This is a genomic window from Tritonibacter horizontis, from assembly GCF_001518015.1.
Lineage (GTDB): Bacteria > Pseudomonadota > Alphaproteobacteria > Rhodobacterales > Rhodobacteraceae > Epibacterium > Epibacterium horizontis.
In genome coordinates this window covers 1-57,671 of sequence record NZ_LPUY01000052.1, presented here as the reverse complement: position 1 = coordinate 57,671, position 57,671 = coordinate 1, and the positions used below count along the sequence as shown (strand labels likewise).

The window sequence follows — 57,671 nt, the reverse complement described above, 5'->3', positions numbered from 1 at the left end:
CCCTCGCCCGCCGTGGATGTTGGCGAGATGAAAGACAATATCCTGTCCGCTTGTCACCTCTTTGCAGACGGTGTATTCGCGCAAATCCTCTTCGAAAAACGTAATCTGATCCTGGATAAGGGACAGGTTTTCTTTTCGGCCACTAGACAGATCGTCCACCACGCTGACCCGCGCACCGGCATCCACTAGGCTTTCACACAGATGACTGCCGATAAATGATGCACCGCCGGTCACCAGAACTGACTTCCCCGAGTAATAGTCCTTCATCACTTCTTCCTCTTTCCGTCTCTCAGAAATCAATTCTCGTTTGTCTTCGGGTTCGATTTTGCAGCGTAGATTGCCCTAATGTTCTCAAGCGTTATGTCAACGTCGGCGCACGACAATCGCAATTCCACTTCTTTTTGATTGCCGTCAAAGTGGTGTGATACATCAAGGCGCGACAGAGCTTTGCCCCGCTGCGATATAGTTACGGTATCGAGGCACTGTCCAGTCGTGCTCCAAACCGAAGCTTCGACCTTTCCGTTTTCCTGCTTCTCCGTACACTTGAAAAATATCTCTATACTGGAAAGCCGCTGGTCCCTTTTTTGGGTTAGGAGCATGCAGCCCTTCAACAAATATCCGGCGCGCCCAATGTTGCGAATTGCGCCAGTCGAGGTCACGCCGCCCACATCTGTAGGGCATAGCGCCGGAGGAATTGACAGTGTGACTGGTTCTATCGGGTCGAAATTCAGCGTTGGTAGGATTGGTCCTGAACTCGCAAAAAGCTCGGGCAGTGTCGATGCATCAAGTTTGACCAGAATGTCGGCGAATTTCTGATCGAAATACCAGTCTCTTTCGGACAGGGCTAGTCCAAGGAAGATTGCGCCGTCGTATTCGAAAAAGCTTGTTGGATCGGTAATCATGTAACCCTGATCCTTCAGGCCGATTGTATTGGAGGAGATCTTAACATCCAGATTCCAGTCTGCATCCAATCGCCACATAAAAATGTCATGTCGAAAATTTCGCACCGTGAGGTGACCAAAGCCATACACGCACCCATCTTCAGCAACGACCCCATTTGAACCACCTCTGAACATTGAAAATTTCTGGTGAGGCGGGAAAATGTCGAGCTGGGTTTGTTGGGTTGCAACTACCTTGGTTGATCCATCTTCGCCTATTTCGATAACTTTCAATGGGTCAAAACCAAAAACTACAAATAGCTTGCCGTCTTTCAGGAACGGTTGCCAGTTTTTTCCCAGCGGCATTCCAGCGACGTCTTCAATGTCGAAGCTGATCTGATCTGGTAACTTGAGAATTCGGTAGAAGGATTTTTGCTGGTCGCCGTCCCGCCGCATGAGTTGGAAGACATAGGCGGTTTCTCCATCGGAGACGACTCTTGGGTCGGTTCCGTGCCCTAGGTTCCGTTGGTCTTGCGCCTGCAATGCGCCATCGACCCAATTGTAGACCGTCAGTGTATTGTTCGAATCTTGTAGCTTACCTTTGGTATATCCTTCAGTCGGCAGGAGAACAAAATTTCTGTGAACCGAATGAACCTGCCCCTGAAGGGTGAAGTAGCAGCGGAAGATATCCACCCAATCACCAAGCCGACGTTCAGAAAATGTGTTGAATACCACCGGCGACAAGCCCAAATCCTGGGGCGTTTTCTGACTTGTCGGATTTTGGCGGGCTATCAATTTCTTCGACAGGTCTTGGGCCGTTCTGAACAGCTTTCTCAAACGAATTCTCCAACGCATCTTGTATCGTCGGATGATGCTACAATCCGTACCGTGCCAGGAATTTTGGCCGACGACGCATCACCATGTGTGAACTTCGTAGATCAGTTTAGTGGTTTGGCTCACCTTGGCCAATAGTCGAAGAACGAAACAATTCAGCTATGGTTATTCGGGCACTTATGTCGCGGTAGCCGTTTGCTCCGGTTAATCTGGTGCAGTTGCGGGCTGTTTGGAGGGCTTGAAACGCGGTCCCGCGAAAGTGGCATTCGTTTGCGCCGATCCACCTGAGACAATACCTCAAGCAGACAACGTGCTCAAAATAGGTTTTGCGACGCATCACATCGTCCTCCCGAACGCCTAAGAGGTGGCGCTGATGGCGTAGCGGTGTTCGCTCCGGCGCAAGAGGGACTTTTTCCAGCCCAAAGTCTTGGCCTGTGCGGTGTGGATTGCCCGGAGATCGGGATCGACGCGAATGTTTGTGAACCCGGCTTCTTTGAGCAGCTCGACGACCACCTCAGCCCGTGCGCCGCTGGAAAAATGTACCCTCGACAGGATTGAGCTGTGTTGTTCCATATTTCGGTTTGCAGGCGGCGGAGACAGGCGTGACATGAAGCGGGCCAGCCATCCCTTGCTGACAAAATCACCGTCGATCAGCAACAGTTTCCCACCCGGAGCCAACACCCGGTGCCAGGCGGCAAATGAGGCTGCGGGATCCACCAAAGTCCAGACCAAATGCCGGGTTACGACGACGTCCATGCTCCCCTCTGGCAACATCGGCCGTTCGGCATCCGCTTGCAGAAAGGTGACGCCAGGCAGTTTCGCACGTGCCCGTTCCAGCATCGGCTCGGACCAGTCCAGGCCAGTAACCTCAAAGTCCAGACGCTGGCAAAGCCGGGAAATTTCCCCGGTGCCGGACGCCAAATCCAGTAGCCGTCGACCCTTTGCCGCACCAAGGTGGCGCTGAAAGAGCGCCTCCCATGCGGCCATTTCGGCACCGTCACCAATTCGGTGGCCGGGGTCATTGTCAAAAGTCGCGGCCCGCTCTGACCAATATTCACGGATCTCTTCTCGCAGGGTGTGGTTGGACAGGATCTGTTCAGTCATGGGGACTCCGGGTTGGTTTCCACGGCTTTGCGTTTGCCGACAAGTTTTGTCAAGATTTACTGTTGACTGAAACACTCGGAATTACTACGGCTGCTGCTGTCTTGAACCAAAGGATCACATCATGACCCTTCGCCCCTTTCTCAGTGCCGCAGCGCTGAGCCTTTTCGCAGCCAGCCTCGTGCAAGCCGATCCCATCACCCTGACCGACATCGCCGGTCGTGAGGTCACGGTCGACGCACCGGTGGACCGCGTGATCCTGGGCGAAGGACGGCAGATCTTCTTTGCCGCCGTTCTGGACGGTGAAAACCCGTTCGAACGGGTGGTCGGTTGGCGTGACGATTTTCGTCAGGCGTCGCCTGAGAGCTACGCCATATATGCCGAAAAATTCCCGCAACTGGCCGATATCCCGACTTTCGGCGGGTTTAAGGATGGCACGTTCGATATCGAACAGGCGGTGTCCCTGCAGCCCGACGTTCTGATCATGAACCTCGAGGCAAAGGCCGCGACCGAGGAAGCGGGCTACGAGGACAAACTTGCTAAGGTTGGCATTCCGATCGTCTATGTGGACTTCCGTGAAAAGCCTTTTGAACATACCTCGAAATCGATGGAGATCATCGGTGAGCTGTTTGGAAAAGAAGATCGTGCGTCAGAGTTCAACGCCTTTTATGAAGCCCAAATTTCCCGCGTCACCGACGTGATTGCCGCGCACCCGGAGTTGGGAAAACCCCTGGTCTTCGTCGAACGGGCAGGTGGTTATTCCGAAGATTGCTGCATGTCCTTCGGCGACGGCAACTTTGGTCGCTTCGTGCAACTCGCGGGTGGTGAGAATATGGGATCCGAGTTTATCCCGGGCACCTTTGGCACCGTCAATGCCGAACAGGTGATTGCATCGAACCCGGATCAGATCGTCGTCACCGGCGGCAATTGGGAGGCCTATGTGCCCGGCGGTAAATGGATCGGCGTCGGACCCGGCTCTGACATCACCGTTGCCACCGACAAACTTGCGGCGCTGATGGAGCGTCCTGCCTTCACTGGCGTCAAAGCGGTTGAGGACGGCAATGTCCACGCGATCTGGCACCAGTTCTACAATAGCCCCTATAGCTTTGTTGCTGTGCAGAAACTGGCGACATGGCTGCACCCGGAGCTCTTCACGGATCTCGACCCAGAGGCGACGCTTAAAGAACTGCACGAACGTTTCCTGCCGGTGGACTACCACCCCGGATATTGGGTCACGCTGAAGTAATTCTCTTTGGGGGCGGCCTGCCAGTGCGGGCCGCCCCAATCTTTTTCGGAGGCACCAATGGCTGTCACGTCAACAGGCACCCCCACAATGGCCCTCGCGTATCGCGGGCTTGTGGCGCGGCGCATCGTCGTTCTTGTGGGGCTGACCGCGCTTTTGCTGTTCTCTGTCGCGGTGGACGTGGCGCTGGGGCCTGCACGCTATGGGGTGGGCGATGTCCTGCGCACGATCTTTCTGCCCGGTCAGGCCGAGCTTCAGATGCGCGTAGTCGTCTGGGATATCCGGATGCCGATGGCGCTTCTTGCGGTGACGGTGGGTGCCAGCCTGTCGCTCGCTGGGGCACAGATGCAAACCATTCTGGCAAACCCTTTGGCGAGCCCATTCACGCTTGGCCTGTCTGCGGCGGCGAGTTTTGGTGCCGCCCTTGCGATGGTCCTTGGTGTCGCGTTGTTCCCTGCCGCGATTGCTCTGATGGTGCCGATCAATGCATTCGCCATGGCGATGGCAGCATCATTGTTGATCTTTGGCCTCTCGACCCTGCGGGGCGTGACGGTAGAGACGATCATCCTCCTCGGCATCGCACTGGTTTTCAGCTTCAACGCTGCCCTTGCACTGCTGCAATATTTCGCTTCCGAACAGGCCCTCTCGGCGGTGGTGTTCTGGACGATGGGCAGCTTGACCAAGGCGACTTGGGGCAAAGTGGCGGTGACGGCGGTAATCCTCGCGGTCTGCACGCCGCTCTTCGCCCGCCGCGCTTGGGCGCTGACCGCGATCCGGCTGGGCGAAACTCGCGCCGCGGCCATGGGCGTGCCAGTGAAACGCCTGCGCCTGGAGGCGCTCTTTCTGGTCTCTCTGCTTGCGGCCGTGCCTGTGTCTTTTGTCGGTACCATCGGTTTCATCGGCATCGTCGGGCCCCATGTCGCGCGGCTTTTGCTCGGTGAGGACCAGCGGTTCTTTATGCCAGGCGCGATGCTGGCGGGTGCTGTGATCCTCTCGGCGACTTCGGTTCTGTCCAAGGCGATCCTTCCCGGCGCGGTGCTGCCGATTGGCATCATCACTGCTCTGGTCGGCGTGCCTTTCTTTGCGGCGCTGATCCTCACGAAAGGTCGCAAGTCATGGTAAGTCTCGCGTTGGAGCAGATCTCTGCCCGCTATGGCCGTCGCGACGTTTTGACGGAAGCCTCCACGCCGCCGATCTCCGGTGGTAGCCTGACGGCGCTGGTGGGGGCAAATGCGGCTGGCAAATCCACCCTGTTTCGCCGGATTGCAGGGCAGCTTGGTGGCACTGGCGCCGTCCACCTGAGCGGCGCCACTGAGGACGATCTGCGCTACATGCCACAGGACACTGCAATGACGGCCGCGCTCTCCGTCTATGAATCGATCATCCTTGCCCTGAAACAGGGCGCGGGCAGTTGGCGGCTTTTGGGCGAGGAACTCGCTGCGGTGGATAGCGTCCTTGCGCGCTTTGGCATCACACATCTGGCCGAGCGCCAATTGGCCGAGCTGTCAGGCGGGCAGCGGCAGGCGGTTTCGATTGCGCAGACGCTGGTGACCCGGCCCCGCGTGGTGCTGATGGACGAACCGACGTCGGCGCTTGACCTTTATCGTCAATACGAGGTGTTGGAGGCGCTGCGTATATATGCCGAAGAAACCGGTGCGGTGATCCTTCTTGCGCTACACGATCTCAACCAGGTTATGCGGAGCTGCACAACCACGATGGCACTGTCAGGTGGCAAAATCCTCGCCTGTGGACCGACGCTGGAGGTGCTGACGCCGGATCTGATCCGTAGCCTCTATGGCATCAACAGCCGGGTGGAGCGTTGCTCGCAGGGGTGCCCGATGATGATCGTTGACGGCCCGGCTGCGTCTGTCTCCTGAGCGGTCGCATTTCGAGAGTCCGGCTTGGTGGCCTGCAGCCAAGCGTGGCTTGCCGGACCCTTGCGAGGCAGAGGATCAATCGGTCGTGGCTCCGGCCGGTGAGCCGGTTGCGGGTTGTGGCTGGGTCAGGGCTTGAGAATATCGCGCAGGTCCACGCTTGGCGCCGGAGAGTCGCGCAGGTCGAGTGCGGTGACAATATCGAGAAGATGGCTTTTCATGAGATCTTCGGCATCGGCGCCCTGGCCGCGTGCCAGCGCCTCCACCAGCGCGTGATGGGCATGTTTCTCGCAGAGCGCGCTCTGTCGTTTCCAATAGAGCGCGATGATCAAGGAGGACCGGGCCACGAGGCGTTCGATGAAACCGGCGATCGTCGTCTGATCGGCGATATGCGAAATCTCTATATGGAACTGACCGGAAAGGCGCAGCGCCTTGCCCGCTTCGCCCGCGGCAATGGCCGCATGTTCGGCTTCCAGATGGGCCTTTAGCCGGGCCAGCGCATCCTCGGTCATTCGTTCCGCGGCAGAGCGGGCGGTGCGCGGTTCAAGCAGGGCGCGCGCTTCAAAGACCTCGCGGGCTTCACGTACGGTTGGTTGCGAGACAAATGCGCCACGATTGCGTTTCAGTTCGACAAGCTCGGAGTGCGAGAGCGCCTGCAGCGCGGACCGTACGACGGTGCGAGAGACACTATAGATGTCGCTGAGTTCATCTTCTCCCAGCTTGGTGCCGGGTTTCAACCTGTGCTCGTGGATTGCGAGGCTGAGCGAGGCCACGAGCTGTGCTCCCGGACCACCGATGGTGGGTTGGATGAAACTGGACGGCTCGGCGGTGGTTTTCATGTCATGCTCCTGCAGCCAGATATGAGGTCTTTGCGAATCTGATGCAAGCCGTACCCGGATGGTGTCCATTTTCCGGCGGTATTGTATACAATCATGTGCACAGAAATTCGCCTTGGCGCGCATTTTCGCGCCGCAATTCTGTGCACTTCGCTGAAATGGGGTCTCTGGCGGTGTGAAACCGTTGTGCTGGCCGCGTCGCTTGTCGCTTGCTGAACGCGATCTCAGCAGGGACCCGCTATGACCAGAAATTCCGATCTTGAATTGATTGCTCTCACCAAACGTTACGGAGAGACCGTCGCGGTGGACTCCATTGCTCATCGCTTCAAGGCGGGTGTTTACGCCTGCATGCTGGGGCCGTCTGGCTGTGGAAAGTCATCCACATTGCGGATGATCGCCGGCCACGAGACGGTGTCAGATGGCTCGATCGTCCTGGGCCGCCGCGACGTGTCGCATCTGCCGCCGGCCAAACGGGGCACGGCGATGATGTTTCAGAACTACGCGCTTTTTCCGCATCTGACCGTGCAGGACAATGTGGCGTTCAGTCTGCGCATGGCCGGTATCGACAAACCCGAACGCCACAAGCGTGCGGACGAGATGCTGGAACTGGTCGAGCTGACCGCCCTGGCGCAGCGCAAGCCAGATCAGCTGTCGGGCGGGCAGAAGCAGCGGGTTGCGCTGGCGCGGGCGCTGATCACCCGGCCGCAGGTGCTGCTGCTGGATGAACCGCTGTCGGCGCTTGATCCCTTCTTGCGGATCCGCATGCGGGCCGAACTCAAACGGCTGCAACGCGAGCTTGGCATCAGCTTTATCCACGTCACGCACGGCCAGGACGAGGCGCTTGCCCTGGCGGATGAAATCATCGTGATGAACAACGCCAAGATCGAACAGGCCGGACCGGTCCGCGAGGTGTTCAACACGCCCAAGACCGCCTTTGTCGCGCGCTTCATGGGGGGCCACAATGTGCTGAACCTGCCGCAGGGGCACATTGCGCTGCGCTCTGACGAAATGATCGTGACGGCGCCATCCGCCGGACGCATCGACGGACGGGTGGTGGGGGTCGAATACCAGGGCACCCATGTGGCGCTCACCGCCGAGGTTGCGGGCGGGCAGGAGGTCACCGCCCTGATGCCCGATGCCGACTATCTGAAAACACCCAAGGACCCTGGCGAGGTCATCGGGCTGCACTGGGACGACCGGGTCGCGCATCCGGTCTCCGCATAAAAACAAACGCCGCTTTCAAGACATACAGAGAGGGAACACCAATGACTACGATCTCGAAAATTCGCTACAGCCGCCGCTCGGTGCTCAAGACCGGCGGTGCCGCCTTGGTCGGCTCGGCGCTGTCTGCCCCGATGGTTTGGGGGCAGGAAAGCAAGAACATCACCCTGCGCCAGTTCGGCACCGGCGTGTCGAACCTCAACGAGGTTGCCACCAAGGTCAAAGAGGACCTCGGGATCACGCTGGAGATGACCGCGCTGGATACCGATAGCGTGACCCAGCGTGCCGCCACGCAGCCAGACAGCTTTGACATCGCGGATATCGAGTATTTTGTCGCCAAAAAGGTCTGGCCGACCGGCAACCTGCAAGCGATGGATGCCAGCAAGATCGACAATTATGACAAGATCGTCGGTATTTTCCGCAACGGTAAGCTCACCCCCGAAAGCAGCATCGCGCAGGGCACTGCGCCGCATACGGTCGGCTTTGTCGACGGTCCCGATGGCACGTCCTTTGCCGACCACGAATCCGGTTGGATGACGCTGATCCCGACGATCTATAATGCCGACACGCTGGGCATTCGCCCCGACCTGATCGGCCGCCCGATTGAAAGCTGGACGGAGCTTCTGAACCCGGAATTCAAGGGCAAGGCCTCGATCCTCGATATTTCCTCCATCGGAATCATGGACATGGCCATGGTCTGCGAAGCGATGGGCGAGATCACCTATGGCGACAAGGGCAACATGACCAAGGAAGAGATCGACAAGACCTTTGCGATCTTTACCGAAGCGAAAAAAGCCGGTCAGTTCCGCGCCTTCTGGAAGACCTTCGACGAATCCGTCAACCTGATGGCCTCCGGCGAAGTGGTCATTCAATCCATGTGGTCGCCTGCGATCACCGCCGTGCGGTCGCGCGACATTCCTTGCGTCTATCAGCCGCTCAAGGAAGGCTACCGCAGCTGGGGGGGCGGCATCGGTCTGTCGGCATCGCTGTCGGGCATGGAGCTGGACGCCGCCTATGAGTACATCAACTGGTATCTCTCCGGCTGGGTCGGCGGCTTCCTGATGCGTCAGGGTTACTATTCCGCCGTGCCTGAAACCTCCAAGGATTTCATGTCCGAAAATGAATGGGGCTACTGGTTCGAGGGCAAGGAATCCACGGACGTCATCACCTCTCCGTTTGGCGACAAACTGGCGGGTGCGGGCGAAGTGCGCGACGGCGGGTCGTTCTACGACCGCATGGGCGCTGTGGCCTGCTGGAACTCCGTCATGGAGGAAAACCAGTACATGGTGCGCAAGTGGAACGAGTTTATCGCCGCTTGATTTATGTGCAGGGGCCTTGGGTCCCTGCACAACTCGCCTATTGGACGGACATGCAATGACCAAACAGATCACGGCTTGGATACAGGCAGCGCCGATGGCGCTTGTCCTGCTGGCCTTCCTTGTGGCGCCCATCGTGATGATTGTCATCGTCAGCTTCTGGGGCGCGACGGAATATTCGATTTACCCCGCGTTCCAATTCGACAACTACCAGTTCCTGTTTGGATCTCCGGTCACCTACACGGTGTTTTTCAACACGCTGAAGTACGCGCTGATCACCTGGGCATTGACCTTGGGGATCGGCTTCACCGTGGCCTATTTTCTCGCCTTCGAAGTGCGGTCGCTGAAATGGCAAATCGCGCTGTTCCTGATCTGCACCATTCCGTTTTGGACCTCGAATATCATCCGCATGATCAGCTGGATCCCGTTTCTGGGGCGCAATGGGCTGGCGAATTCCACCCTCATCAGTTGGGGCGTGATCGATGCGCCGCTGGAATGGCTGCTGTTTTCGGATTTCAGTGTCATTCTCGCCTTTGTCCATCTCTACACGCTGTTCATGGTGGTGCCGATCTTCAATTCGATGATGCGGATAGACGGCTCCCTGATCGAGGCGGCCAAGGATGGCGGGGCAACCGCCTGGCAAACCCTGTGCCATGTGATCATTCCGCTCTGTAAGCCGGGGATCATGATCGGCACGATTTTCGTCACCACCCTGGTGATGGGCGATTTCATCACGGTCCGGTTCATGTCCGGCTCGCAACGCGCCAATGTCGGGCGTTTGATTTCAAACGATATCAGCCTTTTGCAATACCCCTCCGCCTCGGCCACTGCGGTGGTTCTGCTGGTGACGGTGCTGATCGTGATCGGGCTGCTGCTGCGCCTCGTCGACATCCGAAAGGAACTCTGACCCATGGAACACCGCAGCCGCAGTTTCTATGTCCTTGGCGCCTTCTTCGCGCTCTTTGTCCTGTTTCTGTACGGACCGATCCTGACCATTGGCATTCTCAGTTTTCAGGGGCCTCAGGGGGGGCTGACCTTCCCGATGAACGGGGTGTCATTGCATTGGTTCCGGGATCTGTTTCAGGAGCAGGCGGTTGGCGACATCTGGGGCAGCTTTCGCCGCTCGTTTGCACTGGGGCTGATGGTCATGGTGACCACCGTTGTGGTCTCGGTCCTGGGCGGGCTGGCATTTCGCAAGCGGTTCCAGGGCGCCACGGTTCTGTTCTACCTCGCCATCGCGTCACTGGTGATCCCATCCATTCTGGTTTCTCTCGGGGTCGGTCTGATCTTCAACCAGCTGGGGTTGCCGGTGCATTGGGCCAGTTCTGGCTTCGGCAGCCAGCTGACCTGGACCTTGCCCTTCGGCCTGCTGATCATGTTCGCCGTCTTCAACCGGTTCGACAAAAGCTTTGAGGAGGCCGCCCGCGATCAGGGTGCCACAGCCTGGCAGACCTTTGCCTATGTCGTCCTGCCCATCATTGCGCCATCGCTCCTCGGTGTTGCGCTGTTCGGTTTTACCCTCAGCTATGACGAATTTGCCCGCACGCTTCTGACCTCGGGCAGCTACAACACGCTGCCGCTGGAAATTTTCGGGATGACCACCAATGTCACGACTCCGGTGATTTTCGCGCTGGGCACACTGACCACGATCTTTTCCTTCTGCATCATCGGTGTGTTCTTTCTGGCGGTCTGGTTGATGTCACGACGCCGGGACAACAGCTCTGACGCGGGCAAAGGCATGGTCTGAGCCGTGACAGTCATCCTGATAAACCCCAACAGCACCGAGGCGATGACGCAAAGCGCGCTGGCCGCCGCCCGGCGTGCTTCGCCCGAGATCCATTTCGAAGGCTGGACCTCGACCCATGGCCCCGTTGCCATCGAGGGGCCCAAGGACGGCGCGCGTGCGGTGCCGCCGCTGTTGCAGCTCGTCAAAAAGGCATCGGATACGGGCGCGTCGGTCATCATTATCGCATGTTTCGACGACACCGGGCTGGCGCAGGCACAGCAGATCGCCCGCTGCCCGGTGATCGGTATCGGGCAGGCCAGCTTTACCTTTGCTGCGTTGCTGGCAGGGCCTGCGGCGGTCATCACCACGGTGCAGCAGGCCGTCCCGGTGATCGAGGCCAATCTTGCGGAACAGGGCCATACCGGCATCGTGCAGCATGTGCGCGCGGCGCATGTCCCGGTCCTGATGCTGGAAAACAACCCGGAGGAAGCGGCGGAGGCTTTTGCTGCCGTGGCCGCGCAGCTTCCGGACGCCACCTCGACCTTGATCCTGGGGTGCGCGGGGGCGGTCAGCATCGTCGACATCATCCGCGCCCGCCTGCCGTTGCGGGTGATTGAGGGCGTCACAGCCGCCGCGCGCCTTTGCCGGGTCTTTGAGCCCTGAGGCATTAATTTTCGCGGGCAAGCGCCGTTTGATCTCGTCCCCAAGGGCATCGCCCGCACGCAACCGAAGGGTTGCGCGCGGACGGTCCGGGGCCTGGGATGGGGCAGGGGGTCGGGTTGGACCTTAGCCCAGGGTCAGCGCCTCTTTCAGGGCGTGATAAGACGCCTTGGGGGTGCGGGCGAGCGTGTCGAAATCCACATGCACCATGCCAAAGCGTTTTTCATACCCCAGCGCCCATTCGTAGTTGTCCATGAGCGACCACAGGAAGTAACCTTTGACCGGTACACCATCCGCGATTGCTTTGCGAACCCGCGCCAGATGGGCGTCGACATATTCGATCCGGCCATGGTCCGACACCACGCCGTTCTCGATGACATCGGGGTTTGACATGCCGTTTTCCGTGACGATCAGCGGCAGGTCGCCGGTGTATTCGGCGGCCGTCCGGGTCAGGAAGTTATAGAGCCCGTCTGGGTAGATCTCCCACCCCATCTGCGTTTTGGGCAGCGGGCCGTCGAGTTCGGCGTAGTGCGGCCAGGGGCCTGGCTCTGGCCCGATCACCTTGCGGGTGTAGTAGTTCAGACCACACCAGTCGACGGGCTGGGTGATGGTTTTGAAATCGTCCTGCCAGCCGTTCGGCAGATGCGGCTCCAACCCTTTCAGCACCGGATCGGGGTAGGCGCCCTTGAACACGCCGCCAAGGAAGAACCGGTTGTAGATCGCGTCATAGGTCTCGGCGGCGGCCAGCGCTTCGGGGCTGGTGTCGACCGGGTGGGCCCATTCAAAGTTGAACACTGCGCCAAGGTTCGACATCCCGAGCCCGCGCATCACCTCAATCGCGCGCCCATGGGCCAGCAACACATGGTGCATCGCCCGCGCGGTGGCGCGAATGTCGCGCAGGCCGGGCGCGTGATGGCCAAGGAAATGCGACAGCCAGCCAACGCACCAGGGTTCATTGATGGGCGCGACCGAATGCATCCGGTCGCCGATCCGCCCCATGATCACTTCGGTAAATTCGGCAAACCAATTGCCGATCTCGCGGTTGCGCCAGCCGCCCAGATCCGCCAGCGGTTGCGGCAATTCCCAGTGATAGAGCGTCGCGCAGGGCTTCAGCCCGCGTTCCAGCATCGCGTCCGTCAGCCGGTCATAGAAATCCAGCCCTTCGGCGTTCGGGGTGCCGGTGCCTTCGGGCAGGACACGGGCCCAACTGGTGGAAAACCGATAGCAATCCAGCCCCGCTGCCGCCGCCAGATCAAGGTCGGCTTCGTAGCGGTGATAGTGATCGCAGGCGGTCGCGCCGTTTTCGGCCCGCACCACATTGCCAGGCGTCGCGGCAAAGCTGTCCCAATGGGTCGCGCCGGCGCCGCCGAACTGATGGCCCTCGATCTGATAGGAGGAGGTCGCGCTGCCAAACAGGAAATCCGCCGGGAAATCCTTGCGCGTGAATGTGAAGTTTTTCATGTGTTTCAGGTCCTGTTGGGCGCCGGTCCGGTGGAACGTCCGACGGTCAGCTCTGCTTCGAGCAACTCGGTCAACGGGGGGGACCCCGGGGTTTCAATTTGGGTGATCAGCAATTGCGCCAGCTTGCGACCGGCCTCGCGGACCGAGGATCGGGTGGCGGTGAACACGGGCACATCGGCGCCATTGCGCAGATAGGACAGATCGTCGTCATGGGTGATGACAGAGATATCGCGCCCCATCACCAATTCTGATTCCTCAATGGCCCGCCGCACCCCAAAGGCGGCGATGATCGACGAGACCAGATAGGCCGTCGGCGGGTCGTCCAGCCTCTGCGTCCGGCGCACGGTTTCATAGCCATAGACCTCGGTCATCTCGTCGGCAAACAACAGCTGCGGGTCGATCTCGACGCCGCGCGCAGTCAATGCAGCCTCGTATCCGCGCCGACGCCGAAAGGCGAAATCCATGTTTTCCTGCCCGTTGACCAGGCAGATCCGCCGATGGCCGAGGTCGAGCAGGAAATCGGTCGCGCGCTGAAACGCGCTCCGGTTGTTTACGTCGAGCCAGCTATAGGGCGTGGTGATCTCGGTCGCGCGGCCGTGCACCGCGAAGGGCAGGCCGATCTTTTGCAGCAAGGTGATGCGCGGATCCCGCATTTCGGGCGCGTGCAGCACGATGCCATCGACGTTTCGTTTGGCCACCATTTCGTGATAGGCGCTGGACTGTTCCTTATCGGCCACCAGCGACAGCACCATATCGTAACCGGCATTGCTGTAGCTCTCGCCCGCGCCGGAAATGAAATCGCCAAAGATCGGGTTCATCATCTCGTGCCGCGACGACAGCGGGATAACATGGCCGATCGCCATCGCCCGCCCCGTCGCCAGCGCCTTGGCCCGGGTGTTGGGCCGATAGTTGTGCTGATCCGCCGCTTGCTGCACCCGTTTGCGGGTCTCTTCACTGACCTCCGGATAGCCGTTCAACGCCCGGCTTACCGTGGTCTGGGACAGACCCAGATGCGCTGCTAGCTGCTTGAGGTTCATGTGGGGAGGCTCCAAAGCGCTTTAAAGTTTTGATGTAATCGGTTGCAGTCTCACCACCGTGTCCCCTTTTATGTCAAAGGAGAAGAGGCGATTTCAAGCATAAATTTTTGGGCGCTAACATAGACTCATTGACAGAACAGTCCGAATCTAGAATTTTATGATCAGTCAAAGCGCTTTGGTGATTTGGATTGCTTGCCCGAAAAACTAGCATCAAGTGAAACCTAGAGCGCAAAACCTTGGGAGGAGAATTTATGAAACGGAATTTGATGACGGCCGCCGCAGTGGCTGCTCTGGTCGCAGGCAGCGCCCAGGCGCAGGATCTGATGTTCCCGGTCGGCGAAGGCGACTTCAACTGGGACAGCTACGCGGAACTGGAAAAGATCGATCTGGATGGTGAGCAGGTCACCGTCTTCGGCCCATGGCTCGGCCCGGACCAGGAACTGGTCGAAAACGTGCTGGCTTATTTCGCCGCCGCCACCGGCGCTGATGTCCGCTATGCCGGCTCCGACAGCTTTGAACAGCAGATCGTCGTTGATGCCGAAGCGGGCTCCGCGCCCAATGTCGCCGTCTTCCCGCAGCCGGGCCTGGTGTCCGACATGGCCGAGCGTGGCTTTATCACGCCGCTGGGTGAAGAGACGGAAACCTGGGTCAAGGACAACTATGCGGCGGGACAATCCTGGGTTGATCTCGGGACGTTCAAAGGCCCCGAAGGAAATGACGATCTGTTTGGCCTGTTCTTCAAGGTCGATCTGAAATCGCTGGTTTGGTACAACCCCGAGAACTTCGAAGATTTCGGATATGACATCCCGGCCTCTATGGAAGAGCTGAAGACCCTCACCGACCAGATGGCGGCAGATGGCAACACCCCCTGGTGCATCGGTCTGGGATCTGGCGGCGCGACCGGCTGGCCCGCGACCGACTGGGTCGAAGACATGATGCTGCGCACGCAGGAACCAGCGGTCTATGACCAATGGGTGGCAAACGAGATCCCGTTTGACGATCCGCGCGTTGTCGAGGCCATCGAAGAGTTCGGCTATTTCGCCCGCAACGACGACTATGTGTCCGGTGGGGCAGGGGCCGTGGCCTCGACCGATTTCCGTGACAGCCCCAAGGGCCTGTTCGCCAGCCCGCCGCAGTGCATGATGCACCGTCAGGCTTCCTTCATTCCGGCCTTCTTCCCCGAAGGTACCGAAATGGGTCTGGATGCGGACTTCTTCTACTTCCCGGCTTACGAGGGCAAGGATCTGGGCAGCCCGGTTCTGGGGGCCGGCACCATCTGGTCGATCACCAACGACAGTCCCGGTGCGCAGGCTCTGATGCAGTTCCTGCAGTCCCCCATTGCGCATGAAGTCTGGATGGCGCAGCAAGGCTTCCTGACACCTCTGAAAGGTGTGAACACAGAGCTGTACGCCACCGACACCCTCAAGAAAATGGGCGAGATCCTGCTCTCCGCCGACACCTTCCGCTTTGACGCATCTGACCTGATGCCCGGCGGTGTCGGGGCCGGCTCCTTCTGGACGGGTATGGTCGACTATGCAGGCGGCAAACCCGCAGCAGAGGTCGCTTCGGAGATCCAATCCTCCTGGGATGCGCTGAAGTAACCTCGCGCGTTCCCTCCCAGTGGGGCCGCCTTTGATGGTGGCCCCACACCCATTTGCCGACGCGGCTCATGCCTTTTGCGCATCAGCATCCCGGCCATATATTTCAGGAGCCAGTTATGCATCCAGCCATTCAGGGGCTGCTGACCATCGCCTTTGGCGTCGGGGGTTGTGTCGGCTATTTCTATCTCTCGAACATCATTCTCGACACGCTGATCTTTCCCGCCCGGGGCAAGGAGATCGCCCGTAACATTCGCCGCGCCAATATGGTGCGTCCCTGGCTCTTTCTGTTTCCCGCCTTGCTGGCGCTGGGGCTCTACCTGGCCTATCCGGTGGTTGAAACCATCCGGCTGTCGTTGACAGAACGGTTGCCCGGTGGCGGGTCGCAGTTTGTCGGACTGGCGAACTATAAACAGATGCTGGGAGAGCCGAAGTTCTGGGAAGCCTTGCAGAACAATTTCCTCTGGCTGCTTGTGGTACCTGCTGCGTCGACCGCCTTTGGCCTGCTGGCGGCACAGCTGACCGACCGGCTGGCCTGGGGCAATATTGCCAAATCCCTGATTTTCATGCCGATGGCGATCTCCTTTGTCGGTGCCGCCGTGATCTGGAAACTGGTCTATGATGCACGCCCCCCTGGCACCGAACAGATCGGGGTGCTGAATGCGATCTATATCTGGCTTGGCGGCATCGAGCCGCAGCAATGGCTGACCATTCCGTTCTGGAACAACTTCTTCCTGATGATGGTGCTGGTCTGGATCCAGACCGGGTTTGCCATGGTGATCCTGTCGGCCGCTCTGCGGGGCATCCCGGAGGAAACGGTGGAGGCCGCAATTGTCGACGGGGCCGGGCCGTTTCAGATCTTTTTCCGCATCAAGGTGCCGCAGATCATCGGTACCATCGTCGTGGTCTGGACCACCATCACCATCGTGGTGCTCAAGGTCTTTGACATCGTGTTTGCGATGACCAACGGCCAATGGCAGACGCAGGTGCTTGCCAACTACATGTACGACAAGCTGTTTGTCGCCCGCGACTGGGGTGTCGGTTCTGCCAGTGCGATGATGATCATGCTGCTGGTGCTGCCGATCCTGGTCTGGAACGTCTATAACGCACGCCGCGAAATGCGCTGAGGGAGGCGATAGACCATGAATGCCATTGCAGGACAAAAACCAAGCCTGATCTGGGCGCTGCGGATTTCTGTCATCGTCCTGGTCGGATTGTGGCTGTTCCCGACGCTCGGGCTGCTTGTCTCTTCCTTTCGGACCGGCGACCAGATTGCCACCTCGGGGTGGTGGAAAGCGCTGTTTCCCACCGAACAGAACCTTACCCTGCGCACGGCAGAGCCGGATGCGCAGGTGCAGGAGGGCGACCTTTGGGTGATCGAGGGCAATCTTTTTGAAGAGGGCAGCAAGGCCAAGATCTCTGCCTGGGGCACCAACGCGCGCGAGATTGATGCCAATGGCCCCGGCGACACCGCCGAGCTGCGCGACGGCAGCGTCCTGACCGTAGAGGAAGACGGCGCCTACCGGCTTCAATCCGCCGAAGAGATGTCGGGCCGCCGTGGCCCGCGGGTGTTTGCAACCGCCGTTGTGCCGCCAGAGTTCACAGTTGAGAACTACGAGACAATCCTGATCTCCGGCGGGTCCACGGACAATCTGGCGCGGGCCTTTTTCAACACGCTGACGGTAACTATTCCGGCCACCATCATCCCGATCCTGATCGCGGCCTTTGCGGCCTATGCGCTGGCCTGGATGGAGTTTCCGGGCCGGGCGCTGCTGATCGCGACCATCGTCGGCCTGTTGGTGGTGCCCTTGCAACTGGCGCTGATCCCGTTGCTGAAATTCCATAACGAGATTGGCATCGGCAAGGGCTACCTTGGCGTCTGGATGGCCCACACAGGGTTTGGCCTGCCGTTGGCGATCTACCTGCTGCGCAACTACATGATCGGTATCCCGCGCGATATCATCGAAAACGCGCGCGTCGACGGCGCCACCGATTTCCAGATCTTCGTGCGGATCATCCTGCCGCTGTCCTTCCCGGCGCTGGCCTCCTTTGCGATTTTTCAGTTCCTGTGGACCTGGAACGATCTACTGGTGGCCATGGTGTTCCTGATCGACGCCACCGGCGAAACCACGGTGATGACAAAGCAGATTGTCGAGCTGCTGGGCACCCGCGGCGGCAACTGGGAGATCCTCGCGACCTCCGCCTTTGTTTCGATAGCAGTGCCGCTGGGGGTCTTCTTTGCAATGCAGAAATACCTCGTGCGCGGGCTTTTGGCCGGATCGGTCAAATGATCCCCGGCGACCTCTTTTCCACCTTATGATGACGGACCACCCAAGAATGAACGCTCAGACCTCCATCAACCCCGCATCCGTCCTGGCCAATGACCCCGACTGGTGGCGTGGGGCGGTGATCTACCAGATCTATCCGCGCAGCTATCAAGACAGCAACGGCGATGGTATCGGTGACCTGCCGGGCATCACCTCGCGGCTGGATCATATCGCCTCGCTTGGTGTCGACGCGATCTGGATCTCGCCCTTCTTCACCTCGCCGATGAAGGACTACGGCTATGACGTCAGCGATTATTGCGACGTGGATCCGATGTTCGGCACGCTGTCCGATTTTGATGATCTGGTGACCAAGGCGCATGATCTGGGTCTGCGGGTGATGATCGACATGGTGCTGTCGCACAGCTCTGATCAGCACCCCTGGTTCCAGGAAAGTCGTCAGAGCCGTGACAACCCCAAGGCCGACTGGTATGTCTGGGCCGACCCGAACCCTGATGGCACGCCGCCGAACAACTGGTTGTCGATCTTTGGCGGTCCGGCCTGGCAATGGGACCCGCGCCGCGAACAGTACTTCCTGCACAACTTTCTGACCACGCAGCCGGATCTGAATTTCCACTGCGACGCGGTGCAGGACGCGCTGCTGGATGCGACCCGCTTCTGGCTGGAGCGGGGCGTCGATGGCTTCCGCCTGGACACCATCAATTTCTACATTCACGACAAGGAGCTACGCTCCAACCCGGCGCTGCCCAAGGAATTGCGCAATGCCAATATCGCGCCTTCGGTGAACCCCTATAACCATCAGGAACACCTCTATTCCAAGAACCAGCCCGAAAACCTGGCCTTCCTTGCCAAATTCCGCGCCCTGTTGGACGAATACCCGTCCAAGACGGCCGTGGGCGAAGTGGGCGACGCGCAGCGGGGGCTGGAAATCCTGGGGCAATATACGGCGGGCACCACCGGGGTGCACATGTGCTATGCCTTTGAGTTTCTGGCAAAAGACCCGCTGGACGCAGCCCGCGTGGCCGAGGTGTTTGACAAGGTTGATGACGTGGCGGCCGAAGGCTGGGCCTGTTGGGCGTTCTCCAACCATGATGTGGTCCGGCATGTGACCCGCTGGAACCTGGGGGATGCGGCACAGCGGCTATATACCACCATGATGATGTGCCTGCGCGGATCGGTCTGCATCTATCAGGGCGAAGAACTGGGCCTGCCGGAGGCGGATATCGCCTTTGAAGATCTGCAAGACCCCTATGGCATCGAATTCTGGCCCGAGTTCAAGGGCCGCGATGGCTGCCGCACACCGATGGTCTGGAACAACGACAATACCTATGGCGGCTTCTCCGAGGCGCGCCCCTGGTTGCCTGTCAGCCTGGAACATGCCGCCCTGGCAGTGACAGAGCAGGAGGCGGACCCCGCAGCGTTGCTTCATCACTATCGGCGGGCGATTGCCCTGCGCCGGGCCCATGCGGCCCTGTCGCGCGGCCACCATGACAAGGTGCGGGCAGAGGGGAACGTGGTGCAGTTCACCCGCTCCGCCGAGGGGGAAGAGATCTTTTGCGCCTTCAACCTGGGTGACGCACCGGCCGAAATTGGCCTGCCGGCTGGCGCCTGGGAGCAATTGGGCGCGGATCTGGGAACGGCGGATGTTGCCGCAACGGTCGGAACGCTGACGCTGGCCCCGTGGCAGCCCTGTATCGCGCGGCGCACATAACCCCTGGAAGAGGAGTAGGAGACCATGGCGAACCTAAAACTGACCGGGGTAGAGAAGACCTACGCAGGCGCGGTCAATGTTCTGAATGACATCAATCTGGACATCAAACAGGGCGAGTTGATCGTCTTTGTCGGCCCGTCGGGCTGCGGTAAGTCGACGCTTTTGCGGATGATCGCGGGGCTGGAGCGGATCACCGGCGGCACGCTGGAAATCGACGGCGCGGTGATGAACGACATCCCGCCGGCACAGCGCGGCATCGCCATGGTGTTCCAATCCTATGCGCTTTATCCGCATATGACGGTGCGCGACAACATGGCCTTTGCGCTCAAGATCGCGGGCAAGAGCAAACAGGAGATCGACGAATCCATCAACCGGGCGGCGAAAATCCTGCAGCTTGAGGCGTACCTCGACCGCCTGCCCAAAGCCCTGTCGGGTGGGCAGCGTCAGCGTGTTGCCATCGGGCGGTCGATCGTGCGCGATCCAAAGGTGTATCTGTTCGACGAACCGCTTTCCAACCTTGATGCCGCCCTGCGGGTGGCGACGCGGATCGAGATCGCGCAGCTGAAGGAGTCGATGCCCGACAGCACCATGATCTATGTGACCCATGATCAGGTCGAGGCGATGACCCTGGCAACACGCATCGTCGTGCTGGCGAACAAGGGCATCGCCCAGGTCGGAACGCCGCTGGATCTCTACGAGCGGCCGCAGAATGAATTCGTGGCCCAGTTTATCGGTTCTCCTGCCATGAACCTGCTGCCCGGCGAGGTCATCGGCACCGGCGCGACGACCCGTCTGCGTCTGGAGAGCGGTGACGAGGTTACATCGACCGTACCGACGCAGGACAGCGATCTGGGGATGAAGGTCAATGTCGGCGTGCGGCCCGAAGATCTGTTTGAGGACGGAACAGGCGGTGCGATCATCGACGCGACCGTCAACATCGTCGAGGCACTGGGCGAAGTGACCGTGCTCTATTTCACGCCTGAAGTGGACAAGAATGCCTTGATCGCGAAATTGCCCGGCATCCACCAAGGGGTGCGGGGCAAGCGGGTGCGGCTTTATGCCGAGCCGGAGAAGGTTCATCTGTTCCATCAGGGCCAGTCGCTGCTCTACCGCTGACGGCGGGGCTCTGGCTTGGATGATCGACCCGGACGCGCGCCTGATTGGCGCGCGTTTTTACCTTCGGCGCCTAAAAGTTTAACGAATGCGGCCTTAGTTAAGGATTCTTGAACCCGGTCAAATGTGGCGATTCTGACAGAGTCTCCCCCTCTGGGGCCGGATTCGGTGCCCCGATTGCCGCACGAACCCAAAACAATCCCCCCGGATCGGATCGAAATTCGCTACAAATCGTCTTAAATTACGGGACTTTAGCCTCGATTTGTCTAAATTGTTAACCTTCACGCATGTAATACTTGGGTTTTCTGTCAGTCTGAGCCTGCGTCAGGCGCAAATGTTAACCAGTGTTAAGACTGTCACAATCAATCCATGAATTGGTCCAAGCCCAACAGCGGCCAGCCACATTCCAGCCCAACGCCTGAACGAGATTGGCAACGTGGGAAAATGGAGTGGACCAATGAGAATGTTGTTTGCGATTATCGTTGCGTGTTTGACACTAGGTGCCGCCGATACGGCAAAGGCCTTTGACCGCCGGGCCAGCAGCCTGCCGGGTTGGGAAGCGGTCGGGCGTTTGAACATCTCGGGCAAGTATATGTGCACCGGTACTTTGATCGCCTCGAACCTGGTGCTGACCGCCGCGCATTGTGTGTTCGATGCCAAGACCGGTCAGCGGGTCAACCCCCGTGGGATCCGTTTTGAGGCGGGCCTGGACGGGCGCCGTTTCAAGGCCGCGCGTATGGTCAGCAAAGCTGTCGTCCACCCAAGCTATCAGTTCCGTGCCACCGGGCGGGCCCAGCTGGGACATGATATCGCCGTCCTGCGTCTGTCCAGCCCGATCAGCCATGGCGAGATCCGCCCCTTCAGCATGTCCAGCCGTGCGGACCGCGGTGCCAGCGTCGATGTCCTGTCCTACAACTACAACAATGCGACCCGTCCGAACCTTGAAAAGGACTGCCATGTTCTGTCCCGTCGCACCCAAACCGTCGTGATGTCCTGCCGCGTCGAATTTGGTGCCTCTGGCGCACCGGTTCTGGAAGTCCTGCCGGGTCAGCGTCCGCGTATCGTTTCGGTGATCTCCTCCAAGGCGGCCCTGGGTCAGCGCCGTGTGTCGATCGGAACGACACTGGACGGAACGCTCCAGACCATGATGCGCCAGGCCGGCTGAGATTTTCCCACACATCGTGTCAGCTGTGGTCGGCCAGAATGGCGACCCGCGATCACAAACACTCCAGCCAGGGCAGGGCGCTCTGGGGCTCCCACCCGGATCGCGAACAATACCACAGATCACAATACCGCAACCGGACCCGCCAGGGATCCGGTTTTTTTATGTCTGATGAGGGCGCGTCAGCCCGGCGAGATGCGGTCGCCTAGGGTTCGCGGAACGCTTCGCGGGATTTGTAGAGCGGCTTGAGCAGATAGGTCAGGATGGTCTTTGACCCGGTTTGCAATTCTGCCGTGGCCCGCATGCCGGGACGGATTTCGATCTGTTGCTGGCGCGCGGTCAGGCTGGAACGGTCGACCCGGACGGTGACCCGGTAAAAGGGCGGGGCATCGGCGTCACGTTCGTCCTCGAAGGTATCGGCCGACACGATATCAACCTTGCCCCGCAGCGAGCCATAGATCGTATAGTCATAGGCCGTCAGCTTGATCGTGACATCCTGTCCGCGTTGCACATTGGCGATATCTTCGGGTTTGACCCGCGCCTCGACGAACAGCTCTTCGCCCTGCGGGATGATTTCGAGGATCTCGTCACCGGGCCGGATCACGCCGCCGATGGTGGTCACGGCAAGGCTGTTGACGATGCCTGCCATGGGCGAGGTGATCACCGTCCGGTTCAGCTGATCGCGGGCCAGACGCTGTTCCTGACGCAGGGAGGTCAGCTGGCGCAGCGCCTCGGAGTATTCCTCGGCCAGGGCCAATTCGGACTGGGTGCCGATCTCGTCGAATTTCGCCTGCGCGTCGCTGACACGTTTCTTGGACTCGTTGACTTCGAGCAGGGCGACGATGTTCTGTTCATGCAGCGACCGCAGGTTCGACAGCTCGTTCTTCAGCTGGCGCAGAATATCTTCGGCACTGTTGCGCCGGCTGTTGAAATCGCTTTGCCGCGCTTTGAGAAGCGCGCGTTCGGAGGCCAGAATTGACGGCGACCGGCTGGCGAGCGCATCGGGGACGGTGAATTCAAACGCCCCTTCGATCTCTGCCTCAAGCCGGTATTGCTTGATCTCCAATGCGTCGATCTGGTCCTGCAGATCGTCAGAGGCGGCGCGGAATTTGGTGTCCTGCAGCTTGGCCAGCATCTGACCTGCCTCGACGACATCGCCCTGGCGCACGTGGAGTTCGGCAAGAATACCGCCTTCGAGGTTCTGCACAATCTGTGACCGGGAGGAGGAGACGATCTGCCCGTCGGCGCGCACGATCTCGTCCACCGAGGCGAAGCCTGCCCAGGTCAGGAACAATACCAGCACCAGCGCCACCAGCTTGATCATGCGGCTGGCACTATGCGTGCCTTCGAGGAGATCCATATCTGCGGCAATGCTCATGACGCTTTGGCCTTTCCGTTGAGATGGGCCAGGACTTCGTCGCGCGGCCCGTCCACCACCATGCGACCGGCCTGCAGGATCAGTGTCCGGTTGGTCAGCGACAGGATCGGCATCCGATGCGTCGCGATGATCGCGGTGCGGGTTTCAAGCCAGGCATCCAGACGGCTGACCAGCGTGCGTTCAAGGGTCTGATCCAGCGCCGCCGTTGGTTCATCGAGCAACACCACCGATGGGTTCTGAAGATGCAGACGCGCCCAGCCCACGGCCTGACGCTGGCCAATCGACAGGCCAGAACCGCCGTCGCCGATCATCAGGTCGAGACCTCGCGGATGGGATTGCACAAAGGGCGCGAGGCCGGCAAATTCCAGCGCTTCCATCACCCGTGCATCGTCATGCGACAGCAGCGACAGGTTCAGGTTGTCGCGCAGGGTGCCGGCAAAGAGTTTCACTTCCTGTCCGAGATAGCCGATGTGGCGTCGCAGGTCGCGCGGTTCGATCTGGCTCATGTCGGTGCCATCAATCATCACGCGGCCCCGCTGCGGGGTGTAAAGCCCGGCCAGCAGTTTGAGCAGGGTGGATTTCCCGGAGCCGTTCACCCCGAGCACCGCAACGCGCTGGCCGGGCGTCACCGCCACGGCAGGGACATCGACGTTCGGCGCCCCTTCGGGATCGTAGCGGAACACCACTTCGCGCAGCTCAAAACGGCCCTGGATCTGGTCGCGGCGCAGATAGGCGCGGCCTGTTTCGCGCTCCTGCTTGGCATCGGCGATCACGTCGAGCGCATCCAGTGCTGCGCGCACATTGCTCCAGCGGGCCAGCGTGCCGGCAAACTGTGTCAGCGGCGCCAGGGTCCGGCTGGTCAGGATGCCGGTGGCGATGATGGTGCCGACGGTGAATTCGCCCGCAAAGACCATATAGGTCCCAAGGATCACGGCGCTGATATAGGTGGCCTGCTGGACGCCCTGGCTCCAGTAGGTCAGGGCGCTGGCCAGTTTGCGCTGGCCGTTGGAGGCCTGCGATGACAACAGGTTCAATTCATCCCACTGGCGCAGGATGCGTTCTTCGCCGCGCTGGGTCTTGATGGTTTCCATTTCGCTGACAACTTCGTGCAGCAGGCGGCCGCTCTTGGATGAGGCCCCCTGCGCCAGACGGGTCATTGCCAGCATCTTTTTCTGGATGAAATAGCCGGGCAGCAGCATCAGGATGCCGCCGATGATGATCACATAGACCACCGGCCCGCCGATGGAGGCCACCAGCAGCAGGAATACCGCGATAAAGGGGACATCGGCCAGGGTCGACAGGGTGGAGGAGGTAAAGAATTCCCGCACCGAGGAAAAATCGCGCATGGCCGCGAACAGGCCAGACGGGGGCAGGGGGCTTTGATCCATCCGCAGGCCGATGACGCGGCGCATCAGCTTGTGCTGGACGGCAAGGTCGATCTGGCGGCCAGAGGCATCGGTGATCCGGGCGCGGGCCAGTTTCAGCATGCCTTCCATGGCGATCGCCATCAGCGCGCCAATCGCAAGCACCCAAAGCGTTGCCTGCGACTGGTGCGGCACCACCCGGTCATACACCTGGAGCGAGAACAGCGCCACGGCCACCGCCAGCAGGTTGGCCACAAGCGAGCCGAGCATCACCTCGCCGATCTGGCGGCGGTATTTAGGGAATTCGCCCCAGAACCAGTGGGAATTGTCCAGCTGTGGCGTGTGACGTTGTGCAAGCTGCGCCACCGTAGCGCGCGCGGTCAGGATCTGCCCGGTGAAGAACGGCATGAAATCCTGCATCGGAACTTCGGCCCGGTTGTCCGGACAGGAGGTGTCGTAGACGGTCACGCCAGCTTTGCCCTGGCTGAGCACCAGAACGGGTTGACCGCCCTGCATGATCGCGATGCCGGGCCAGTGGCGTGGGCTGGGGCGTTTGAGCTGGACAATGCGCGCCTTGAGCCCGGCCGTCACCAGCGCGCTTGTCATCGCTTCGGGGCGCAAGGACGCATCGCCGCAGCTTTGCAGATGCTCGACCATATCCTGTGGTGCAGGGGGCACCCCCCGCAGCGACGCCAGGCGACACAGCAACTGGGCGCGGGCCTTCAGCCGCTGTTGATAGGCCGCGTCCTCTGCGGCGCGTAATTTTGCCGATTTGGGTTCTGTCCCAGTCCCGGTGTCGGTCCGGGCATCGGTCTCGCCTTCGGTCTCGTCGGTTTCGGCATCTGTGGTCGCGACCTGCGCCGGAGGGGGGGCGCCTTCGGGAGTTTCTGGTTGTCCGGCGGCATCCGGGGACGTGGCGGGCTCCACGGTCGAAGCCTCTGGAGCGGCAGTGTCGGGCGCGGCGGCGGTGTCTGCCGCAGCGGGGCTGCCTTGTGGATCGCGGACCACAACAGGATCCGCAGCGGGGGCAGGGTCAGGGACGGGGGCAGGGGGAAGGTTCAGGATCGCCGCGCCATCGTCCAGGGCAAAGTCGGTTGCAGGCGGCGGCGTTACGGATGGCAGCGCCACCACCTTGGACAGTTTGAGACCACCGCTCTTTGCCGTTTTCTCACCTGACTTGCGACGTTTCAGCGACAGGCCGCCAGAGACATCGGAAAGTTTCAGCCTGCGCTTTTTCGGCGGAGGGGTGGGCTGCTCGGGGCTGTGGTTGTCTCGATCCGTCAAATCTTATCCCCATCCGCCAGAAGACCCAGTGACGCTGCCAGGGTCAGTTGAATCAGAACCACTTCGTATTTTGCGTCGATATAGGCCTGCTCTCGCTTGACCAGTTCCTCGTAAATCGGAATGACATCCATCACGGGCCGTTGTCCGGCCTCGAACTGGGCCTTGAACAGGCGATAGGTCTCGCGGCTGGCCCGCGACAGCGCCAGGGCCTCGCGCTCTTGCCGACGGTAAGAGGCCAGGCGCTGGATCTCGCGGCTATATTCTCGGCGTGCCTCTTCCTGCACCTCGCCGACGCGCCGCCGCGCGGCTTCCTTGCTGGCTTCGACCGCCTGCAGTGCCGCCGGTGTCCCCAGGCCGAGGGGTTCGGACAGGTTCACCAACAGCCCCGCGCCGGAGCCTTCGCTGCCGATCTGGCCGGTCGCCCCGACCTGCGGCAAAAGACCGGCGCGCTCCATCTTGGCCTGCTCGATGGAACGGGTGGCTTCTGATTGGGCCTTCAGGACACTCAGATAATTGCTGCCGTTGGGCGGCAGGCTGAGTTCCAGCCGTTGCGGGGCGGCAGAGAACTGCTGGCCGGTCATGGCCTCCAGTTCGGCGCGGGCGGTACGCGCCGCATCGTTGGCGGTTGCCATGCTGGCCTCGACGCCGCTGATCTTTGACTGAACGACGTTGAGGTCGGACCGGTCAGAGACGCCGCCGTTGACCCGGCCAACCACGACGCGTTCAAAATCCCGCATGGTGCGCACGGCGCGATGCGCATAAGCGGCTTTTTCATCGCCGCGCAAGCCGGCAACATACAGACCCAGGGCGGATTCCACGCGGTTGTTCATATCCTCGGACAGGGTCACGGCTGCGACTTCGACGTCGGCGGCGGCAAAGGCGCGTTCCGCCTTGCGTCGACCGTTGTCAAACAGGATCTGGTCCACCAGCAGACTCGCCACCATCTCGCCCAGGTCGTTCAGGCTGACTGTGGGGCTCAGGGACGGGAGCCAGTTCTTGGACTTGGCCGCCGCGCGCAGCCGGGCGCTGATCAGCTCGGATTCCGATGCCCGTGCCGAGGCGCTGAGCGAGGCCGCCGCCACCTGACCATAGATACTGTCCGGCTGAAGGATCGACCGGCGCTGCATCAGCGCGGTGATGACCTCGGATTGCGGGGCGTCTTCGGATTGTGAAAAATTGCTGCTGGTAGAGGCGTTGTCCTGCGCGCCGGGGGCGCTGCCTGCGATTGGCAGGCCGCATGCCGTCAGGCTGCACAGAAGTGCAACGGCAGATATGCGTCGTGCCAGGTCCATGGGTGATCCTCGTGCCTCAAGTCCCCGCGGTTGGTCCGCAGGTTATAGCGTCGGCGCGCCCAGGACGCCCCGTAGGGGACAGTCCTGTGGCGCGCTGATCGGTGCTTAGATGATGACGTTTACGTCGTCTTCGACCAGCAGCATCGTATCGCCATCGCCGATGGTGTAGACATTGTAGGTCTCGCCATCCACGTCCTGGGTGCCCTGCAGCGTGCCGCCGGTCAGGGTCACCGTATCGTCGGCGCCGCCAAGAACCTTGAGCGTGTCAGAGTTACCGGAGAGCGCGTTGATATCGGCCTCGGTCAGAGTGAGGTTGGTGTCTGACGCATATTCCAGGTTCAGCGCATCAATGTTGAAGTCGCCAAGCGCCGCATGGTCCAGTGTTCCGCTTTCCGTCGCATTGTCCTGGAACAGGACCATGGTGGAAGAGGAGTTGCCCGCGGTGTCCTGGCTGCTGACCACCAGATTGGTGCCATCCGGGATCGCGGTGTCAAAGGTGAATTCGGTGCCGAAAACGTCATCCTGCGTGATCGTCGCGGTTGGCTGTTCTGTTGAGCCGTCGCTTTCCAGCGTGTTGACCGAATAGCTGTCGACCGCACCAGAGGTGGAGATCCGCCGCACGTCTTCGCCGGAGAAGGTGACAGCGTCCACGGTGGGGCTGTCGTATTCGGTATCGACGCTGAAGGTCTGCGACAGAACGGCGACGTTGCCGGCCGGATCGGTTGCCGTGATGGTTGCCGAGGTATTGTAAGTCCCCTCAGGCAGATCTTCGCCATCAAGGGTCAGCGTCCAATTGCCGTCGTCATCCACTGTTGCGGTATGGGTGGTGCCTTCGATCTCGACCTCGACGGTGGAGCCGACCTCGACCGTGCCATCGAGCGTAAAGCCGTCCGCCATTTCCTGCAGATTGATGATGTCATCGTCTGTCTGAAGGGGGTCGGATGCAAAATTCGTGACTTCGGTGTCGAGGCCAACGGTGTCGGTATCGCTTTCGGTATTGCCAACATCGTCGGTGATCGACGCGGTGACATCCAGCTCGTCGGTGCCTTCGGGGATCTCACCGGCGGCAAAGTCGTAGGACCAGTTGCCGTCGTCATCCGCAACCGTGGTGCCGCTTGCGTCGCCCAGGGTGACAGTGACTGTTTCGCCCGGCGTCGCGGTGCCGGTGATTGTCACATTGTCGGCGCGCTCTTCGGCGTTGATCACATCGTCGGTTTCAATCGGATCATCGGACAGCAGCACAAAGCCCGCGTCGGTGTCCACTTCGATGGTGGAGGTCGCGGTGGCCGTGTTGCCAACCAAATCCGTCGATGTCACGGAGATTTCCGTTTCGTATTCACCTTCGGGCAGGGTGCCGTCTTCGTAGGTGACCGTCCACACGCCGTCGTCGTCTGCGGTCGCGGTACGTGTGACACCTTCGACGGTAACAGACACGCTGGCGCCGGCTTCGGCCAGCCCGGTGATCGCTACACCTGCGGCCGCTTCGGCGGCGTTGACGATATCGTCGCCCCCGGCCAGCCCGGTGTCGATAGAAACGGAGGTCTCTGTGTCGACTTCAAGAATGTCGGTTGTGGTGGTGCTATTGCCGTGGGCATCCGTCGTGGTGATGGTGATGCCGGTTTCGTATTCGCCGGTGGCAATCTCTTCGGAGGTGAAGGTCACCGTCCAGCTGCCATCCTCGGCCACGGTTGTGGTCTGGGTCGCGCCATCAATCTCAAGCGTGACCGTCGCGCCCGCCTCACCGGTGCCGGTGATGATGGTGCCGCTCACTTGTTCTTCACCATCGACAATATCGCCGACAGACTGGGTGCCTTCGGTGATGATCACAGTCGGCGCTTCGGTGTCGATGTCGATGGTCGGACCGTCAAGGTCATCATATTCGGTGCCATCGGGGGCGACCACGCCGACCACGGTTTCGTAAACGCCGTCGTCGGGCAGGTCATCGGTGGGGATGTCCACCGACCAGGTGCCGTCGTCATCCACGGTTGTGGTGACCACGGTTGTCCCGATCGTGACTTCCACGTCGGAGCCTGCTTCGCCGGTGCCGGAGATAGTGACCCCGTCCGGGTCGCCTTCGGGCACGTCATAGGTGGCGTCGGCATCGTTGACGGTGGGGATGATCGCATTGGAGTCCGGGTCGTTGCCGTCTCCGCCGATGAGAACAGCCGCACCGGCCGCAGCGGCGCCTAAGGCCCCAAGCCCGCCCAGCAAAGGCGCGGCAAGCGGGGCGACCACCGGTTCGATCCGGTCCACCCCGAGAAAGACCATGTCATCGTAGGCGCTCCATTTGCCAGACAAATCAATGGGTTCGTAGCTGGCGAACAGCATGCCTTCGGATTTGTCTTCCAGGACCACTTCGATGAAATCGCCGTCGTCACTCAGGAACAGGTTCTTGCCGCCTGTGGCGTAATACCCGTCCAGCTCAACCACCGTGCCATCTGACAATGTAATGTGGAGATCGTTGCCGCGGCGGGCGTAGCTCTCAACATCGGAAGGGCTCAGGTTGAGGGAAATTTCATTGGCGCCGGACGTCGGGATTACAGAAGGGGATCCTTCCGAAGAGGTGCCATGCTGGTTGGTACCCGATGCGTCGCGGGCAATATATGCAACGATGCTCATGCCTAACTGCTCACTTTATACCGGACACGCAGCAGGAAATTGCCCCGCGCCGCTGTTTCATTTGCCTGTATTCGTCTGCCTCGTGCCGTCTTTGCGGCAATATTAAGGTCAGTATGCATTCAACTCTAATTGTGTGTCCAGTCCGACCGTGCCGAAACGGGACCGGATTGGCGTTTAAGCGTGACTCAAACAGCGCAGTTTGGTCGGTTCCTGCCCCGTCGTGACCTTTTTGCTGCACTCCTTAACAGTAGGTTAACGTAAATTAACCGTGATACCGGTCGGGGTCAGCAGAGGTGCACACGCGACTTTGAGCTCCGCCTTGGTCCTGCGCGCCGCTAGGGGCATGGGTTTGTTCACTTCCCACGCGGCCCCCGAGGTCACGAGCTGCCCCCGCCACCGGGGCAGCGGGGATGCCTAGAAATCGTGCAGTGTTCCTGAAAAGTTTACCAGCGTTAATCGAAAATATACCAATCTTCATTATGCTGGGTGGCACATGTAGTGTAAGCTATAAACAAAAGACGACCGACGCTTCAGCTCTTGGCACTCGTCAATATCCTCCTAGTCTTAAACTTGTCGAGGACCGTGGCGCCAAGCTGAACCTCACAGCGCCGAGCAGAACCCAAATAACAACAATAAGCGCGGACACCCTCGCGGCCCTCGTCAGGCCAACCCGTTCGCGTGGAATGAAGGAGCCCAGGAGGACGGGTAACGACGTTAACCAGGAGGCGAGACCCCGATGAACAAAGTTGCAGAGCTTTTTGCAGAGGCCTATGGCCAGACGCGCGAGCAGGAAATGTCTTTGCAGGACTATCTCATGGCCTGTCGCGATGATCCCAGCATGTACGCCAATGTGGCGGAACGGATGCTGAAGGCCATTGGACAGGAAGAATTGGTCGACACATCGCGGGACGCCCGGCTGGGACCGATCTTCCAGAACCGGACGATCAAACGCTATTCCGCCTTCAAGGATTTTTACGGCATGGAGGACACGGTCGAGCGGATCGTGGGCTATTTCCGGCATGCGGCCCAGGGGCTGGAGGAACGCAAACAGATCCTCTACCTGCTCGGCCCGGTCGGGGGCGGTAAATCCTCACTTGCGGAGCGGCTGAAGCGGATCGTCGAGGATGAGCCGATCTATGTGCTGAAGGCCGGCGATCAGATCTCGCCAATTTTCGAGAGCCCGCTCGGGTTGTTCGATCCCGTCCGCATGGGGCCGCTCATGCAGGAGGAATACGGCATCGCCACCCATCGTTTGCCCGGGCTGATGTCGCCCTGGGCGGTGCAGCGGCTGGATGAGTTCGAGGGCAATATCAACAAGTTTTCGGTGGTGCGGCTGCATCCCTCGCGCCTGCGCCGGATCTGCGTTGCCAAGGTGGAACCGGGGGACGAGAACAATCAGGACATTTCGACCCTCGTCGGCAAAGTTGACATCCGTCAACTCGAACATTTCAGCCAGGACAATCCCGACGCCTACAGCTTTTCCGGTGGTCTGAACCGGGCAACGCAGGGCGTGCTGGAATTCGTTGAGATGTTCAAGGCCCCGATCAAGATGTTGCATCCGTTGCTGACGGCAACCCAGGAAGGCAACTACATGGGGACCGAAAGCTTTGGCGCGATCCCCTTCAACGGTCTGATCCTGGCGCATTCAAACGAGAGCGAATGGCAGACCTTCAAGAACAACAAGAACAACGAGGCCTTTATCGACCGGGTGTCGATCGTGAAGGTGCCCTATTGCCTGCGGGTCACCGAAGAGGCGAAGATCTACGAGAAGCTGCTGGAACATTCGGAGCTGCGCAGCGCGCCCTGTGCGCCGGAAACGCTCAAGATCCTCAGCCGGTTCTCCGTGCTGACCCGGCTGAAGCCGCACGAAAATTCAAACCTCTATTCCAAGATGCGGGTCTATGATGGCGAAAGCCTGAAGGACACCGACCCCAAGGCCAAGACGGTGCAGGAATACCAGGACCGCGCCGGCGTCGATGAGGGAATGAACGGGATTTCCACCCGCTTTGCCTTCAAGGTGCTGTCTTCGGTGTTCAACTACGACACCAAGGAGGTCGGGGCGGATCCGGTGCATCTGATGTATGTGCTGGAACAGATGATCAAGCGAGAGCAGTTCCCGCAGGAGACGGAACAGAAATACCTTGCCTTCATCAAGACCGATCTGGCGCCGCGCTATGAGGAGTTCATCGGCAACGAGATCCAGAAAGCCTATCTGGAGAGCTATACAGAATACGGCCAGAACGTCTTTGACCGCTATATCGCCTATGCCGATGCCTGGATCGAAGAGCAGGACTATAAGGACCCTGATACCGGTCAGCTCTATGATCGCGAGGTGCTTGATGCGGAACTGTCGAAGATCGAAAAACCCGTCGGCATCGCCAACCCGAAGGATTTCCGCAACGAAGTGGTCAAATTTGCCCTGCGGCACCGGGCAAACACCGGGGTGAACCCGGCCTGGAACTCCTATGAAAAACTGCGCGATGTGATCGAAAAACACATGTTCAGCCAGGTTGAGGAACTGCTGCCGGTGATCTCTTTCGGGTCCAAGAAGGACAGCCAGACCGAGGGCAAACATCAGGAGTTCGTCGAGCGGATGCGCGAACATGGCTACACCGACAGGCAAGTCCGACGCCTTGTCGAATGGTACATGCGGGTGAACAAGGCGGGCTAACAGGCGGGAGGTGTCTTGATGCACCACTTCATCGACAGGCGCGCAAATCCAAAGGGCAAAAGTTTGGGGAACCGGCAACGGTTCCTCCGCCGGGCGCGCGAGAATATCAAGGAACGGGTCGACCGCTCAATCCGGGAAAAATCCATCGGCAAGGGCGAGAGCGTGCCGGAGAATGGTGAGGAAATCACCATTCCCGCCAAAGGGCTGAAAGAGCCACGTCTCTATCACGGGCCGGGCGGCAATCGCCGGTATGTTCTGCCGGGCAACAAGGATTTTGTCGTTGGCGACACCGTCGACCGGCCCAGAGGCGGCGCGGGCGAGGGCGGGCGAGAGGCGTCCGAAGATGGCGACGGAGATGACGAGTTTTCCTTCACCCTGACGCGGGATGAATATCTGGAGATCCTGTTTGACGGGCTCGAACTGCCGGATCTGGTGGAAAAGGCCACCGTGGAGACGGAAACCATTGGCACCCGGCGGGCCGGGCTGACCACCGCTGGCACTCCCAACAACCTGAACCTTGTGCGCACCATGCGCAATTCGCTGGGGCGGCGCATCGCGTTGCAGCGCCCGAGTACGAAGTCGCAGCGCGAACTGGAAGACCAGATCGAGGAGCTGGAGGGCCTGGAGGCCCGCTCGCCCAGCCAGGATGATCTGTTGGTGGTGCTAAAGACAAAGCTGGAAGGGATCATTCGCAAGCGCCGGGTGGTCGGCTATATTGATCCGCTGGATTTGCGGTTCGATACCTATGTGCCCGAAAAGATCCGCAATTCGCGCGCTGTGGTGTTTTGCCTGATGGATGTTTCCGGCTCCATGCAGGAACGGGAAAAGGATCTGGCGAAACGGTTCTTCCTGCTGCTGCATCTGTTCCTGACGCGCTGCTATGAACATACCGAACTGGTCTTTGTCCGCCACACCCACTACGCGCAGGAAGTCGATGAGGAGACGTTTTTCTATGCGCGCGAAACGGGCGGTACCATCGTCTCCACCGCACTGGAAAAGATGAAGGAAATCATCGACGACCGGTATCCGTCGGATGAATGGAACATCTATGGCGCCCAGGCGTCGGACGGGGAAAACTTTGGCAATGACTCCGTGCGCTGCCGAAAGTTGCTGACCGAAGAGCTGCTGCCGGTCTGCCAGTTCTACGCCTATGTTGAAATTGTCGAGGAGGCCGCGCAGATGTTGCTGGATAACGCCGAAGTGGGCGAGGATCTGTGGCAGAACTATCGCCAGGTCAAGGCGGCAGCAGCCCATTTCGAGATGCAGCGCGTGTCGCAACCCAGCCATATCTACCCGATCTTCCGGGAATTCTTCCTGCCCAAGGTGAAAGGCTGACCCATGCAAACTGCGCATCCCACGGCCGCACCGCTTTTTACCGGGTCGGAATGGACCTTTGAGTTGTTGGAAAAGGCCCGCGACGCGATCGAGAAAATCGCGCTGGGCGACCTCGGGCTAGACGTTTATCCCAACCAGATCGAGATCATCTCGGCCGAGCAGATGCTGGATGCCTATTCCTGCGTCGGGCTGCCACTGATGTATCAGCACTGGTCCTTTGGCAAACATTTCGCCCGCGACGAGGCCCTGTATCGCACCGGGCGACAGGGCTTGGCCTATGAGATCGTGATCAACTCCAACCCCTGCATCAGCTACAACATGGAAGAAAACACCATGGCGATGCAGACCCTGGTGATGGCGCATGCGGCCTTTGGGCATAACCATTTCTTCAAGAACAACTATCTGTTCCAGCAATGGACCGATGCCGAGGGCATTCACGACTATCTGGCCTTTGCCAAGAACTACATCGCCGCCTGCGAGGAGCGCTATGGCGTTGATGCGGTCGAGGAGATCCTGGACGCGGCCCACGCCCTGCAGGCGCAGGGGGTGTTCCGGTACGGCCGCCCGCCAAAGCCGACGATCGAGGAACGCAAGGCGATGCAGCAGCTGCGCGAGGCCTATGAAACCGGGCAAAGCGCGCTCGATATCTGGACCGATGCGACCCTTGGCCTGTCGCGCGATGCCGAGATGACGGAGGCGGAAACCGGCCATGCCGGGCGACGTAAAAAGATGAATATGCCGCAGGAAAACATCCTGTATTTCCTTGAGAAACACAGCCCCGTTCTTGAACCCTGGCAACGGGAAATCCTGCGGATCGTGCGGATGCTGGCGCAGTATCTTTATCCGCAGAAACAGACCAAGGTGATGAACGAAGGCTGCGCGACCTTCGTGCATTATCACATCATCAATGCCCTGCATGATCAGGGGCTGATTAGCCAAGGCGCCTTTATGGAGATGATGCATAGCCATACAAATGTGGTGATGCAGCCCGAATACGACGATCCGCGGTATTCCGGGATCAATCCCTATGCGCTGGGGTTTGCCATGATGCAGGACATCCAGCGGATCTGTGAAAACCCGACCGACGAGGACCGCGAGTGGTTCCCGGCCATTGCCGGTGATCCCGACTGGCGCGGGGTGCTGCGCAACGCCTGGGCCAATTACCGTGACGAGAGTTTCATCCAGCAATTCCTGTCGCCGCATCTGATCCGGAAGTTCAAGCTTTTTACGCTCACCGATAACGAGACCCATCCGCAGTTGGTCATCAGTCAGATCCACAATCGGGCTGGCTACAAGGCGATCCGCCGGGATCTCGCGCGGCAATACGACCTTGCCTATATCGAGCCGGACATTCAGGTGACGGACGCTGACCTGAAAGGGGACCGAACCCTGAAGCTCACCCATACGGTGCGCGACAATGTATATCTGGCCGAAGATGAACGCGACGAGGTTCTGCGCCATCTGCGCCGGCTATGGGGATATGACGTGAAACTTGCGGCGGTCGAGGCGTCATTGGCGGGCTGACGGTCCGGCCTTTGGTTGCCTCGTCCGCAGGGCAAGGCAGGAAGGCCAGGGAGCGACGAAAAACGCAGGCCCTGATGGAGGCCTGCGGTCTGGTTCATTTCGCGACGCTGTCCCGCGAAGGGGCGTCAGAATTCGACGACGGCGCGGATTGATTTTCCGGCATGCATCAGCTCGAACCCTTCGTTGATCTGATCAAGGGTCAGCTTGTGCGTGATCATCGGGTCGATCTCGATCTTGCCGTCCATATACCAGTCGACGATTTTCGGCACATCGGTGCGCCCGGAGGCGCCACCGAATGCAGTGCCGCGCCAGGACCGGCCGGTGACCAGCTGGAAGGGACGGGTGGAGATTTCGGCACCGGCGGGGGCAACGCCGATGATGATGCTCTCGCCCCAGCCCTTGTGGGCCGCCTCAAGCGCGGTGCGCATGACGTTGACGTTGCCGGTCGCGTCAAAGGTATAATCTGCGCCGCCGCCGGTCAGTTCGACCAGATGCGCCACCAGATCGCCGGTCACCTCCGAGGGGTTCACAAAATCCGTCATGCCGAATTTCTCGGCCATCTCCACCTTGCCGGGGTTGAGGTCAACGCCGACAATCTGGTCCGCCCCCGCGAGCCGCAGCCCCTGGATCACGTTGAGGCCAATGCCACCAAGGCCAAAGACAATCGCGGTCGATCCGATTTCGACCTTGGCCGTGTTGATCACCGCCCCGATGCCGGTGGTGACACCGCAGCCGATATAGCAGACCTTGTCGAACGGCGCGTCCTGCCGGATTTTCGCCAGGGCGATTTCCGGCACCACAGTGTGGTTGGCGAAGGTGGAGCAGCCCATGTAATGGTGGATCGGCGTGCCGTCCTCCAGCGAGAAGCGGGTGGTGCCGTCGGGCAGCAGACCCTGGCCCTGGGTGGCGCGGATCGCCTGGCACAGGTTTGTCTTGGGGTTCAGGCAGTAATCGCATTCGCGACATTCGGGGGTGTAGAGCGGGATCACATGGTCGCCGGGTTTCAGGCTTTTGACGCCTTCGCCCACTTCGATCACCACGCCAGCACCCTCGTGGCCGAGGATCGCGGGAAAGATGCCTTCGGGATCATCGCCGGAGCGGGTGAACTCGTCCGTGTGACACAGGCCGGTGGCCTTGATCTCGACCAGGACCTCTCCCGCTTTGGGGCCGTCAAGGTTCACGTCCATGATTTCCAAAGGCTTGCCAGGGGCCATGGCAACGGCGGCGCGGGTTTTGATCATCGGTTTGTCCTTCTTCTCAGACGTTTCAGTCCTGTGTGTCCCGCCGGTGGGGCGGAGGGCCGGGCCCGTTTGTGGCGCAGCCGATCGCATGGTCCGCTGCGGGTCGGCGCCACACTGCGGTTGTTCGCTAAGACCTACATCAGTCTGTCGGCCCGGCGCAACTGCCGCGGACGGCGCAAAAACTGTCGCCCGGTGCGGCGTTCTTTCGGCTTCTAACACGGCACCCGCAGCGCTGAGGCGTTCGAAACCGACCCATGGCCGCGCGCTGGCGTCGGGGCGGCGCGCATCCGCCGGTCAAGTTTGCGTTCAGCGACTTGAGATTTCCCTGTGTTTTGCCCATGTTGTGGGAGCCGCCACAGGCAAGTCAGAGAGGCGATGGATGATGAATATCGGAGATGTTGCGACCAGGTCGGGCCTGCCAGCCAAGACAATCCGCTACTACGAGGATATCGGTCTGATCCGCCCCGGCCGCAGCGCCAATGGCTATCGGTGTTTTGAAGAGCGGGATCTGCACAAGCTGGCCTTTCTGGGCCGGGCGCGGGCTTTGGGGTTCTCCATCGAGGATTGCCGCATGTTGCTCGGCCTCTACGAAGACGACAGCCGCGCCAGTGCGGACGTCAAGCAACTGGCGCTGACCCATCTGACCAAGATCGAGGCGAAAATCGCCGACCTGCAGGCGATGCGGGAAACCCTGAGCGAGCTGATCACCTGCTGCGCAGGCGACAATCGTCCGGATTGCCCGATCCTGCGGGATCTGTCGGGCGACGGCGAGGCCCCCCTTTAGCGCGTCAGAGCTTTCCCGGCCAGAACGGGTTGGACCAGGCGCGTTTGCCGGCGCGGTCGGTGACCGTGACCCGCAACCATGGGCTTTGTGCCAGCCGCCCCAGCTCTATGGTGGCGGTGGTCATGGCCTCGCCATACACCATTTCCGCTGCGTTGCCCGCCGCCTGCACACAGATGATCGAAGCCGCAGAGCAGGCAACGCGGACCCGGTCACCTTCGAACCAGATCCCGTCAATCTGTGGTCCCTGCGACGAATAGAACTGGCCGGATTTTAGCGCTGCCAGCAGAGGCTCGGGGCTGTTTTCCTCAGCCTTTACCATCACCCAGCCGCCAAAGGCGTCCGGGCCTTTGAAGTGGGCGTCATCGGTGGCGATCAGGGTCAGCGCGCGCCCCTCGGACAGCAAAAGTTCCAGCATCGGCATGCCGGTGCCCCGGTCGCTGAGGCTATGGGCGCCATGGTTGTAGGTTTCGACCGCATGGGCGGCTGTGATGCTGCGGGCATCCGCCATGGTCAGACCGGACCAATGCGGATGCGCAATTGCCACAAAGGCGCCAGCGTCGCGCGCCCGCGCCGCAAGCTCTGGCGCGCTTTCCTGACCGGGCACGGGCTGGAATCCCGGCGAATGCGACGGCGCGAAATCCGCCGGGATCCCCACCGCGAGAAGATGCCACAACTCGCCATTTTCCTGCGCGCCGGAATGCATTTCAATCCCCAGAAGGGTGGTGAAATCCGCGTCACGGTAGGGGGCTGTATCGACGATGGGGTAGTCCCAGAGGCCGATGAAATGATCGGTCAGGGATATGAAGTCATACCCTTCGGCCTTGTACCTGCGGCAGACCTCTTGCGGCGGCAGGGCGCCATCGGTCCGGTCCGAATGGGTGTGCAGGTTGCCACGGAAAAACCGACCGGGCGCGGCGAAGGGGGACAGCAGCATGTTTAGGGCTCGTTGGGTTTTGAATAGAACTGGCCCCCCTCTATCGCCGCACTGCGACAGTTGTGTGACCCTGCGGGGAGCGCCCGACTGGCAAAACAGGCAGAGGCGGGAGGAGCCACGCCAGACCAGTCCCGCCAAGACCCAACGCTTTGACGCGCCAGGTTGCCATCTGCGAGGGAGGAGGCCCAGGCGAGAAAGCCGACGGAGCGTTGAAAAACAACACTGATGCGCCCCCAACCAGGCGGGCAATCCCCGCACAGGGCAGGACGCGTGGGGTGCAATTGCACCACGTAGGAGGAGTAGCCCATGCCGGCGCAGGAAACGCGCGGCGCGGGCTGACCACGCGCGGCGTTCGCATAAGCGGATGCTGCTGGGGGCGCAAGCCAAAGTCACCGCACCTCGCTGGTTTTTCGCGCTGGAATAACCGTGAAACATGTCAAGGTTGAAGATTTACGTCAAAAATCCCGATAAACGGGCAATTCCGCAGATTGGAACCGATTGACAGCGCAAATTTTCCGCCACTAGAGTGAGAGGAACACGGGACGTGATCGGTTTGGAGAGGCCGAGGCGAGGAGGCCAAGTTGCGCCCTGGTGTTGCCGTCGTCGCACAGACGTTCGGTGGCCGCGCATAGCGGTGGGGAGGACAATTTGGACCAATTGCAGCTTCTTGTCAGTGGGCTTGCGAATGGCTGTGTCTACGGCCTGATCGCGCTTGGATTTGTGCTTATCTACAAGGCGACCGAGGCGGTGAATTTCGCCCAGGGCGATTTCATGATGCTGGGCGCATTTGTTGCCCTTGGTCTGACAAACGCGGAATACATGGCGCTGCCGTTTTGGCTGGCGGCCCCTCTGTCGATCCTGGTGATGGCGGTGTTGGGCTATCTGCTGGACCTTCTGGTGCTGCGCCGTCTTTTTGGCCAGAGCCAGATCGCCGTGGTCATTCTGACCATCGCCCTGGGCTTTGTGATCCGGTTTGTGGCCGGAGCCATCTGGGGGCATGAGCCGCAGACATTGCAAAGCCCGCTGTCGCAAGGGGATATCTCCCTTGGCGGCGTGGTGCTGAGCGTTGTGGATCTGGCGGTGATCGTGGTGACGGTCCTTTTGACGATCACGCTGTACCAGTTCTTTCAGCGCACCAGACTGGGCTTGGCGATGCAGGCGGCGAGCCAGAACCAGATGGCCGCCTATGTGATGGGCATCCCGGTCAAGCGGGTTCAGGGGCTGATCTGGGGGATCTCCGGGGCGACCGCTGCCGTTGCCGGTATTCTCTTTGCGTCCAAGGGCGCGATGGACCCGAATGCCGGGCTGCTCGGGATCAAGGCATTTGCCGCGGCGGTCATTGGTGGGTTCGGATCGCTCCCCGGTGCGCTTGTCGGCGGGCTGATCGTCGGGGTGATCGAACCCTTCGCCGCGCGGTATCTGGCGGCGGGCTATTCCCAGATCGCGCCCTATGCGCTGCTTCTTGCGGTGCTGGTGTTCCGACCGCATGGGCTGATTTCCCAGACCCGCATGAAAAAGGTCTGAGCCATGCGCATTCAGTTCAAGACCAGCTATGACCACGACATGCGCCTGTTTCCGGACGCCTGGACGGCCTGTGTCTATGGCGCGCTGATGGTGGTGATGGTGCTGCTGCCGGTGCTGCTGGACGAATTCTTTCTGGGCGAGATCACCAATGTTCTGATCTGGGCGATTGGCGGACTGGGCCTGATGTTGCTGACCGGGCAGAGCGGCCAGGCCAGCCTTGGCCATGCGGCCTTTCTGGCGATGGGCTGCTACAGCAACACCATCCTGATAGAGCAGGGCCTGCCCTTTGTGATTGCGTTCCCGTTGGCGGGCGTTCTGACGGGGCTGTTTGGCATGGTGATCGCCATCCCGGCCATCCGGCTGCACGGGATCTATCTGGCGATGGCGACCATCGCGGTTTCGGTGCTGGCGGATGACGTGATCGTGCTGCTGGAGCCCTGGACCGGAGGCGTCAGCGGCAAGTTCCCGGAGCCGATCGTGATTTTCGGATTTGAAATCGAACGGTGGAGCCAACCGGGGCGGTTTTACTATCTGGTGCTTGCCGTGACCGTCATCAGCACGTTGTTTTACCGCAATCTGTTGCGCGCGCCGATGGGCCGCGCCTTTGCTGCCGTGCGCGATAGCGAAGTCTCGGCGACGGCCCTCGGCGTTCATATCCCGCGCACAAAGGCCATCGCCTTTGGCCTGTCCTGCATGATCACCGGCTGGGCCGGGGCCTTGATGGGCTATCACGCGGGCACCTTCAACAACGAGACATTCTCCCTGGTGATTTCCATCACCCTGTTGATGATGATCGTCATCGGCGGGCTGGGGTCGATCCATGGCGCGTTCCTCGGCGCGGCTGTTGTCGCCTTCCTGCCGCAGGCCTTGTCGATGACCACAGACCTGTTTGGCGGCAGCGGGGTGGCCATTCCGGGATTGGAAACCGGGGTGTTTGGGCTGATCCTGATCCTTTTTATCCTGTTCGAACCGACGGGGATCTATGGCCGGTGGCTGAAGATCCGCACCTGGTTCGAGCTGTTCCCCTTCGCGCGCAAGGCCATGTTCCGCCGCCAGAAGAGCTACCTCAAGACGGAGCGGCTGCGATGAGCCTGCTCGAAATCCGGAACGCCACATTGAAATTCGGCGGGGTGGTGGCGGTGAACGATCTGAGTTTTGCCATCGAGGAGGGCGAGGTCTATGCCATCGTCGGCCCGAACGGGGCCGGAAAATCGACCGTGTTCAACATGATCTCGCGGTTTTATGCGCCTTTCGCCGGGCAATTTCGCTTTGACGGGCAGGATCTGCTGACGGTCAGGCCGGATCAGGTTGCCAACCTCGGGATCGCGCGGACCTTTCAGAACATCGAACTGTTTGATCAGGCAACGGTGCTGCAGAACCTGCTGGTCGGTCGCCACCGGCACCGGCAGAGCACCCTGCTGGAAGAGTTGTTCTTCGCGCCACGGGTGCGCGCCGAGGAACGCCGCCATCGCCACGCGGTGGAAGAGGTGATCGAGTTTCTCGACCTGCAGGCCTATCGCGACAAACGCATCGCGGGGTTGCCCTACGGCATTCGCAAGGTGGTCGAGCTGGGCCGCGCGCTGGCCTCTGGTCCGCGCCTGTTGCTGCTGGATGAACCGGCGTCAGGCCTGTCGGTGGAGGAAACCCAGGACATGCGCTGGTGGATTGATGACATCCGCCGCCAGATGGGCATCACCGTCCTGATGGTGGAGCATGACATGGGGCTGGTCTCTGGCGTCTGCGACCGGGTCCTGGCGCTGGCCGATGGGGCCCGGCTTGCCGAGGGCACGCCGGCCGAGGTGCAGTCGGACCCGCGCGTCATCGAAGCCTACCTTGGCACGGGGGCGGTCTGATGGGGGAGCCGCTGCTGGAGATCCGCAACCTGGAGAGCTTCTACGGCCCTATCATGGCCATTCGCGGCGTGTCGCTGACGGTCGAGCCCGGCCAGATTGTGACGGTGCTCGGCGCCAATGGTGCCGGGAAATCCACCCTGCTCAGGACGATTTCGGGCCTGATGGACCCGGAAAAGGGCGAAATCCATTTCGCGGGACGCCCGATCCATGGTCAGGAGCCCCACAAGGTGGTGGAGGCCGGTATCGTGCATGTGCCGGAGGGGCGCGAAGTTTTTCCGCTGCTTACGGTTGATGAAAACCTGACCCTCGGGGCCTATACCCGCCGCGACCGGACCGAGATCGCGCGGGACCGCGAGAAGGTCTTTGACTATTTTCCCATCCTCGCCGAACGCCGCCATCAGGAGGCCGGGACCCTGTCCGGCGGCCAGCAGCAGATGCTCGCCATCGGGCGCGGGCTGATGTTGCGACCCAGGATCATGTTGCTGGACGAACCCTCGCTCGGCCTGTCCCCGCTGCTGGTGCAGGAAATCTTTGCCATCCTGCGGCGGCTCAATGCCGACGAAGGCGTGACCATGGTGCTGGTCGAACAGAATGCCCGCGTGGCGCTGGATCTGGCCCATGCCGGCTATGTGATGGAGATCGGCCGGGTGGTGATGAACGGCAGCGCCGACCGGCTGAAAAACAGCGAGGATATTCAAGCCTTCTACCTTGGACAGCAGGAGGTGGGCCAGCGTGGAGAAAAACGCTGGAAACGCAAGAAAACCTGGCGCTGACGGCAGCGCCGAGAGGAAAGGACAGGCGTGATGAACATGGAGGCCAAACCCGCATTGACCCCGCCCCAGGTGGACCTGCATGGCGTGTCCTTCAATGCAGCGCCCGGCACGCGGCCCATCCTCATTGATGGATGCGACACGCTTCCGCGCCTGTTTCAGCTGCGTTGCTCGGAATTGGGGTCCCGCACGGCGCATCGGGAAAAAACGCTCGGGATCTGGACCGCTTATAGCTGGGCGGACTACTGGCAAGGCGCGCGCGACATGGCGCTGGGGCTGCGGGCGCTGGGGCTGCAACGGGGCGATGTGGTCTCCATTCTGTCCGAGGACCGGCGCGAATGGCTCTATGCCGATATGGGCATACAATGTGTCGGGGGCATCGTGTCGGGCATCTACACCACCGATTCCGCCCGTCAGCTGGCCTATTTGCTCAACGACAGCGACAGCCGGTTTCTGATTGTCGAGAACGACGAACAGCTCGACAAGGTGCTGGAGATCCAGGATCAGGTGCCGGGACTTGTGCGGGTCATTGTTCTGGACCGTGACGGGCTGCGGGATCTGGATCATCCGCTCTGTCTGTTCTGGGACGACCTGTTGGCGCTGGGCCAGTCGACCCCGCAGCCAGACCAGCAATTCGAGGCCGCCATCATCGAAGCCCGCCCCGAAGACACGGCATTGCTGATCTATACCTCGGGCACCACCGGCAACCCGAAGGGCGCAATGCTGGCGCATGAAAACATTCTGGCCGCCTGCGAGGCCGGCGCGCGGGTGCTGGCCTTCTATCACAGTGACGAGCAACTGTGTTTTCTGCCGCTCTGTCATATTCTGGAACGCAATATCTCGGTCTATTTTCCGCTGGCCGCCGCCAGTACCGTCAACTTCGCCGAAAGCCCGGAAACGGTCTTTGACAATATGCGCGAGGTTTCGCCGCATCATTTCTTTGCGGTGCCGCGGGTCTGGGAAAAAATCTATTCACGGGTGCTGGTACTGGCGCAGGAGGCCACGTGGCTGGGGCGTCTGGCGTTTGCGGCCGCGCTGCGGGTCGGTCTGGCCCGGGCGGATCTGGCGATCGCTGGGCGGCCGGTGCCGCCGCTTCTGGCGCTGCGCTACCGGATCTGGGAGGCGCTGGTGCTGCGCAACCTGCGCCGGATGCTGGGCATGGACCGGATGCGGCGCGGCGGCACCGGTGCCGCGCCGATTTCGCCCGATCTGCTGCGTTGGTACTGGGCCATCGGGGTGCCGCTGGTCGAGGGCTACGGGATGACCGAAAACGCAGGTCTTGCGACCCTGAACACCCCCGATGACAACGCTCCTGGCACCGTCGGCCCGCCGGTGCCGGGAGTCGAGGTTCGCATTGGCGGCGACGGGGAAATCCAGACCAGAGGCCTGAACACATTCAAAGGCTATTGGCGCAATTCCGAGAAAACCGCCGCCAGTTTCACCACGGACGGCTGGTTGCGGACGGGGGATGTCGGCGCAGTGGACGCCGAGGGTCGGCTGACAATCACCGGCCGGATAAAAGATATCATTATTACCCAAGGCGGTAAGAATATAACCCCCGCCGAAATTGAAAGCCGATTGAAATTCAGCCATTTCATTTCCGATGCGGTCATTGTCGGCGACGGCCGAAAGTATCTCAGCTGTCTGATCATGATCGATCAGGAGAATGTCGAGAAATTCGCGCAAGATCACAAGATCCCGTTCAGCGACTTCACCTCGCTCTGTGCCGCACAGCCGGTGGTGGAGCTGATCGCGGCCGAAGTGGCGCAGGTCAACCGGGATTTCGCGCGAGTCGAACAGATCAAGGATTTCCGCCTGATCAACGTTCTTTTGACGGCGGAGGACGAGGAATTGACGGCCACCATGAAGCTGAAGCGCGGTTTGGTGGAGGCAAAGTACAAGCAGTTGATCGACGACATGTACTGACGCTTTGCGCGTAGAGGCGCGGGGCGCACACCGGAGGAGGAAAGCAACATGAAAAGACGTCTAACAGGGCTCTCTGTCGCGCTGGCGCTCGGTCTGGGCGCCGTCACCGCCACGGCCGACAGCCAGGGGGTGAGTGACACCGAGGTGGTCATCGGCTCCGTGAACGACCTCAGCGGCGTCTTTGCCGCGGTTGGGGTGCCTGCGGTCAACGGGGCCACCTTGCGGTTCGAGGAGGCAAACGCCAACGGCGGCGTCCATGGCCGCCAGATCCGGTTTGTGGTGGAAGACAATGGCTATCAGATCCCGCGCGCGATGCAGGGCTACAACAAGCTTTTGAACCGCGACAAGGTCTTTGCGATGCTGTTGTCGCTGGGCACGCCGATGAACATCGCCGGGTTCAAGTTGCTCGACCCCAAGGGCATTCCCAACGTCAGCCCGCTGACGGCGGCGCGCCAGATGTTGCAGGAGCCGATGGACAACAAGTTCATCGGCTTTTCCAGCTACTTTGACCAGACCGTCGCGGGGATCTCTTATCTGGCGCAGGCCTTCGGCGCAGAGGACATCTGCGCGATGTATATTCCGTCCGATTTCGGCAAGGAAATCGAAGAGGGCGCCAAACACGCGGCGCAGGTACTGGGGATGACCTTTGCCGCCGAAACGACGCACAAACCGGATGAGCTGGATTTTGTCGGCTCGCTCCCCAAACTCAAAGACGCAGGCTGTGACGTCGTGGTCATGGCATTGGGCGTGCGGCAGGGCATCACCGTCGTCGGCACCGCAAAAAAGCTGGGTTGGACGGATGTGAAATTCCTCAATACCTCTGCCGGTTTTCTCGAGGCGGTGGCGGCTGTGCCGGGCGGTGTGACCGACGGGCTTTATGCGGCATCCGGCTGGGCCGATCTGTTGGCCCGCGCGCAGGAAGAAGAACCCGCCCGTTTCATCGCCGCCTATGAGGCGCGGTTTGACCAGCCTGCCGGTGGGTTTGCCATGTTGGGCTATACGGCTGCGGATACAATGTTGCGCGCGCTGGAGGTGGCGGGGGCCGAGCTCAGCCAGGAGGCGTTCATCGCTGCGATGGAGACGCTGGAATACTACGATGCCCTGTCGGATGCGCAGGTCACCTATGGCCCATCGGATCACCGGGGCGTGGATGACATCGTGATTTCGGTGGTCGAAAACGGCAAATGGCGCGAAGTCGCACGGGAATAGTCACCGATGATCACGCACTTGTGATCCGGGGAGGGGGCCGAAATCGGGCCCCTTTCATTTTTTACGATAGATGAAAGTGAAACCCTAGTTAACCGACCGTTAACCTGCCCCGACTCGCCGGATCACGTGCACATTTTTAGGTGAACCTCCGATAAATGCGGATTCTCATATAAATCAACACCTTCGCCCGTCTCGCTCTCGCTATGCGGGTAAAATAATAATTTCCATACTGACTTTTTCGTTTACCACCATAACTATCTTGTTAATTATATTTCTGAAATAATTACCATTTGTTAACACATTGAGAAGGCTAGAGCTTATCCCGAAGATGTTTTTTTGTTGGTGGTTGGAAATTTTGGTGCTTTAATTGTAGATGTGAAGTCGCTGCTACGCAATTTGTGAGTGTTTTGCTTTAGTGGCACGCGTAACTTTTATGTCGAGAGTGTCCAATGGTTACAGTTTTAAAAGTCCGTCAGTACGGCGCGTTTGGTGTATTTCGGCCAGACGGAGAAGCTATTCAACTTGGCGCGAAACATCAGGCGCTGATGGCGCTGATGATCACTGCCGAAGACGGGATCCGAACGCGCGCGTTCCTGGAACACACCCTATGGAGTTTTGCACAGCCCGAGCAGGCAAAGGCCAGCTTGCGAACGGCCTTGTCGACACTGCGAAAACACATCGGTGCCTCTGCATCCAGCGCCCTGGTCGCCAATCGTGAGCGGGTCACACTCGACCTGAGCATGATTGAAGTGGACACCGACACCACGCGCGGGGATTTCATGGAAGGCTTTGAATTGCCTCATGAACAGGTCTTTGCGGATTGGCTGGTGGAGATGCGGGCCCAGACCGCAATCGCGGCACCGAAGCCGCAGGATCCGCCGTGGGCGCCGCGCGACCGAAGCCGGGTCATCCTGGACGAATTGCTGCCCTCGATTGCGGTTCTGCCCTTTGCGCAGCGCTCGCCGGGGAGTTCGACCGCGCCTTTGGGGTCCATCCTGTCGGAGGAACTTTCGCGCCAGCTGTCGCGCAGCCAGGCCTTCTCGGTGACCTCTTACATGGCATCGCGCCAGTTCAGTCTGGACGAGGTCCGTCCGGCCGAAGTGTCCTCAGTGGCGGGGGTCAGCTATCTTGTCTCCGGCTCAGTGTTCATCAACGGACATGATTTCATCGCGCAGATTGATTTGCATGATGCGCACCGTGAAAAAGTGATCTGGACGCGGGAGTTCAAAGGCGCGCTGTCGGATCTGCTGATGGGCCAGAGTACGTCGCTGCGCGATGCCACCAGCCAGATCGGCCAGACTGTGGTCGGGGAGGCGGTTCGACTTGTCAGCTTCCGACCCCTGTCCAACCTGGCAAATCACACCTTGCTGATGGCCGCGATTGTGATGATGCAGAGCAAGCACAAAGACCAGTTCGAAAAGGCGATCGAGATCCTCGACACGCTGCTGGAACGCGAAATGCATCACCCGGTGGTGCTGACCTGGGCAGGTATCTGGCACGTCATGCGGGTACAGAAAGGCATGTCCACGGATCGCCACAAAAGCACGCTTATGGCGGAAAACCTGGCGAGCGCCGCACTGGCTCAGGATCCCGCGTTCTCCTTGGCGCATACGCTCAAGGGGATGATTTCCAGCTACCTGACGTTCGAGTTCGACAATGCGCAGTTCTCTTACGACAAGGCGTTGCAGGACAATCCAAACGAGGCACTGGCGCTGTTGCTGAAGGGGGCAACCCGGGCGATGCAGAACCATCCGGACGAAGGGATCCGCCTGACGGAAGCAGCGCGCAAACTGACGCCGCTCGGGCCGCAGCGCTACTATTTCGACTCGCTGGCCGCATCGGTGAGCCTGGCCGCGCGGGATTATGACCGGGCCATCGAACTGGCCGATCAATCCTTGCAGGAAAATGATTCCTATCCGGCAACGTTGCGCACCAAGGCCATTGCGCTGCAAATGTCAGGCCGCTCGGACGAGGCGCGGGATGTGGTCGAGTCGCTGATGCGCGTAACGCCCGATTTCTCGCTCTCGCGCTATATGCAGGAACACGCCGCCGCCTTCACCCCGTCAGGGCAGGATTGGGTCAGCGCGCTGCGCGAAGCCGGGGTGCCGGAATAGCAGGCTCCCGGGTGTCTCGGGATCCTTTATCCGCAACGAACAGGGGGCTTTCGGGCGCCCTGTTCGCGCCGTTCCACATCGGGTGAACCAGCTGATAATAGGCTGGTTTCATTGCCTAAATTCGCCCATCGCGCGGGGCGCGCACTTTTTTCGGAAAAACCCCTTGCAGCCTCCTTCAACACTCATTAGAAGGCCTCTCACACAGAGCGCTGGGATGTAGCCAAGTGGTAAGGCAACTGTTTTTGGTACAGTGTACCGTAGGTTCGAATCCTACCATCCCAGCCAATTTTCTCCACATGTGATCTTCGCCACGAGTTGCACCCTATTCGGTGAAATCTGGTATCGTGTTCGGGCAAGAATTCGGGCAAGACTGGCAGCTTGCGTATGTCCGGGCGTCTTGTCTTTCAGAATACTTCCGCCCTGACAGAGCTTTGAGCCCGCGTGGCCTCGGCCCTGCGCCTCAACCGCGCCGCAACGACGAAGCCGTCATCGCCGCCCTAGGCCGGCACAGTGGACAGGATTGCAGTGGTCCGTCACTGTCCGTCTCAATCGGGCGATCTCGCCGAGATTGCCGGTACGTTCACTTAACTTAAAATTAGATCTTTCGGCCTATCTGTTGTCCCGGAGCGCGCAAAATGCCGCTTTTGAGCATCCGGAGAACCAGAGCCGTGGAATTTCAATCGCACACGATCGCGCAAGATGCGTCCCGTAGAAAACCTTTGGTGACCGTGTTTTGTGCGGTCTGGCATCAACAGCCGAACAAACTGGACCTGCTCCGCTCGCATTGGGAGAATCTCAAGGCGCAGTCCATTCCCGTAGAGCCTTGCTATATTTTCGACAATGGCGATGTCGCACCGGATTGGCTTGATGCGCCCTGGCACAGTTTTTCCGAACCGCTCACCATCTACGAGGCCTGGGGGGCAGGGGTTGCGCTCAGCCAGACCAAATACACCATGAACCTCAATATGGACGACCGGCTTGCGACCAACGCGGCCCGTTTGCTGGTCTCCACCGCCGAGGCGACCGGCAGTGCTCTGGTCGGCGGGGACTGGCAGGTGAGTTTCGACGGCTCTCACCTGGAGGCACAGTTTGATGTGCAGGATTTGTGGGGGACGAGTTTCGCCTCCGATTGGCCGCCGATGGCGCAGCCCAACCTGCGCCTGGGCAGTGGCACTGGTGAGCGGGGGACCTTCGGTCCGGCGACGATGTGGAACCTGGACATTCTGGGGAAATGGTATCCCACCTATTTCAACAACCAGACGCCAGTCAAATCCATCGGCGATCAGATCTTTTGGAAAGTCGTCTTGCAGAACAAGCAAAAGATGACGCGGCTGCCAATGGTTATCGGGCGGTATTATTCCGACACCAAGAACCAGGCAGAGTTCCGCCCTCATCAAGACAACAAACTTCTCAACGATTGCGGCGTGAGCCAGATTTCGTTCACGCAGATGGTCTTGTCCGGGGATTTCTCGCGACGCCCTGGCGCGCAGCCGGTGCCGAAGCCTGCAAACAAGATTGAAGCCGCCAGTCAGGATCTCGCGACACAGTATCGCACCATGGGGCTGGGGGCGCTTCCAGCAGGAGCTCAAGGACACATATGACCCTCCGTGTTCTGATAACCGGCAGCGGTGGGATTGTCGGGCGTCATGTGGTGCGGGCGTTCCAGGACACCGTGCCCGATGCCGAAATCCTGCGCAACACGGCCGATCTGACCGATCTGGCCGCAACCACCCGGTTCGTTGAGGACGCAGGCTGGATTGATCTGGTGCTGCATCTGGCCGCTTTGGTGCCGGTTGCGGAAGTTCAGGCCAACCCCGCGCGCGCCTATTGTGTCAATGTGGGCGGCACCGTAAATCTGCTATCCGCCTTGGCGGATACGGCGGCGCGGGTGTTGCTGGTCTCCTCCAGCCATGTCTATGCCAGCAAGGCGGAGCCGATTGTCGAAAGTGACCCGACAGTTCCGGTCTCGCTTTATGGTCAGACGAAACTGATGGCGGAACAGGCGGCGACGCAGATCTGCGAGGCAACGGGCCGGTCGCTCTGCCTGGCGCGGCTGTTCTCGATCCACGATCCACGCCAGACCGGCAGCTATCTGCGCCCCACGCTTGAGCGCCGCTTTGCCGAGATGCGCCCCGACACCCCGTTCGAGCTGTTCGGGGCAGGCAGCCTGCGTGATTTCCTACCCGCACAGGACGCTGCGCGTCTTCTTGTCAAACTGGCGCTGACCGGGGCTGAAGGCGCCGTCAATGTGGCCTCTGGCACTGCAATCACCGTGGCCGACTTTGCCCGATCCCTGGCCCCGGTCCCGCTGGATATCCGGCCCAAGGGCCAGGACGATATCCTCAAAGCCGATGTGACGCGCCTGCGCGCGATCCTTGGAGAAAACAATGCCTGATACCGTCTCGATCGTCATCCCCACCTTCAACCGCGCGGATATGCTGCCAAAAGCGATCGACAGTGCGCTGGCCCAAACCCACCCTTGCGAGGTTCTGGTCGTCGATCACGGCTCGACTGACACCACCGCAGAGGTCGCCGCAGCCTATGGGGACAAGATCATCTATATCCGGCGGGAACGGGATTTCGGTCCGCATTTCTGCTGGCTCGAAGGGGTGCTGCATGCCAGCGGCGATCTGGTCCATCTGCAATATGATGATGACTGGATCCACGCGACCTTTATCGCCAAATGCATCGCCGTCATGGGCGACGACGTTGGGTTTTCCTTCAGCGGCGCAGAGGTGATTGACGACAAATCCGGGCGTCAGATGATGACCCAGTTCCTGGAATGGCTGCCCGAGACCGGGACCTACGAAAACCAGCTGGCAGAGGAACATATCGTCGGCTCGCTGATCTCGCCCGGCGCGGCGCTGTTTCGGCGTCAGGTGCTGATCGATGCGCTTTATCAGGGCCGCTTGCCGCTGCAACAGAACGAATACCACGGGGTCGGTCCGGACATCTTTGTGTCGCTGCTGTCGATGTTGCGCTACCCGAAGGTGGGTTTTGTCAAAGAACCCTTGGCCAGTTTCCGTGCGCATGACGGGTCGATCACCATCGACGCGCTGAAAGACCGAACCAAGAAAGAGAACATCGCCGCGGCCTATAACGAGGTCCGCCGGTTCTATGTCGAATTGAAAGCCATGCAAACCGTGCGAGGACCCAATTGATGATGACTGCTGTCAAACCGGTTACCCTGGCAGAAGACACGATCTCCCAGGGGGAACTGGAACAGACCGCCGCCTGGATGCTGGCCGGCAACCGGCTGACCAAGGCCGAGCTGACCACCACATTCGAGGAGGAATTCGCGGCCTGGATGGGCTGCAAACATGCGGTGTTCGTGAATTCGGGCTCCTCTGCGAACCTGCTGATGATCTATGCCGCGCAAGAAGCGGGCCGCCTGCGCAACACCAAGGTAATCGCCCCCGCTGTCAGCTGGGTGACGACCGTTTCGCCGCTGATCCAGCTTGGCTTTGAGGTGCGGCTGTGTGATTGCGATCCGATCAATCTCGGTCTTGATCTGGACCATCTGGAACAGCTTTGCCGGGATGAGGCACCGTCAATGCTGATCCTGGTGCACGTGCTGGGGCACGCCAATCACATGCGGGAAATCCGCGCCATATGTGAGCGCTATGACGTGCTGCTGCTCGAAGACAGTTGCGAGGCGCTGGGCTCCACCTTTGAGGATCGCAAACTGGGCTGCCATGGCGCGGCGGGCAGTTTTTCGTTCTACTATGGCCATCACATCTCCACCATCGAGGGCGGCATGGTGGTGACGGATGACAGCGAATTGCATCAGGTGATGTTGTCGCTGCGGTCCCATGGCTGGAGTCGTGACCTTGATCCCGCGCGCCGTGACAGCCTGCAGCAGGAACATGGCATCGACGATTTCCGCAATTTCTACACCTTCTACCACGCTGGTTTCAATCTGCGCTCGACCGACCTGCAGGCCTTTATCGGGCGTTTGCAGATCACCAAGCTCGACGAGATCTGCGCGGTGCGGCAGCGCAATTTTGACAGCTATGCCGCACAGCTGCCGGAGTTCTTCTGCCAGAAGAGCGACGCGGGCCTGTTGTCCTCCTTTGCCTATGGCACGCTGGTTGAGAACCGGATGGAGGTCTACGCCCATCTCAAGGCGCAGCAGATCGAATGCCGCCCGCTGATCTGTGGCAATATCGCCCGGCATCCCTTCTGGACCCGTCGCTATGGCGAGCAGGTTCTGCCCAACGCGGATCTGATCCACGAATTCGGCATCTACCTGCCGAACCACCACAATCTGCGCACCGCGGACGTCGAACGGGTCACGTCTGCCTTCAACTCTGTCGCCCGGCCAAAGGGCATGCGAGACCGCGCCGCCTGATCGGCAATCGCTCGCAAAAAGACCCAATCGGGCGCAACAGGAAACGGAAAACAGGCCATGAAAAAAGCACTGATCACAGGCGTCACCGGACAGGATGGATCCTATCTCGCGGAGCTTCTGCTGGAAAAAGGCTACGAGGTGCACGGCATCAAACGCCGCTCCTCCAGCTTCAACACGCAGCGGGTGGATCATATCTACCAGGATCCCCAGACCGAAAAAGCGCGCTTCAAACTGCATTACGGCGATCTGTCGGACAGCTCGAACCTGACCCGGATCATCTCTGAGGTGGAACCGGACGAGGTCTATAACCTCGGCGCGCAAAGCCACGTGGCGGTGTCGTTTGAATCCCCGGAATACACGGCCGATGTCGATGGTCTCGGCACCCTGCGGATGCTCGAAGCGATCCGTTTTCTGGGGCTGGAAAAGAAGACGCGCTTTTATCAGGCCTCCACGTCAGAGCTCTATGGCATGGTGCAGGAAACCCCGCAGCGCGAGACCACACCGTTTTATCCGCGCAGCCCCTATGCGGTGGCAAAGCTCTATTCCTATTGGATCACGGTGAACTACCGTGAAAGCTATGACATGTTCGCCTGCAACGGCATCCTTTTTAACCACGAAAGCCCCCGTCGCGGCGAAACCTTCGTGACGCGCAAGATCACCCGCGGGCTGGCCAATATTGCCCAGGGGCTGGAAGAGTGCCTTTACATGGGCAACATCGACGCGCTGCGGGATTGGGGCCACGCCAAGGATTATGTGCGGATGCAATGGATGATGTTGCAGCAGGACAACCCGGAGGATTTTGTGATCGCAACCGGTGAGCAGCATTCGGTGCGTCAGTTCATCGTCTGGGCCGCTGCCGAACTGGGCATCACGCTGGAATTCCGGGGTGAAGGCCTTGAAGAGGTCGCGGTTGTTGCCGGCATCTACGGTGACAAGGCGCCCGCCTTGCAGACCGGGGATGTGATCATGCAGATCGACCCGCGCTATTTCCGCCCCGCTGAGGTCGAGACCCTGTTGGGCGATCCGTCCAAGGCCAAGCAGAAACTTGGCTGGGTGCCGGAAATCTCTGTGCAGGAGATGTGCGCGGAGATGGTCATGGCTGATCTGGATGCCGCCCGTCGGCATGCGGTGCTGCGCGATCATGGCTTTGATATGCCGGTGGCGCTGGAGGCCTGACCCGTGAAGATCTACGTGGCCGGTCATCGGGGCATGGTGGGCGGTGCGATCCTGCGCCGTCTCGCGGCCCGCCAGTCGGCCGGGCAAGCGGTGGAGCTGTTGACTGCGACCTCCTTGGAACTGGACTTGACCGATCAGAGTGCGGTGCGGGCGTTTTTTGCCCGCGAACGCCCGGATCAGGTGATCCTCGCCGCCGCACGGGTGGGGGGCATTCACGCCAACAACAGCTTTCCGGCGCAGTTCATCTATGAAAACCTGATGATCGAGTGCAACGTGATCCACGCCGCCTATGAGGCGGGGGTGGAGAAACTGTTGCAGCTGGGGTCGTCGTGCATCTACCCGCGCGAGGCGGCGCAGCCGATGCGCGAACAGGCCCTGCTCAGCGGTCCTCTGGAAGCCACCAACGAACCCTATGCCATCGCAAAGATCGCCGGGATCAAGCTCTGCGAGAGCTATAACCGGCAATATGGCACCGATTATCGCTCCGTCATGCCAACGAACCTTTATGGACCGGGGGACAATTTTCACCCCGAGAATTCGCATGTGCTGCCGGCGCTGATCCGCAGGTTTCACGATGCGCGGCTGACCGATGCAGAAAACGTCACCATCTGGGGCACCGGCGCGCCGCGCCGCGAGTTTCTGCATGTGGACGACATGGCCGAGGCGTCGCTTTTTGTGCACGATCTGGCCCCTCAGCTGTACCAGCGGGAAACCGATCCGATGCTGTCGCATATCAATGTCGGCTCCGGTCAGGATGTCACCATTCTGGAGCTCGCCCGGACCATTGCCCGGGTGGTTGGCTATGAGGGCCGGATCAGCTGCGATCCCGCGCGCCCGGATGGCACCCTGCAGAAACTGATGGATGTATCGCGGCTGGAACGGCTCGGCTGGCGGGCTTCGATCGGGCTGGAGGCGGGGATCCGGCAGACCTATGACTGGTTCCTGACGCAGGATCTGGCCGCTCTTCGCCAGAAATGAGGGCTTTCGCAACGCGGCACTGAGGGCTTTCCAGCGGGCACCTCTGACCCGGTGGGGTGGTCGTTGGGCGCTGCCAGGTCCATTTGCCTGCGCGTCTGATTGACCCTTTTCCTGAATGTCGAGCGCGAAACACCGGGGTCGAACTGCGGGCCGCAGCCGGGCTTTGCACGGGCGGGCGGCGGGCAACCTCCTGTCAATCTTTGCGTGGTCTTCTGTGGCCCTGCGCCGCGTCCTGCAGTCCCCGCCAAAGGAGATGCCCCCGTGAAAGAAACACCCCCGGACCAGGGATTGATCCCGCCCCGCATCAGGCGTGTGCTGTGCCTGGACCCGCCGCGGGGAAGTGCGGCTGACCCGCTGGTGTTGCGCTGGGCCGTGTCGCAAGCGCAGGGGGCGAAACCGCTGCGTCCACAGAGTGCGTGGGTGCGGCATCCGAAGGATGTGGTGCCGCGTCGGGGCGGGGCACCAGAACACCGCCGTCCATAGGGCAGCCCCCGGTCAGGTCTGGCCGCATGATCCAACCGGTTGGCGTTGTGACGTCGGGCGCGGATCCCTGCCGCATGTTTCGCTGACAATTGGCACTGGTCTTTTGCCGCGCACGCTGGCAGTCATGGGCCATGACAGACAAGAGGCTTGTTTCACCGCCAGAACCGGAGCCGCAGGGCTGGCCACGCGTGGTCAACGCGGGGTTCGATGGTCTGGTTGTGCGCTTTGCGGACCGACTGAGCGAGCCGGCAAATCGCGCGGCGCTGGCCTTTCGCGCCGCACTTGAACAGCAGAGCTGGAGCGCGGTGGAGGAAACCTCGACCTCGCTTGTTTCCACCTACCTGCGGTTTGATCCGTTGGGGACCGATCATGGGGCCATGGCGACGCGGGTCGCGGACCTGCTGGCGTCGCGCGACTGGTACGAGGCCGCCCTGCCGGAGGGGCGCAGGCTCTGGCGGGTCCCGACCGTGTTTGGCACCGATCTCGGGCCGCAACTGGCCGAGGCTGCGGCGGTCGCCGGCCTCACGGTGGACGACGCCATTGCGCAAATTTCCCAAACCCGGCTCCGGGTGCAGACCATCGGGTTTGCACCGGGGCAGCCCTATCTCGGCGAATTGCCCGAAGCTTTTGACATCCCGCGCCAGACCGCGTTGACGCCCGAAGTGCCCGAGGGCGCTGTCGTGGTGGCGATCCGCCAGATCGTGTTGTTTTCGGTGACCACGCCGACCGGATGGCGCCACATTGGCCAGACCCGGTTTCGCCTGTTTCGCCCGGATGACGCGAACCCCTTTGTGTTGCGTCCGGGGGATGAGGTCCTGTTCGAACCGATCTCGGCCGAGCGGTATGGGGCCCTGGCCGGGGACGGCGCGGCGGGCGGCGCCACCGCCGAGGCACTGACATGAGCCGGGCGCTGACCGTCACCCGCGCAGGGCCTGGTCTGACCGTGCAGGATCTTGGCCGCCCCGGCTATCTTGCGTTTGGCCTGTCGCGGGGCGGCGCAGCCGACCGGTTGGCGCTGTTTGAAGGGGCGGCGCTGTTGGGACAGGACCCTGCCTTGGCCGCGGTGGAAATGGCCGGTCTGGGCGGCAGCTTTGTCGCGACCGAGGATATGCGCATCGCGCTGACCGGCGCCCCCATGCGGGCCACATTCAGCACCGGCCAGGCGCTGCGCTGGAACGCCAGCCATCTGTTGCCCGCTGGCGAGACGCTGACCATTGGGGCGGTGCAGGCCGGGAGCTACGGTTACCTGCACGTGGCCGGGGGGATTGAGACCCCGCAACGTTTGGGATCGCGCAGCGTACATGTTGCCGCCGGACTCGGGGCGCGTCTTCAATCCAACGACAGGCTGCCGCTGGGGTGCGATCCCGGCGGTCCGGTCAACCTGTCGCTGTCGCCGGAGCCGCGCCTTGCGGGTGGATGCCTCCGGTTCGTGCCAAGCCTGCAGACGCATTTGTTTGCCCGCGCCGAGCTGGCGCGGTTTCAGAAGGTCGATTTTATACGCGACATCCGTGCCAATCGCATGGGGGTGCGTCTGTTGCCGCAGGGCGAGGGGTTTGCGCTCGACGGTGGTCTCAGCGTGCTGTCAGAAGTGATTGCGCCGGGGGACATCCAGATCACCGGCGACGGCACCCCTTATGTTTTGATGAGCGAATGTCAGACCACCGGCGGCTACCCCCGGATCGGATCGGTCCTGCCCTGCGATATGGCGCTGGTGGCGCAGGCTCAGGCCGGGGCGCGGTTTTCCTTTGTGCAGGTGACCTTGCAAGAGGCGGTGGAGATCGAACGCCGGGCCCGAAGTGAGCGCGCCCGGTTGACCGCACGGCTTGCCCCTTTGGTGCGCGACCCGGCGGTGCTGCGTGATCTGTTGTCTTACCAGTTGGTCAGCGGTGTGACCGCGGGGCGGGAGCTTGAAGACGATGATACCTAAAACAGGAGCAGATGCCATGGCAGCCACCGTCGATTTGAATGCGGATATGGGAGAGAGCTTCGGCCCTTGGGTGATGGGGCAGGATGCGGATGTTCTGGAGGTCGTCACCTCGGCCAATGTCGCCTGCGGCGTGCATGCGGGCGATTGGGACGTGATGGCCGCCACCATGGCGGCGGCGGCGGCGCGCGGGGTTGGCATCGGGGCGCATCCGGGGTTTCCGGACCTTCAGGGGTTCGGGCGGCGCAGGATGCATCTGCCGGACCAAAGCCTGGCGCATCTGGTGCAATACCAGCTGGGCGCGGCCCAGGCGATGGCACGGGCGGCGGGGACGCAGGTGCGACATCTGAAGCTGCACGGGGCGCTTGCCAATATGGCGGCTGCGGATCAGCATATGGCAACGGTCTGCTATAAGGCGGCGCTGAAGGTGGCGCCCGATCTCGTTATCATGGTGATGGCAGGCACCCGCCAGCAAGACGCGGCTCAGGCGCTCGGATGCAACCTTGCCTGCGAGATTTTTGCGGATCGGGCCTATAACGCGGATGCTTCGCTTGTGGATCGGTCGCGGCCGGGTGCGGTGATCCACGACCCGGATCTGGCCGGTCGCCGGGTCGTCCAAATGGTCGAGGCAGGTGCGATACTGGCCGAGGATGGCAGCCGCATACCGACGCGGATCGACACGATTTGCCTGCATGGCGACACGCCGGAGGCGCTGGAAATTGCGCGCAGCGTCCGCTCCGGCCTGGAGGCTGCAGGCATCACCTTGCAACAGTTCCCGGGCGCGCCGCTCTGAGGTGACCACTTCGGCGCAAGGGGAGGCTCCCGCCCGTCTGCCATGGCCTTTCGGCCCCGCCATCCCGTTGGGCCTCGCGCCTCAGGCG

Annotated in this window: 46 protein-coding genes and 1 tRNA gene (1 of these 47 running past the window's edge); 35 read left to right on the top strand and 12 right to left on the bottom strand. The window is 60.7% G+C overall.

What is annotated here, in order from left to right:
* The 3 genes from TRIHO_RS08475 to TRIHO_RS08465 all read right to left on the bottom strand — a co-directional run.
* Window positions 1–267, bottom strand: the beginning of a protein-coding gene (locus TRIHO_RS08475; RefSeq protein ID WP_068241997.1) for an SDR family NAD(P)-dependent oxidoreductase. It extends 774 nt beyond the left edge of the window; only the first 267 of its 1,041 coding nucleotides appear in the window; the start codon lies at window positions 265–267; its stop codon lies off the left edge, out of view.
* 29 nt (window positions 268–296) lie between these two features.
* Window positions 297–1,715, bottom strand: a complete 1,419-nt coding sequence (locus TRIHO_RS08470) for a hypothetical protein (RefSeq protein WP_068241995.1) — start codon at window positions 1,713–1,715, stop codon at window positions 297–299.
* 354 nt (window positions 1,716–2,069) lie between these two features.
* Window positions 2,070–2,816 carry a class I SAM-dependent methyltransferase gene (locus TRIHO_RS08465; RefSeq protein ID WP_068241994.1) on the bottom strand — a complete coding sequence of 249 codons (747 nt, stop codon included), beginning with the start codon at window positions 2,814–2,816 and terminating at the stop codon, window positions 2,070–2,072.
* A gap of 121 nt (window positions 2,817–2,937) precedes the next feature.
* On the opposite strand from TRIHO_RS08465, the gene TRIHO_RS08460 reads away from it, so the two are divergent.
* Genes TRIHO_RS08460 through TRIHO_RS08450 form a run of 3 tightly spaced genes read left to right on the top strand, consistent with a single transcriptional unit; the run spans window position 2,938 to window position 5,933 of the window.
* Window positions 2,938–4,059 (top strand): ABC transporter substrate-binding protein, encoded by a 1,122-nt coding sequence (locus TRIHO_RS08460; protein ID WP_068241992.1) that lies wholly within the window; start codon window positions 2,938–2,940, stop codon window positions 4,057–4,059.
* Between the two features lie 57 nt (window positions 4,060–4,116).
* A complete protein-coding gene (locus TRIHO_RS08455; protein ID WP_068241990.1) occupies window positions 4,117–5,178 on the top strand; it encodes a FecCD family ABC transporter permease in 1,062 nt (353 codons plus the stop codon).
* Entirely contained in the window at window positions 5,172–5,933 is a 762-nt protein-coding gene (locus TRIHO_RS08450; protein ID WP_068241989.1) for an ABC transporter ATP-binding protein, read from the top strand. Before TRIHO_RS08455 ends, TRIHO_RS08450 begins: the two co-directional genes overlap by 7 nt.
* A gap of 125 nt (window positions 5,934–6,058) precedes the next feature.
* On the opposite strand, the gene TRIHO_RS08445 is transcribed toward TRIHO_RS08450, so the two are convergent.
* On the bottom strand, window positions 6,059–6,769 hold the full coding sequence (locus TRIHO_RS08445; protein WP_068242050.1) for a GntR family transcriptional regulator: 711 nt from the start codon (window positions 6,767–6,769) through the stop codon (window positions 6,059–6,061).
* Between the two features lie 237 nt (window positions 6,770–7,006).
* Here TRIHO_RS08445 and TRIHO_RS08440 point away from each other — a divergent pair, with 237 nt between their 5' ends.
* The 5 genes from TRIHO_RS08440 to TRIHO_RS08420 are packed head-to-tail and all read left to right on the top strand — an operon-like array spanning window position 7,007 to window position 11,692.
* A complete protein-coding gene (locus tag TRIHO_RS08440; protein ID WP_068241988.1) occupies window positions 7,007–7,990 on the top strand; it encodes an ABC transporter ATP-binding protein in 984 nt (327 codons plus the stop codon).
* A gap of 50 nt (window positions 7,991–8,040) precedes the next feature.
* Window positions 8,041–9,306 carry an ABC transporter substrate-binding protein gene (locus TRIHO_RS08435; protein WP_106406173.1) on the top strand — a complete coding sequence of 422 codons (1,266 nt, stop codon included), beginning with the start codon at window positions 8,041–8,043 and terminating at the stop codon, window positions 9,304–9,306.
* Window positions 9,307–9,361: 55 nt separating this feature from the next.
* Complete coding sequence (locus TRIHO_RS08430; protein WP_068241986.1) at window positions 9,362–10,210, top strand: ABC transporter permease; 849 nt, start codon at window positions 9,362–9,364, stop codon at window positions 10,208–10,210.
* A 3-nt stretch (window positions 10,211–10,213) separates the two neighbouring features.
* Entirely contained in the window at window positions 10,214–11,050 is an 837-nt protein-coding gene (locus TRIHO_RS08425; RefSeq protein WP_068241985.1) for an ABC transporter permease, read from the top strand.
* 3 nt (window positions 11,051–11,053) lie between these two features.
* Window positions 11,054–11,692, top strand: a complete 639-nt coding sequence (locus TRIHO_RS08420; protein WP_068241984.1) for an aspartate/glutamate racemase family protein — start codon at window positions 11,054–11,056, stop codon at window positions 11,690–11,692.
* Between the two features lie 123 nt (window positions 11,693–11,815).
* Here TRIHO_RS08420 and TRIHO_RS08415 read toward each other — a convergent pair whose 3' ends face one another.
* Both TRIHO_RS08415 and TRIHO_RS08410 read right to left on the bottom strand, forming a co-directional pair.
* On the bottom strand, window positions 11,816–13,150 hold the full coding sequence (locus tag TRIHO_RS08415) for a GH1 family beta-glucosidase (RefSeq protein ID WP_068241982.1): 1,335 nt from the start codon (window positions 13,148–13,150) through the stop codon (window positions 11,816–11,818).
* 5 nt (window positions 13,151–13,155) lie between these two features.
* Window positions 13,156–14,187: a LacI family DNA-binding transcriptional regulator gene (locus tag TRIHO_RS08410; protein WP_068241981.1), complete on the bottom strand. Its 1,032-nt coding sequence runs from the start codon at window positions 14,185–14,187 to the stop codon at window positions 13,156–13,158.
* A gap of 251 nt (window positions 14,188–14,438) precedes the next feature.
* Here TRIHO_RS08410 and TRIHO_RS08405 point away from each other — a divergent pair, with 251 nt between their 5' ends.
* From TRIHO_RS08405 to TRIHO_RS08380, 6 genes are all read left to right on the top strand, one after another.
* On the top strand, window positions 14,439–15,788 hold the full coding sequence (locus TRIHO_RS08405; RefSeq protein WP_068241980.1) for an ABC transporter substrate-binding protein: 1,350 nt from the start codon (window positions 14,439–14,441) through the stop codon (window positions 15,786–15,788).
* Window positions 15,789–15,904: 116 nt separating this feature from the next.
* On the top strand, window positions 15,905–16,912 hold the full coding sequence (locus TRIHO_RS08400) for a carbohydrate ABC transporter permease (RefSeq protein ID WP_068241979.1): 1,008 nt from the start codon (window positions 15,905–15,907) through the stop codon (window positions 16,910–16,912).
* A gap of 15 nt (window positions 16,913–16,927) precedes the next feature.
* Complete coding sequence (locus tag TRIHO_RS08395) at window positions 16,928–18,076, top strand: carbohydrate ABC transporter permease (RefSeq protein WP_068241975.1); 1,149 nt, start codon at window positions 16,928–16,930, stop codon at window positions 18,074–18,076.
* Between the two features lie 46 nt (window positions 18,077–18,122).
* A complete protein-coding gene (gene bglA / locus TRIHO_RS08390; protein WP_068241973.1) occupies window positions 18,123–19,781 on the top strand; it encodes a beta-galactosidase BglA in 1,659 nt (552 codons plus the stop codon).
* A 24-nt stretch (window positions 19,782–19,805) separates the two neighbouring features.
* Window positions 19,806–20,897 carry an ABC transporter ATP-binding protein gene (locus TRIHO_RS08385; protein ID WP_068241971.1) on the top strand — a complete coding sequence of 364 codons (1,092 nt, stop codon included), beginning with the start codon at window positions 19,806–19,808 and terminating at the stop codon, window positions 20,895–20,897.
* 454 nt (window positions 20,898–21,351) lie between these two features.
* Window positions 21,352–22,059 carry a trypsin-like serine peptidase gene (locus tag TRIHO_RS08380; protein WP_082705073.1) on the top strand — a complete coding sequence of 236 codons (708 nt, stop codon included), beginning with the start codon at window positions 21,352–21,354 and terminating at the stop codon, window positions 22,057–22,059.
* 202 nt (window positions 22,060–22,261) lie between these two features.
* Here TRIHO_RS08380 and TRIHO_RS08375 read toward each other — a convergent pair whose 3' ends face one another.
* From TRIHO_RS08375 to TRIHO_RS08360, 4 genes are all read right to left on the bottom strand, one after another.
* Entirely contained in the window at window positions 22,262–23,434 is a 1,173-nt protein-coding gene (locus TRIHO_RS08375; RefSeq protein WP_068241969.1) for an HlyD family type I secretion periplasmic adaptor subunit, read from the bottom strand.
* Window positions 23,431–26,082 carry an ATP-binding cassette domain-containing protein gene (locus tag TRIHO_RS08370; protein ID WP_068241968.1) on the bottom strand — a complete coding sequence of 884 codons (2,652 nt, stop codon included), beginning with the start codon at window positions 26,080–26,082 and terminating at the stop codon, window positions 23,431–23,433. Before TRIHO_RS08370 ends, TRIHO_RS08375 begins: the two co-directional genes overlap by 4 nt.
* Window positions 26,079–27,374 carry a TolC family protein gene (locus TRIHO_RS08365; protein ID WP_068241967.1) on the bottom strand — a complete coding sequence of 432 codons (1,296 nt, stop codon included), beginning with the start codon at window positions 27,372–27,374 and terminating at the stop codon, window positions 26,079–26,081. The genes TRIHO_RS08370 and TRIHO_RS08365 overlap by 4 nt, the downstream gene beginning before the upstream one ends.
* A 105-nt stretch (window positions 27,375–27,479) precedes the next feature.
* Window positions 27,480–29,993: an Ig-like domain-containing protein gene (locus TRIHO_RS08360; RefSeq protein ID WP_068241966.1), complete on the bottom strand. Its 2,514-nt coding sequence runs from the start codon at window positions 29,991–29,993 to the stop codon at window positions 27,480–27,482.
* Window positions 29,994–30,729: 736 nt separating this feature from the next.
* Here TRIHO_RS08360 and TRIHO_RS08355 point away from each other — a divergent pair.
* From TRIHO_RS08355 to TRIHO_RS08345, 3 genes are read left to right on the top strand one after another with little or no spacing between them, the layout of a single operon-like run.
* Window positions 30,730–32,664 carry a PrkA family serine protein kinase gene (locus tag TRIHO_RS08355; RefSeq protein ID WP_068241965.1) on the top strand — a complete coding sequence of 645 codons (1,935 nt, stop codon included), beginning with the start codon at window positions 30,730–30,732 and terminating at the stop codon, window positions 32,662–32,664.
* Between the two features lie 18 nt (window positions 32,665–32,682).
* Complete coding sequence (locus TRIHO_RS08350) at window positions 32,683–33,999, top strand: YeaH/YhbH family protein (RefSeq protein WP_068241964.1); 1,317 nt, start codon at window positions 32,683–32,685, stop codon at window positions 33,997–33,999.
* A gap of 3 nt (window positions 34,000–34,002) precedes the next feature.
* Complete coding sequence (locus tag TRIHO_RS08345) at window positions 34,003–35,523, top strand: SpoVR family protein (protein ID WP_068241963.1); 1,521 nt, start codon at window positions 34,003–34,005, stop codon at window positions 35,521–35,523.
* Window positions 35,524–35,648: 125 nt separating this feature from the next.
* Here TRIHO_RS08345 and TRIHO_RS08340 read toward each other — a convergent pair whose 3' ends face one another.
* The gene (locus tag TRIHO_RS08340) at window positions 35,649–36,764 is read right to left on the bottom strand and encodes an S-(hydroxymethyl)glutathione dehydrogenase/class III alcohol dehydrogenase (RefSeq protein WP_269745354.1); all 1,116 of its coding nucleotides are present in this window, start codon (window positions 36,762–36,764) and stop codon (window positions 35,649–35,651) included.
* Between the two features lie 382 nt (window positions 36,765–37,146).
* On the opposite strand from TRIHO_RS08340, the gene cueR reads away from it, so the two are divergent.
* The gene (gene cueR / locus TRIHO_RS08335) at window positions 37,147–37,548 is read left to right on the top strand and encodes a Cu(I)-responsive transcriptional regulator (RefSeq protein WP_068241962.1); all 402 of its coding nucleotides are present in this window, start codon (window positions 37,147–37,149) and stop codon (window positions 37,546–37,548) included.
* Window positions 37,549–37,552: 4 nt separating this feature from the next.
* Here the strand turns inward: cueR and TRIHO_RS08330 are convergent, their stop codons facing one another.
* Complete coding sequence (locus tag TRIHO_RS08330; RefSeq protein ID WP_068241961.1) at window positions 37,553–38,482, bottom strand: CehA/McbA family metallohydrolase; 930 nt, start codon at window positions 38,480–38,482, stop codon at window positions 37,553–37,555.
* A gap of 648 nt (window positions 38,483–39,130) precedes the next feature.
* Here TRIHO_RS08330 and TRIHO_RS08325 point away from each other — a divergent pair.
* From TRIHO_RS08325 to TRIHO_RS08245, 17 genes are all read left to right on the top strand, one after another.
* Window positions 39,131–40,006: a branched-chain amino acid ABC transporter permease gene (locus TRIHO_RS08325; protein WP_068241960.1), complete on the top strand. Its 876-nt coding sequence runs from the start codon at window positions 39,131–39,133 to the stop codon at window positions 40,004–40,006.
* A 3-nt stretch (window positions 40,007–40,009) separates the two neighbouring features.
* The gene (locus TRIHO_RS08320; RefSeq protein ID WP_068241959.1) at window positions 40,010–41,095 is read left to right on the top strand and encodes a branched-chain amino acid ABC transporter permease; all 1,086 of its coding nucleotides are present in this window, start codon (window positions 40,010–40,012) and stop codon (window positions 41,093–41,095) included.
* Entirely contained in the window at window positions 41,092–41,859 is a 768-nt protein-coding gene (locus tag TRIHO_RS08315) for an ABC transporter ATP-binding protein (protein WP_068241955.1), read from the top strand. Before TRIHO_RS08320 ends, TRIHO_RS08315 begins: the two co-directional genes overlap by 4 nt.
* Window positions 41,859–42,632, top strand: a complete 774-nt coding sequence (locus TRIHO_RS08310; RefSeq protein WP_068241953.1) for an ABC transporter ATP-binding protein — start codon at window positions 41,859–41,861, stop codon at window positions 42,630–42,632. Before TRIHO_RS08315 ends, TRIHO_RS08310 begins: the two co-directional genes overlap by 1 nt.
* Window positions 42,633–42,662: 30 nt before the next feature.
* Entirely contained in the window at window positions 42,663–44,555 is a 1,893-nt protein-coding gene (locus TRIHO_RS08305; protein ID WP_068241951.1) for an AMP-dependent synthetase/ligase, read from the top strand.
* 48 nt (window positions 44,556–44,603) lie between these two features.
* Window positions 44,604–45,764, top strand: a complete 1,161-nt coding sequence (locus TRIHO_RS08300; protein ID WP_068241948.1) for an ABC transporter substrate-binding protein — start codon at window positions 44,604–44,606, stop codon at window positions 45,762–45,764.
* Window positions 45,765–46,213: 449 nt separating this feature from the next.
* Window positions 46,214–47,878, top strand: a complete 1,665-nt coding sequence (locus TRIHO_RS08295; protein ID WP_068241946.1) for a tetratricopeptide repeat protein — start codon at window positions 46,214–46,216, stop codon at window positions 47,876–47,878.
* Window positions 47,879–48,088: 210 nt separating this feature from the next.
* Window positions 48,089–48,163: transfer RNA gene (locus tag TRIHO_RS08290), tRNA-Gln, on the top strand.
* 437 nt (window positions 48,164–48,600) lie between these two features.
* Window positions 48,601–49,479: a glycosyltransferase family 2 protein gene (locus TRIHO_RS08285; protein WP_232367741.1), complete on the top strand. Its 879-nt coding sequence runs from the start codon at window positions 48,601–48,603 to the stop codon at window positions 49,477–49,479.
* Entirely contained in the window at window positions 49,476–50,273 is a 798-nt protein-coding gene (locus TRIHO_RS08280; RefSeq protein ID WP_068241942.1) for an NAD-dependent epimerase/dehydratase family protein, read from the top strand. The genes TRIHO_RS08285 and TRIHO_RS08280 overlap by 4 nt, the downstream gene beginning before the upstream one ends.
* Entirely contained in the window at window positions 50,266–51,039 is a 774-nt protein-coding gene (locus tag TRIHO_RS08275) for a glycosyltransferase family 2 protein (protein WP_068241940.1), read from the top strand. The genes TRIHO_RS08280 and TRIHO_RS08275 overlap by 8 nt, the downstream gene beginning before the upstream one ends.
* A complete protein-coding gene (locus TRIHO_RS08270) occupies window positions 51,039–52,229 on the top strand; it encodes a DegT/DnrJ/EryC1/StrS family aminotransferase (protein ID WP_068241939.1) in 1,191 nt (396 codons plus the stop codon). Before TRIHO_RS08275 ends, TRIHO_RS08270 begins: the two co-directional genes overlap by 1 nt.
* Before the next feature lie 57 nt (window positions 52,230–52,286).
* Window positions 52,287–53,405 (top strand): GDP-mannose 4,6-dehydratase, encoded by a 1,119-nt coding sequence (gene gmd / locus TRIHO_RS08265; RefSeq protein ID WP_068241938.1) that lies wholly within the window; start codon window positions 52,287–52,289, stop codon window positions 53,403–53,405.
* A gap of 3 nt (window positions 53,406–53,408) precedes the next feature.
* Window positions 53,409–54,383, top strand: coding sequence for a GDP-L-fucose synthase (gene fcl / locus TRIHO_RS08260; protein WP_082705072.1), 975 nt, complete (start codon window positions 53,409–53,411; stop codon window positions 54,381–54,383).
* A gap of 614 nt (window positions 54,384–54,997) precedes the next feature.
* Window positions 54,998–55,768: a 5-oxoprolinase subunit B family protein gene (locus TRIHO_RS08255; protein ID WP_068241937.1), complete on the top strand. Its 771-nt coding sequence runs from the start codon at window positions 54,998–55,000 to the stop codon at window positions 55,766–55,768.
* Window positions 55,765–56,793, top strand: a complete 1,029-nt coding sequence (locus TRIHO_RS08250) for a 5-oxoprolinase subunit C family protein (RefSeq protein ID WP_068241936.1) — start codon at window positions 55,765–55,767, stop codon at window positions 56,791–56,793. Before TRIHO_RS08255 ends, TRIHO_RS08250 begins: the two co-directional genes overlap by 4 nt.
* A 16-nt stretch (window positions 56,794–56,809) precedes the next feature.
* Complete coding sequence (locus TRIHO_RS08245) at window positions 56,810–57,583, top strand: LamB/YcsF family protein (RefSeq protein WP_068241934.1); 774 nt, start codon at window positions 56,810–56,812, stop codon at window positions 57,581–57,583.
* Window positions 57,584–57,671 lie beyond the last annotated feature (88 nt).

Bases quoted from the DNA above. Each gene is read 5' to 3' on its own strand.
- TRIHO_RS08465 (WP_068241994.1), bottom strand. From the start codon at position 2,816: ATGACTGAACAGATCCTGTCCAACCACACCCTGCGAGAAGAGATCCGT.
- TRIHO_RS08460 (WP_068241992.1), top strand. From the start codon at position 2,938: ATGACCCTTCGCCCCTTTCTCAGTGCCGCAGCGCTGAGCCTTTTCGCA.
- TRIHO_RS08455 (WP_068241990.1), top strand. From the start codon at position 4,117: ATGGCTGTCACGTCAACAGGCACCCCCACAATGGCCCTCGCGTATCGC.
- TRIHO_RS08450 (WP_068241989.1), top strand. From the start codon at position 5,172: ATGGTAAGTCTCGCGTTGGAGCAGATCTCTGCCCGCTATGGCCGTCGC.
- TRIHO_RS08445 (WP_068242050.1), bottom strand. From the start codon at position 6,769: ATGAAAACCACCGCCGAGCCGTCCAGTTTCATCCAACCCACCATCGGT.
- TRIHO_RS08440 (WP_068241988.1), top strand. From the start codon at position 7,007: ATGACCAGAAATTCCGATCTTGAATTGATTGCTCTCACCAAACGTTAC.
- TRIHO_RS08430 (WP_068241986.1), top strand. From the start codon at position 9,362: ATGACCAAACAGATCACGGCTTGGATACAGGCAGCGCCGATGGCGCTT.
- TRIHO_RS08425 (WP_068241985.1), top strand. From the start codon at position 10,214: ATGGAACACCGCAGCCGCAGTTTCTATGTCCTTGGCGCCTTCTTCGCG.
- TRIHO_RS08415 (WP_068241982.1), bottom strand. From the start codon at position 13,150: ATGAAAAACTTCACATTCACGCGCAAGGATTTCCCGGCGGATTTCCTG.
- TRIHO_RS08410 (WP_068241981.1), bottom strand. From the start codon at position 14,187: ATGAACCTCAAGCAGCTAGCAGCGCATCTGGGTCTGTCCCAGACCACG.
- TRIHO_RS08405 (WP_068241980.1), top strand. From the start codon at position 14,439: ATGAAACGGAATTTGATGACGGCCGCCGCAGTGGCTGCTCTGGTCGCA.
- TRIHO_RS08400 (WP_068241979.1), top strand. From the start codon at position 15,905: ATGCATCCAGCCATTCAGGGGCTGCTGACCATCGCCTTTGGCGTCGGG.
- TRIHO_RS08395 (WP_068241975.1), top strand. From the start codon at position 16,928: ATGAATGCCATTGCAGGACAAAAACCAAGCCTGATCTGGGCGCTGCGG.
- bglA (WP_068241973.1), top strand. From the start codon at position 18,123: ATGAACGCTCAGACCTCCATCAACCCCGCATCCGTCCTGGCCAATGAC.
- TRIHO_RS08385 (WP_068241971.1), top strand. From the start codon at position 19,806: ATGGCGAACCTAAAACTGACCGGGGTAGAGAAGACCTACGCAGGCGCG.
- TRIHO_RS08380 (WP_082705073.1), top strand. From the start codon at position 21,352: ATGAGAATGTTGTTTGCGATTATCGTTGCGTGTTTGACACTAGGTGCC.
- TRIHO_RS08375 (WP_068241969.1), bottom strand. From the start codon at position 23,434: ATGAGCATTGCCGCAGATATGGATCTCCTCGAAGGCACGCATAGTGCC.
- TRIHO_RS08365 (WP_068241967.1), bottom strand. From the start codon at position 27,374: ATGGACCTGGCACGACGCATATCTGCCGTTGCACTTCTGTGCAGCCTG.
- TRIHO_RS08360 (WP_068241966.1), bottom strand. From the start codon at position 29,993: ATGAGCATCGTTGCATATATTGCCCGCGACGCATCGGGTACCAACCAG.
- TRIHO_RS08355 (WP_068241965.1), top strand. From the start codon at position 30,730: ATGAACAAAGTTGCAGAGCTTTTTGCAGAGGCCTATGGCCAGACGCGC.
- TRIHO_RS08350 (WP_068241964.1), top strand. From the start codon at position 32,683: ATGCACCACTTCATCGACAGGCGCGCAAATCCAAAGGGCAAAAGTTTG.
- TRIHO_RS08345 (WP_068241963.1), top strand. From the start codon at position 34,003: ATGCAAACTGCGCATCCCACGGCCGCACCGCTTTTTACCGGGTCGGAA.
- TRIHO_RS08340 (WP_269745354.1), bottom strand. From the start codon at position 36,764: ATGATCAAAACCCGCGCCGCCGTTGCCATGGCCCCTGGCAAGCCTTTG.
- cueR (WP_068241962.1), top strand. From the start codon at position 37,147: ATGAATATCGGAGATGTTGCGACCAGGTCGGGCCTGCCAGCCAAGACA.
- TRIHO_RS08330 (WP_068241961.1), bottom strand. From the start codon at position 38,482: ATGCTGCTGTCCCCCTTCGCCGCGCCCGGTCGGTTTTTCCGTGGCAAC.
- TRIHO_RS08320 (WP_068241959.1), top strand. From the start codon at position 40,010: ATGCGCATTCAGTTCAAGACCAGCTATGACCACGACATGCGCCTGTTT.
- TRIHO_RS08315 (WP_068241955.1), top strand. From the start codon at position 41,092: ATGAGCCTGCTCGAAATCCGGAACGCCACATTGAAATTCGGCGGGGTG.
- TRIHO_RS08310 (WP_068241953.1), top strand. From the start codon at position 41,859: ATGGGGGAGCCGCTGCTGGAGATCCGCAACCTGGAGAGCTTCTACGGC.
- TRIHO_RS08305 (WP_068241951.1), top strand. From the start codon at position 42,663: ATGAACATGGAGGCCAAACCCGCATTGACCCCGCCCCAGGTGGACCTG.
- TRIHO_RS08300 (WP_068241948.1), top strand. From the start codon at position 44,604: ATGAAAAGACGTCTAACAGGGCTCTCTGTCGCGCTGGCGCTCGGTCTG.
- TRIHO_RS08295 (WP_068241946.1), top strand. From the start codon at position 46,214: ATGGTTACAGTTTTAAAAGTCCGTCAGTACGGCGCGTTTGGTGTATTT.
- TRIHO_RS08280 (WP_068241942.1), top strand. From the start codon at position 49,476: ATGACCCTCCGTGTTCTGATAACCGGCAGCGGTGGGATTGTCGGGCGT.
- TRIHO_RS08275 (WP_068241940.1), top strand. From the start codon at position 50,266: ATGCCTGATACCGTCTCGATCGTCATCCCCACCTTCAACCGCGCGGAT.
- TRIHO_RS08270 (WP_068241939.1), top strand. From the start codon at position 51,039: ATGATGACTGCTGTCAAACCGGTTACCCTGGCAGAAGACACGATCTCC.
- gmd (WP_068241938.1), top strand. From the start codon at position 52,287: ATGAAAAAAGCACTGATCACAGGCGTCACCGGACAGGATGGATCCTAT.
- TRIHO_RS08255 (WP_068241937.1), top strand. From the start codon at position 54,998: ATGACAGACAAGAGGCTTGTTTCACCGCCAGAACCGGAGCCGCAGGGC.
- TRIHO_RS08250 (WP_068241936.1), top strand. From the start codon at position 55,765: ATGAGCCGGGCGCTGACCGTCACCCGCGCAGGGCCTGGTCTGACCGTG.
- TRIHO_RS08245 (WP_068241934.1), top strand. From the start codon at position 56,810: ATGGCAGCCACCGTCGATTTGAATGCGGATATGGGAGAGAGCTTCGGC.